This is a genomic window from Haloarcula laminariae (genome assembly GCF_025457605.1).
Classification (GTDB): domain Archaea; phylum Halobacteriota; class Halobacteria; order Halobacteriales; family Haloarculaceae; genus Haloarcula; species Haloarcula laminariae.
This window is the reverse complement of sequence record NZ_JAMZFY010000004.1, coordinates 1-57,671: the sequence shown is the minus strand read 5'-3', so window position 1 is coordinate 57,671 and position 57,671 is coordinate 1. Positions and strand designations below refer to the sequence as shown.

Here is a 57,671-nt window from a genome sequence, read left to right as displayed (position 1 = left end):
TCAAACGTCCGAATTCGGCTAATTCTCGTCCGGTCTCGGGTGCTTACGTTTACTCCAATAAAGGCAAGCAGTTGCCTTAGGAAAAATCAGAGCTGAATTCGATTGCCGAGGTCTGGACTTGTAAATAATTTCTGTGCAGTCTGCATCTCCTCCAAATGTTTGATTGACAAACAGTAGTTACGAACAGTGGGTTCGACCATTTGTATCTACCACACAACATTCATAGTAGATACTACTGTTCGTTACTAACGTTAAGAACAAAAAGTAGCAGTAGACGTTAATAACGAGTGTTAGTAATATACGCTAATTATTAGTAGTTGCAAAGAACATTCCATATTATGCTTGCATACACAGTCTATAGCGAGGCTGGGGGCGTCGGGAAAACAACGACGGCAGCGAATCTCGCCCATGCGCACGCTCAGGATGGCCTTCGGACGCTAATCATTGATCTTGACCCGCAAGATGCCTCTCTGTCCTATATTTTTGACGTCGACGATGACCGTGACAATCCTGAAGCCGATAACCTAGTCCGGCACATGGTCGGCCGCAGCAAGGGCCCATTCACAGACCTCATCAAAACAGACACTGGCATTGACAATATCGATGTGATCCCGGCCCACAATATGCTCTCGAACCTGGATACTTCAATGCGCCGGGCCAAGGAATCAGAAGAAGAGATGCACTCTGACCCAGATTACGAATGGGTCCAGGAAGAGCAATTGTACCAGCTGCTTGGTCGCAACGGTATCCAAGAGGAGTACGACGTAATCATTTGTGACCCGCAGGCTTCCGAGGGTCAAGGGCTCTACAACGCCGTGATGGTCACTCGTACTATCCTTATTCCGGTCGAACTCTCGGGCAAGGGGTCGCTCAGTATCGATGGGCTCGAAGCACTCGTCGCTGGTCTGGAAGGGAATCTCGATATCGAGGTGGGTGTGCTCGGCGTCGTGCCGGTCGCCTTCGGTGATACAACTGGGCACCGCGAACATCTACAGACGCTCCAAAACGATATCCAGTATGAGGTGCCAGCGGTCTTCCGTAAGCGTGAGTCGCTGATGCAGGAGATGTGGGACTCTCGTGCAACGGCCTACCAAGTCGTCGATGAAGGCTGGAAGAACGGTGAAAAAGGTGTTCGCAGAGTTCCTGATCGGGAACACGAAACACTCGAGAAGTATAACGACCTCGCTACCGAGATTAAGGAGGCATTCGACGAATGAAGTCCGGATCTGGCAGTCCGTTCGATGACTTCGACGAAGATGAAGAAGAGGAAGAGGCACCTGAACCCGAAACAGAGTCGACAATTGACGCGGATTCACAGGAAACGGACTCCTCTGAAAGCTCTCTTGATGACGGTCTCCCATACAAATACCAGCGCGAGAATATCCAGGATGGCCGCAACAGAGCTAATCTCTTTCTTCGTGATGAAGCTGAAGCGGATATTGAGCGGCTCATTGAGGTGATGGAGGACGAATTCGAGTCCGAGGCAGTCTATAAAATTGATGTCCTTGAAGCGGCGCTGATAGCAGCTGCTGGTAACCCAGCTTCCGTGAGCGAGGAGTTGCGGGAGATGGGCTACGGAATGAAGTAGCACCGATTATCGTGTCGTCAGTAAGAGATTAGACGTGGCGCGACGCCACGGCCGTACATGGACGGAGATATCGACAACACCGTCGAAGCCTTGGACAGCGTGCAGTCGAATGGGGACCTCGACACCGTTGAGATCGTTGAAGTCACCGAAGAGAGCCAAGAAGTGGGTCTCCACCTCCAATTGCCGGGCAGTCCCGACTTTGAACAGTGGCTCAACCGCCCGCCGGTCTGGGGAGCCAATTGCGATCTGAAACGTGTTCTGGATGCCTACGAGCTGGGACCGGACGAAGTTGAGCAATTGGTCGGTAAACAGGTCCCGGTCAACCGCGAGGTGATCGACGGGACGCTCAACTTCGAGATCGACATAGAGGATCTCTCACCGGAGTAAGCTAGTCCCGCCCTCTGAATGACAGGCACTTCGGGGGGTATCACATTCTCCGCGTGCTTATAAACCTACAAATGAAACTCGGAAATTCACGAGTTAGTGACTGTAAATCCGGTGCGAAAATCGGACGAGACCGAATTAGCAACCACGGACCATTCATAGATATGATAGTTAGTTCGAAATCCGCAAAAACCGACAGCGCAACCGCTACCGAATCAGTGAACCCAGAGTGAGAAAAGCGTTACCCGAACTCACGCAAGAAGTCGCCTAACGCCCGCACGAACGTCTTTGCTGTGATCACTGGCGGCGACCGGATCGGCTCGTCGAGCGCGACCTTGATTAGATAATCCGTCAGCCGCCACAGATTGTAGATCAGCGTCGACAGCGCGAAGTTACACAGCCGAAGCCGGTAATCCGTCGACGATGTCTTCGGCATGAAATCCTTGATCGACTTGTACTGGTTCTCAATGTCCCACCGACGACTGTACCCGTTCACGACACTCGAGATTTCTTCGGGCTCGACGCAGTCCTGGTTCGTTACGAACACCGCGTACTTTCCGTCAGCATCATCGCTCGTACTGGGAGCATAGAGGAACTCAGCCTCGTGATGTACCTCGCCATCGATTCCGAATGGAACCTCGTGCTTGACAGCTTCGTCCGCCGTCGGATGCTCCTGAATATCCTGAATTGCCGCCAAGTCATCCTCGTACGTCGGAACCGGTGAGAGATACGTGAGCCCGCGATCGTGAACGTCTGCGTACACTCGGTTGACGTAGAATCCGCGATCGAACATCACCAGATCCAGATCGACGAACTGCTCAGCGCGGTCAAGTAATCGACTCACTAAATCGGCTTTCGAGTACGATGGAGAATCGTCGGGCTCCCACGTGGAATTCTCTTTCACTGGCTCAATACCGAGAACGATCGGTGCGTGGTCGCCAACCAGCGTGATAGTGGCGTACTTGTACCCGCGCTTGTACTCGCCGTCTTTCTTGTACCCGCTCACCATCTTCGGGTAGTCTGGCTTCGCGATGCCTGCTTCTTTGTCCTCCCACGGCCAGACGTGGAACTGCTCGTGGGTGATGTCGATCGCCGCAACGGTCTGACGAGAGTCGAAGGGATCGTCACCACGGATCGAGTTGATGATGTTTTTCGTCGCGGCGTTGAACGCCGTCATAATAGCGTCCCGAATCTGGTCGATCTCGGGCATCGAGTTATCGTCCTCGAAGTCCTCGAACGTGAGCTGGTCGTCCGAGTCTTTGGGCATGGCTATCTTCTTGATTGCCCGTAGGAAGGTCGAGTCGTCGCAGATGAGTTCGTCGTCGGTGAGCCAGCCGTACTCGGCTTCTGAATGAGCACTACCGTTGTTCGCGCAGATGCTCGCGAACATATCTAGCATTACCTCGTCGGAGTACGTTTTGTGGGCTGCTCGGTGCGTGTCGAATTCGGGGATAACATGTTTTCGAGCGAGCGTCAGCGTCTTCTGGGCCTTCTCCTTCTTGTACTCATTCGTGCTTTGTGATTCTTCCTTGGTTTCGGCTGGGACTGATGGGACGAGCCCTTCCGTGAGGACGTCGTTGTCGAGAGCAACTTGTCGGACGCCAGCAACCGTCCGATTGAGCACTTCTTGGGTATCCTCACTAAACTGCGCATGCGTGTACGAGAGCTGTTGCTGGGTCGGCGTATTCGAGAGATCGGTGATATCAAGGTGGAAGCTCTTGACTAAGCTCGGCTCCCGGCCAAGTCGTTGCGCTAATTCGTTCTGTGAGATGCCTCGAATCCCTTTGAACAAGAGTGTGCGAAACATTTCGTCAGTCCCAAAGTCAACACGGTTCTGATCGCGGGCATCCCCGAGGTTGTCGACGGGAATCGATAGCTGACGAATGACATCCCAGAGGTGGTTCTCCTGCTCACAGATCGCCTCTGCGTGGACAATGATTGAATCAGCGACAGCCGACGGGTCAGTCGGCATTGAGCCACCTCCAGGGCGAACCACTCCGCTTCTGAGTTGTGGTCGGCCCAATACTGGAATGATTCTGTATAGAAATATCTACTGAGTAGGAGCGAAGAACTGTATAGAGTATAGTAAAAATATAGTTGATCATTGTCGTCGATTATCTGTTCTAAGCTTGTAGATAGAGACATATCAAGGGGTATACGCGCTGTACTTAGAGAATCAGTTGTAGCCATAATTCGATATAGGTCAAGAATCAGTTTGAATCAAATTTCAGTTGGGCTTATAGTGATGTGGGGAGAATCGGGAGTACGATGGGCTTGGACGAACTCGAGGCGTTTCTTCGGAAGAAGGGCGCGGCGGAACTCGTTACGGAGATCGGGACGGGAACAGCGACGTTCAACGCGCTCGTCGACGCAGTTGCGGTAAGTGGATCGACGGTCTCCTCGCGACTCTCAGAAGGCGTTGATCACGACGTGTTCACGGTGAGTCATAGGCCGACCGAGCACGGGACAGAGAAGCGGTATGAACTCACCATACTTGGGCGGCGCGTGTATGATTGGGCAGTGCAGACGGAGTTCGAGCGGAAGATCCGAGAACTCCGGCGGCTTCGACACGAACGGGATACGGCGTTTGAGCAGATGGTCGGGAAGATCAACCGGGATCAGGAACTCCTCAAAATGGTAGCCGATTCGGAACCAATACAGGATCAGGACTTTGACCTCCCTGAAGGTGCGTCTTTGGTGTCGAAGACGCCGACAGAAGAGGAACTTCGTGAAGCCAAATACGATCGTATGGAAGCGAACCTCAAGCCAGTTGAAGAAGTTGAGGACGCTGATGGGACAGGAGAGAACAGCGACTGAGACAAATATCTATAGCGGCTCGGTTGACTCTTGTGAAATCCTCAGTAGCCAACAAATTTGGCTCTCAATCGCTGAGTACAGAGGGCGTATCAATCACGACTCTGTGAATCTGCAGCAGTACTGATAGAACAACCACTGATATATTTAGCGTTCCTGCAACCACGGGTCTCCGTAAGTCAACGGCCACATCGAAGTGTCCAATGTCCCTTGTTTCTCGATCTGTTCATGCGTCAGCTTCGGCTGCTCACCGGAGATACCTCCGTCTTTTCTCCCTTGAGGGAGCTTTGCGCCTCGCTCGCTCCAAAAAACACGGGAGAGTACTCCCGATTGGCTCCGTCGTTCGGTGAAACGCCCCCTGACGGGCAAGCACGCTCGCTCAGTTGTCGCGCTTGACAGCGGGATTCGTCACCGCGCCGTTCGCAGCGGAGTCGAAGGCGTCGCCATACTTACGGAGGAAACCTCCCTCATACTGGATCTCGGGACGCTCGTATTCGTCGAGGCGGGCTTCGAGTTCTTCGTCGCTGAGGTCGACAGAGAGTTCGCGCTTGCGGATGTCAACAGTAACTGTATCACCGTCTTCGAGGGCGGCAATCGGTCCGCCGACCACAGACTCAGGGGCGACGTGGCCGACCATCGGGCCACGGGTCGCACCACTGAAGCGCCCGTCGGTGAGGAGGGCGACGTCGTCCTCATGGCCTTGGCCGACGACGGCGGCGGTGACACCGAGCATCTCGCGCATCCCGGGGCCGCCCTGTGGGCCCTCGTTCCGGACGACGATGACGTCGCCAGACTCAATATGGCCTTCCTGCACGTAGGCCATCGCGTCCTCCTCGTTCTCGAACACGCGCGCGGGGCCGTTGTGATAGAAGCCTTCCTCACCCGTTTCCTTGAGGACGGCACCATCCGGCGCGAGGTTCCCAGTTAGAATTTTGATTGCACCCTCCTCGTGAAACGGGTCCTCGGTCGTCGCGAGGAAGTCTGCATCGATGTCCTCGTCGTCCGGTAAGTCGAGCGTTTCCACCTCCTCGGCGATTGTGTTCCCGGTGACGGTCATCGCGTCGCCGTGGAGGTACCCGCCCTCCAAGAGGCGGCGAATGACGACGGGGACACCGCCGACATCGTGGAGGTCCTTCATGACGCGCGTGCCGCCTGGTTGGAGGTTCGCGATCTTCGGCGTACGCTTGCTGATCTCGTCGAACTCGTCGATCGTAAGGTCGATGCCAGCCTCGGCAGCGAGCGCGAGGATATGCAGGACGCCGTTCGTGGAGCCGCCGAGCGCCGTCTGGAGAGTGATAGCGTTCTCGAAGGACTCTTTTGTGAGGATATCGCTCGGCCGGCGGTCATTCTCGACGGCGTCGAGAACGACCTCTCCAGCCTCGCGAGCAACCTTGTAGCGCTCTTCATCCTCGGCGGGCGGCGACGCCGACCCGAGGGGAGCGAGACCGAGTATCTCGCTGATCGAGGCCATCGTGTTCGCGGTGAACATCCCGCCGCAAGAGCCTGCTCCTGGACAGGCCTCGTGCTCCATCTCGTAGAGCTCTTCCTCGGTCATGTTGCCGGCAGCGTAGGTACCGACGCCCTCGAAGACGCTCTGGACCGTAATATCGCGGCCGTCGTGGTGGCCGGGGAGGATGGACCCACCGTAGAGGAAGACGCTGGGGAGATCGGTGCGGATGGCGGCCATCATCATGCCGGGGAGGTTCTTGTCGCACCCGGCGACGGTGACGAGGGCGTCCATCCGCTCGGCGAACGAGACGAGCTCGACGGAGTCGGCAATCAACTCCCGGGAGATCAGCGAGGCCTTCATTCCCTCTGTCCCCATGGAAATAGCGTCGCTGACAGTGACGGTACCGAACTCGATGGGCATCCCGCCGGTGTCCTCGATGCCAGCGATTGCAGTGTTCGCGACATCGTCGAGGTGGACGTTGCAGGGCGTGACGTCCGCAGCTGGGTTGGCGACGCCGACCATCGGTGAGGAGAGGTCCGCATCATCGTAACCCATCGCGCGGAACATCGCGCGGTGCGGAGCACTCTCGGGGCCCTTGGTCACTTCGGTGCTCCTCAGGTCAGGGTCCTTCTCGGGCGTCGATCCCTCCGTAGATTCGATATCCGTCTCGTCCGTGTTCGACTCTGGTTTGCCATTCATATCCAGTCGTTTTCGCGTGCGGCCATAAACAGTGTGATGTCCGTGTGTTGCCGTGTCGCACTCTCCTGCCCTTGACTCGGAAGCTACGGCTACGCGGGTACCAGTCGGGGTATACCCATCGCGGTCGACCACTATCCGGAGAGCGCGGGACACGCCACGCGGATGCTCGCCGTCGTGCGACAAAAATTTGATCAAAAGGCAGCGAGCCTCCTGATAACCGGTTCTCAACTTTGCCTACGCCGAATGAATTGCGGCCGTCATGTGGATAACCGGAGAAAAAACGAGTGTGACTCAGTGAGAGCGAAGCCCCCCTACGCTATCCCAGATTCTTCAAACCACCCCCAACTACGTGTACCCAATCTCCGTTCAGTACCAGGACTTCCTAACCGAGACCCGTGGACCCCCATGAAACCAAATACGGATACAATCTACAGCCAACACAGATTGCTGTTTTGGTGGCTCTGTTGTACCGATTTCTTCGACGAAATTCAAATGAAACAGCCAATTAGTAGAACTGCGTAGTTACCAAGGGATTACGGCCGGTCTCACTGGCTCAGTTCTTCGGCCAATTCACGGGCTCGTCCAGCCCGAATATCATCTTCGGCAACCATCCGCGCCGCAATTTCCTCAATTAGTTCATCGGGTGCGTCAGTCTCACGGGCAATATTCTTCGCATGAAGTTTCATGTGTCCAGTTTGGATTCCTTCATCAGCCAGTGCACGCATACTGGCGATGTTTTCTGCGAGCCCCACGGCTCCGAAGATTCCCACTAGCTCGTCACTCGATTCAACGTCAAGGATCTCCATCGCTGCACTAGCAGTTGGATGGGCACGAGTAGCGCCGCCAACAGTGCCCACTTGGACTGGTACCTCAATACTGCACGACAGATTTCCCTCTGTATCAATTTCGTAGGTCGAAAGCGGGCCGTATCCATCATTGGCTGCAAAGGCGTGAGCGCCGGCCTCAATTGCTCGCCAGTCATTCATTGTTGCAACTGCAAGCGCATCCATCCCGTTCAGGATGCCCTTGTTGTGCGTTGCTGCCCGGTACGGATCACCGGCGGCGAAGGCCCACGCATCAACGATTCGGTCCCTTACCTCTTCTCCAGCCAGCGAACTCTGCTCGCGCTCAAGCATATCTGGTGTGACAGTACACCGAGCACGCGCAACTCGGTGATCCGCTAAGTTTGACAACACACGGAGAACGGCTTCCCCACTGGTCTCTTCTTCAACGAGCGGGGCCACTGCCTCTGCCATTGTGTTGACTGCATTCGCTCCCATGGCGTCCTGCACATTTACAAGGAGATGAACGACAACCATTGGGCCACGAGGGGTGTCTACGACACGAGCAGTAACGTTCTCACACCCGCCACCGTGAGAGACGAGGACACCCTGATCATTAGCCATAGATCTAATCTCGTCAGCTCGTTCGAGAACCCGCATTTTCGCACTGTATGGGTCACTGATGTCTCGAATTTGGATCTGTCCGAGCATATACGGTCCCGAGACAGAGGTTGAGAATCCGCCCGTCTCACGCGTAAGTTTCGCCCCATACGAAGCGGCTGCCACAACGGAGCTTTCTTCAACCGCCATTGGCACAAGTACGTCTTCGCCATCGATAACGAAGTTTGTCGCAACACTCAACGGGAGGGAAATACTGCCGATCACGTTTTCACTCAAACTATCCATGAGTTCGCTATTGGGCCCCTCCCTCAGAGCGTCAGAATCTTCTTCAGAAAGGAGGCAGCGACTCGTAATGATTTCACGTCGTCGCTCCGGAGTTTCTTCGTAGAAGTCAGGAATACGTGAGTCCATAGCAGTTAGTCAAATTCCATCCAGTTAGTTGATAGGGTTAGTGGAATGATTCTGTGGACCGTAGTATCCGGTATAATATGGGAACATAGTTGGTTATAGTCAGACAGCAAGTAGATTGATCCGAATGATGGCTAATAGATGTGTTTCTCTTGCTGTATCCGGACCGATTCACTTATGAAACCAACTACTTTTCCATTACTCCAATTGGTGGCTCCTGTCAGTACGCACGTCTACTGATCAGCTTATATGAATTAATGTTCAATTGGTGGTTTGTAGGAATCAAACGCAGAATATCTGATGGTCTGGGCACGCATTCTGTATAGCAGTATATGGTTTATTGATTATTATGCACTCCGCGCATTTCCTGCTGTTGGCTATGGTGACTGTCGCGGTCACAAAGGTCGACAAAAATATAAGATAAAATACTGTACCGCTCAGTATGCCAAAATCGGCCGATTCAGATTCAGGCACCGCCCAGGACGAGCCCTCCTGGACACTGCTGGGCCGCGACGGCCTCGTCGACGCCTACTGGGACGTCGTCGCCCCCGCCATGCGGGCCGACGGACTCAACCCCAAGACCGAGCAGCCGACCTACGAATGGCTCAACAAAAATGGCTTCCGGCGCTTTATTTACACACTGCAAGAACACCACGATACTACCGTCACGGAATTCTGCGAGCAGGAACTCGAACTCGAATCCCAGGGGTACGACTGGGAGATCGACCACGCCGACACTGTCGAAGCACTGGAACGTTACCTCGACCGCCAGCGACAGCGCAAGTCCTGGAGCGAGTCGACCGTCGACGCCCACCGAAGCCGACTCGGCCGTTACGTGCGGGCCTATGCTCGGGTGAACGACACAGATGACCTCCTCTCGCCGGTCGCCAGAGAGTCAACAGTACCCGCTCACGAAGCTGTCGACGCCTGCTGGGCTACTTTCGACGAGCTGGACCAAGAGGTTGCCCGAGAGACGTTGCGGCGCATCTACATCACTGTCTCGGACTGGTACACAACACTGGTCAGCCGTCGCGAGGCGGCGCTGAATCCCACCGATGGACTCGACTACAACTGGAGTGGCGACGACGCCGGGACGACGTCGAATCCGCCCCTAGGGCCCGACCACGTCGCAGCTCTGTTCGAAGCCGCCGAAGACACTCGCGAGAAGCTACTCGTCGTTGCGCTCTGTGGGTGGGGACTCCGCTCTGGTGAGGTTGCGGCCCTCCATGCCGACCAGCTCGTGCTGGACGATGATGCCTCCCGCATTGAATTCGAGAGTCGGAAGAACGGCCCGGGGTCGGTTGCACTCATATACGGCCAAGACATCGTCGAATCTCGAATCGCACAGTTTTCTGACGACGAAGACTGGAGCGGGTACTTGTTTCCGTCGCCACGCTCGTCCAGCGGTCACCGCACCGGCGGAACCATACGCAACTGGTTCGACGAGCTCGCCGAACGAGCTGCGCTCCCAGAAACGATTGATGGTCGTAGCCCGGTTCCACAGATGGCACGGCGGTTCTGGTACGACCGGTACTCTTCGACGGTTGAAGAGCTGGTTGAGCACCAGATCCAAGAAGTCGCTGAGGAACAGGGGAGTGCCTCAGCAAGTGTCGTCTGGGAAGATTACCTCTCAGAAGATCGTCGTCGTGAACTCCGACGGGAGTTCATGCGAGAGAAACTCGCCACTGCGTTCGATACCGGATTGGACTGAGGAACCGACGCAGTATCGGTGCAACCTTATTTTTCAAGTAGCCATTCAGAACAGCATTTATTCTAATGCTGACTTTTATTTTGCCTATAGATTATTATTTCAGAAAAAATATACAATAGTATACTAATATAAAATATTCGATTATAATTAAACCCACTTTTGAGGTCTTAGAAGACCGTTCTCTATATTACTACGTAATATATGGCTCAGGGAAAATTGAAACTAAAACTTTTTAGTCCGAAAAGAAGTATCCCGAGATAGGTGATGTGAACGTGGGGAAACTATCACTAATAAGAATACTAAGGTAATGAAGCCCGTCCCCTGACCGGGTGTAGTCCTCGAATGCATCGCACAGTAAGCAACCACCATCCAACGAGAGAAATCCATGAGCAACAGCCCTCGCAGTACGGACGCATCGCACTCAATATCACTCCGATCACTCGCTGCACATGCCAAACTTCGGGCCGCACAGGCTACCACGAACACCACATTTAGACGAGCCGCCCAGTTTTCGCTAGTCCTGCTCCTGTTTAGCGGGACCGCAATGGCCCAGACGACGTTCGGAGACACCTACTGTGGCACCAGTGTCGAAGGGCTCCTTGATGTCACGTTTGGAGCGTTGGTTGGACTCGGACTCCCAACGACGATGTTCTACGTCGGTCGCTCTGGGCTCTCGTATATGCGAGCGTCGGGCAACCCCAACCAGCAAAATGAGGCCCGAAAGGACCTCATCCTGTCGATGACTGGGTTTGGGGTGATTCTGCTGGCAATTGTCTCCCCTGAACTCATCAGCAAATTCGCCAATCAAGCGAATTTCACGTTCAGCGACTGTGTGAACCCCCTCGCCTGATCATAAGCACGTATGTCCGTTCCACTCCGGGTGTTGGTGCCGGTATTGGTCTGTCTGGTAGTGACGACGCCGACAGTCGTTGCTTCGGGAGTGGGACTACAGACTGAGCGAGTGTCGCCCATCGTTCAGCAGCAAGCGGAGAATCGGACAGCTAACGGAACACCGACGCTCCGAGCTGCACAACAGCCTGCTGCCAATCGCACCGAGAGTGCCCAATCACGCCCACCGAACGTGACGTCCTGGAACGATCGATATGTCGGTCGCTACAGCACTGGCGGAGCGAACTTTTCGGCCCGACCCTCGCACGTGAGTTGGGAGTCTTGCTGTCGGTTACAGTCCTCGACAGACATCGACGGGCGGCTCTTCAGTGAGGTGTATACCGAGATTTTCTCGATTACGCCCTCGACCATCGTCCATTCCCGAGCGGGCAAGCAGCGCTACGGGAGTCCGAACGGCACCGTCCGGGCTGTGTCGAATTTCCGACTCAATGACCGGCTGCTCAATTCCACTACGAGCCCAGTCGGGGCGAATCTCACCGGTCTTGGCGGTCAGGTCGAATTGCTGGCCAACGGAACTGTCGTAGATACGTCGTCGTCGTTGACACCCGAACTACAGTACCGCGGGCTGTCCGGGACAACGAATCTGACAGTGCGGCTTCGACTCACGGGGACGGTACAACCCGCCGACAACCACGTTCGGTCGTACACGATGGCGGTGACCGACTCGGAAACGGTCCGGGTCCAGGATCTCTCCGGACTCGGTGTGTCCGGCCAGCTGGCCTGGCGCAACGAGACTGGAACGACTCGAACCGACAGTGCGCTGACCCTGTCTGTACCTGGGTTGTGGCATCGAGTGCAGTTCGACAATGGACTGCGTGCTCACAGCCAATGGTACTACTACACTCGCAACGGTGATGGGTGGGTCGACTGGGAGACGACAGCTACGGAACCCAGCACTGTGGCGCCGGAGTGGCAGCCGATTGCCCCCTACGAAGTGCATGCAGTGCCGGTAACTGCGAGCCCTGAACTCACCTACGAGTGGCTCAACCCAACGGATGATGGGGCGACCCAGTCTCGTGACGTGCCCGTTGACCTCACATATCCGGAGACAGCGATGGCACCGCAGCCGTCGCTCCCACCGGAAATCGAGTTAGACCGAGCGGACAACTCGACGACGGCCAACCGATTTACGCTCCATAGTTCCCGCTCGCTTCGTGACGCCGGCAAGTTCACCGTCTACGGTCTCGTCCGTGGTCGGTCAGTAAACGTCTCAGTGAACACCAGTGAGCCACCGACTGCCTACGAAGTGAATCTCACCGCGCAGGTGCTGAACACGAGTGACGCTGGGACTCGACTGCGAGTATCGATACGTCCACGGGCTGGCGCGCCCCTCAAGCGTGGGCGGATTATCCTCACGACTCGTGAGACCCGTGTTGAACGGCGGCTGACGCCGGCCGATGGTGGGAAAGTGGTAGTCGAACTGGATCAAGCGAGAGTTCGGAGGGGAAGACTGCGGTACGAGCCGCCCGCTCCGTGGTGGGACCAGTCCCGGACCTATCCAGCGTTGGCGACGAACGGGTCCTTCCTTGACACAGCGAATCTGCCTGCGATTCGCGAGATTATCGACTTCATCGTCATTACTGGGCTGGTGTTCCTGCCGCTCTATCTGCTGCTGTACGGCTTTGACATCCTCACAAGAGGAAAATTCCTCGGCTGGTACGAACCATGACACAGAACCCACACTCATACAGCGACAGTATCGACCGACGAACAGCGTTGACACTCCTTGGCGGTGGCCTGACCGCGCTGGCGGGGTGTTCTGACTCACCGTCTTCAGGGTCTCCAGAATCCCCACCTCCATCGACTGGAGGTAGTTCTGGTGATGAGTCCGGTGCTGAAGGCTGGGTCCCGCCAGAAGAGCAGTCGGAGTATATCACTGACAGCAGTTTCGTGGCTGATGGCTTGGAGCTATCATTAGAGTTAGAACTCCAAAACTCGGTGGATATAGTCACTATAGATCTATTGGATGCACGAGACAATGAGTACACATTAGCATTTCCTGAACAGGGAAAGGCGACACTTACCCTTGCTGACGGGGCGGATAATGAGTACAGCGAGGAGCCACCAGAAGTTGAGGCGATAACTTCTGGTGAAAATACCATCGTTGTCAACCTTACCGAAGAAACCGACAAAGACGATGAACGAATTCCACTCCGGCTTGGCACTTCTGTCGAAGTCCAACGAGTTGCGTGGGGCGAATCAGTTGACGGTGTAGATGACCTAGATTTGGCTATCGTCCTCAAAAACACGGGCCCACATCCTACTTCTCCGGGAATCATTCAGTACGCGAATGTCCCTGGTAACGATGCAGCCGGGCAGAGACTAGCGTCTGAGTTCTCAGTTATCAAGCCCGACAGTACGGGTGCAGCAACAGTGCCACTCAGCATATGGAAGGGGATCGGTTGTCCAGATAATACGGAGCGAAAGCTCGAATTTACTATTTCGTCCCTCTGGGCGAACATATTGAGCGTCTCTCAAACCATCACATATTCGACTAACGGTACTCATTGCGGTTCGCTGACTGGATCACCAACTGTCTCCCCCACAAAATCAACTGACTCATGAGCCAGAGGCAAGTCCCTTGTCCTGATCCTTTTCCTGGTTGCGGTGATGGTGGAGGAGGTGACAGTGGCGATGGTAATGGTGACGGTGGCGATGGAGGGGGCGTCGGAGATGTCGATGTTAACGTCGATGTGCCATCGGTTCAGGATTTCATCGATGATTTCATCCCGAAATTCCTCACCAAGTTAGTCGAGGACCTCAAAACACAGGTATTCACCGAGAGCGTACTCGAAAATCCCATAGAAGCTGGCATTGATGCGTTCCTTGAGGGGCTCGCAACTGGGGTACAGAACGCATTCAGATCTTTCTTCAGAGCCCTCATCACGCCTTTAGTGGAGACTCCATCACCTAAGGGTGACACTGTTGCAGGACCGCTTGAGATAGCGTTCACAGGCGCCACTAATGATCCCTGGAGTGGACTTATTTCGAATGTCTATTTTGAGGGAATTGTCGGTTTAGCTCTCGGTCTCCAGTTCATCACACTAGCTGCTGTCGGCCTGCGATACAAGTCGATGGATCCAGTGGTCCGCAAACAGGTCGGCCGGCGAGTCGTGATGGTGTTCTTCGCGATTTTCCTCTGGCTACCTGCTGCGTCTCTCGCGACGCAATTCTTCGATATTCTTGCCCGACAAATCGTTTTCTCTGGGTACGATATTGACAAGGTTGTAAACACCTTGTATTCGATTACAGAGATTTCGGTGAAAAACCCGGGACTGCTTGCGATCCTTGTTCTCGTTGGCCTTTATGTATACCTGAAAGCGATATTTATCGCGATTGTCCGCTGGATACTGATTATATTGCTAACGCTGTGTATGCCGCTTGTGGCGGCCTTCTGGCCGCTAGAAGTATGGCCGTTCAATCGGTTCGCTGGACTCGCTAAGCAAATTGCTGGCGCATACCCTGGGGCTTTGGCGGGTGGCATCCCAGCAGCTGTCCTCTTCAGGATAAGCTTTGAAACAGACGCATGGGGTCTGCCTGAGGGGCTCACCGCACTGGCCTCTATCGCCACGATCTTCCTGGCAGCGAAGGCTCAAAAAGAGATGATTGTTCGGAGCAGTCGGACTGCGGTGCGGGTGAGCGAGCAGACCCTCGGCGGAGCGAAACAGTCGGTGAAGAAACCTGCCAAGGCCTCGGCAGCAATTGGCGCCGGTGCTGCGACCGCCGGTGCCGGCGCAGTCGCAGGGTCTGGGGGAGCACTGAGCGCGGCTGGCGGTTTCAGCGCGCTGGGGAACGCTGCGAAGGGTCGTATTGGTCGGGCGGCCTATGGCGCTATGAATCTCCATCGAGGCCTGTCGAACGCGAACTTCGGTGGCTCGAACGGTTCTGGAGCCTCCGACCCTGGCCCAACAGCAGGTCCAGACCCATCTGACCCAGGCCCTGAGAACGCAATTCGGACCGCTCCAAATCCGACATCAGACCCCAGCGGCTCCCGGCCGCCTGAACCTGCCGGCCCTCCCGCTCAAGGCCGTCTGCCTGACACAGGGCGGGGTTCGGCAGCGGAATCAGACGCTCCTGACCTTGGCGACACTGTCCGCTACTGGGACCTGCTCGATGAGGGAACCACTGTTGAGGACGGTTCGCCCCCTGATGATGCAGCGCAGGTCCCCTCGGACGTCGACAGTGCTGCTGGTCAAGTAGACAGTGCTGACGATGACGATCCCGCAGCTGGGGCCGCTCCGACCACCGATGCTGGCGACGATGGTGACTCGCCTGCAACGGGTGGGGCTGCCAACGCCAAAGACTTGTTCGCGACCGATGACGACGTGCTCGGTCCCGATGCGTATCGACCGCGAGACGACTCCCCGAACACCTAATCAAACTATGGCACAAGCACAACAGAGCACACAGCAGTACAGTACGAACATCATCCACGGCTCACTCGGGGATACGACCGAGTTCTGGGGCGGATATACCCTCGGTGAACTGCTCCTGTTCGCTGCTCCCGTCTTCCTGTTTGTACTCGTCTTGGGAATGCCGTTCGTCCCAGCCAGTGTGACCCTCCCGGCGCTGCTCGGATTGGTTCTGGCTGAGGTCGGCCTCTTCACGCTGCGAGCAGTCCGGCCGAACTACTACCGGCTGACTGAGTGGCTTCGTGTCCGGGCGTTCTGGCGGGTCAAAGAAGAGGAACACACCGTCGACGATGGGGCCCAGGACACTCGGAATGCTACCCGGCTGAAACGCATCATGCCCCACGGAATCGAGCGGGTCGACGGCGCCTACGTCGGGGCCGTCGAGGTCCAGCCAGCCAACATGGCCCTCGAAGACGGTGAGCAGTGGCAGAACGCTGTCCAGTCCCTGACTGAGATGGTTAACTCATTGGAAGGTACCGCCAAGATCTACGTCACGACGCGAGATGCTGACAACACGGAGCATATCAAGGCCCACAAAGAGCGGCTCGAGGATGCCGATACACAGAACCACTCCATCTTCCGGGGGGTCCTCATGGAGTGGCTCAACCGACATACCGACGATGATGGCGAAATCGTCGCCGAGACCGAGATGCAACGCGAATACTACATCATCGTCACAGTCACCGATGCCGAGATTGAGGACCTCGTCAGTGATGACGCGTCTGTTGCGAACTACCTTGAAGACCTTCCGGTGGTGGGTGAGTTGGTCTCCAGTGTCGGGAGCAACGGACTGACTGCCGGGGAGCGAGAGGAACACAAGGCCAAGAAACTCCACGACCGACTCTCCAGAGTCGCTCGCTCGGTCGACAGTCTCTATCGGTGTCGAAGCGAGCCCGTATCGTCGTACAAGCTCGCCCAGCTTACCAAGGACTACTGGGCCTGTGAGCCACGGCAGTTCGGTGATATCGAGCAGGCAGCCGATATCTCGCCGATTACGTACTCCGATAGAGAGCTCGCTCGCGCCAGCGAGATGCTCGAGAACCATGCAACTGCCGAAGGGACTGATAGCGAGACGAGAGGTATCGATGAAGCTGTGGAGGTTCCCCACGGTGTATCGAATCCTGGCCACGAACACCAGTCGCTGGTCGCACCCACGGCCATCGACTGGGCCGAGGATCATGCATTCATCGACCAAGAGACCTACGCCCGAACGTTCTGGGTCGAAACCTTCCCCGAAGAACCGTCAAACGGGCTGCTCGAACGCCTGCTGCTGGATACGGACCTTCGTGCCGACGTGTCCATTCACATCGACCCGTACGACACGCAGGAGGCACTGACGGTCATGGAGAAATGGATCTCCTCCCTGCAGGTCGTTCAGGATGACCAGGGCCAGATTCAAGCGGAAGACATCCAACAAGATGTGAACCAGGCCAAGTTCATCCGGCAGATGGTCCGGCGTAATCACACGTCGCTATTCCGCGCTGGCGTGTTTGTCCGTATCACTGCCGAGAGCGAAGAGGAACTCCGTCGACGGACGAACCAGCTCGAAAGCGTGCTCCGGGACTCGCCCGCGAACTGTAGCATCAAGCGGGCCACCCGCCGACAAGAGGACGGTCTGGTGACTGTCTCGCCAATCGGGGCGAACGAGCTCGGGAAAGATCGTCTCTCGTCGATGACCAGCGAGGCACTGGGGTCGTTGTTCCCGTTCTCGTCGAACTACCTCCGCATGGAGAACGGTATCGAGTACGGAACCCATGGGCACAACAACTCCTCGTTGCTGATCGACCCATGGGACCTCGAAACCGGCCACTCTGAGCTCGTGACGGGGATGCCTGGGGGCGGGAAAACGCACGGCACGCAAGCACGGGCGATGCGGATGATGAAGAAACGGCCCGACGTCAAGCAGGTCTACATCGACCCGGTCGGAGATATGCGCGGCAGCGCGAAAATGCTGGACGCGAAGACGATTACCGTCAGCGGTGAGACGCCGCTCAATCCCTGCGAGATGCACCCGACGCCGGAGCATATCCTAGAGCAATCGCCGGACATGCAGCCTGTCGCAGCGAAGAAAGACGAAGTCTACGGGGTCATCGAGAACTTCCTCGAAGCCCGTGACGTCCAGCTGGAAATGCACAGTGGGCTGATCACGTTCATCATCGATACGATCTTCGCAGAATCCGATATCGAGCCCGATGATCCGTCGACGCACACACCCGAGAACTCGCCCAACATGCAGGACTTCCTGGACCTGCTGGACCGACTGCAGGACAGCCCCGGAATGTTCCCCGGCGCGACCACGGACTCCTCGCGTCAGAAAATCCGGGAATATGCCGATGAGCTCTCGGTCGCGCTGCATCCGTTCCGTGAGGGCAGTACGTACGGGAATCTCTCGCAGGCGTCGGACATGAAGCTCATCGACGATTCGAGCAAGGCAGTCTATCTCGACCTCCAGCAGGTCGAAGGCACTGGCGATGGTCTGGGCAAACAGTCGTTCATCATGCAGCTGCTGCTGTCGACACTGTACCAGCAGGCCAAGAACATGGATTCGAAAGTGGAGATCATCATCGACGAGGCCCACTACCTATTCAACGATGACGCCAATCTGGCGTTCCTCAACCAAATTGCTCGCCACCAGCGACACGCCGGGCTACGGCTGGTGATGCTCTCCCAGACGCTCCAGGAGTTCTACGACAACGGTGTCGCCGAAGAGATAGCGGGGATGTGTCCGATCATGGTCCACCATCGCGAGCCGGACCTGGGCGACCACACCGCCAAGAAGGCCGGCCTGACCAGCGAACAGCAGTACTACATCCAGACAGCCGAGGCTGGCAAAGAGTCCATCGGCGACGGTCAGGGGTATTCTCAAGCTCTCGTTCGGGTCGACGAGCACGGCGACTACCCGCTGACTATCCGGACGTCGTGGGAGGAAAAGCGTGTCATCGATCTCGATGCTCACGGTCGAGATGTCCTCGACGAACTCGCAGATCAGGTATCGCCGAAGGTCCAGCAGTTCGAACAGTTCGTGTACACTGAGGCGATGGAACATGAACTGACGCAGGTTCATGGACTCACACCGGAACGGGCTGAAAAGCTGCTGAACGAACTGAGTGAAGACGAACTGGTGGAGATAGTCTCCGTGGCCCTCGACCGACAGATGCCCTCGAAAGCGGTTGCCGACGGCGGTGCGTTAGCTGGCACCGACGAACGCACCTCAGTCTCACAGGAACGAACTTCGTCCTCGACGGACGGCATGCTGGAAGTGACAGAGTCAGAGACGTCCGGGACGACAGGGTCCAATCTACAGCCATCGGAGAGACAGTCTGAGCCCGGTGTCCCGGGTGATGACAAGCGAACGGTGACGTTCGATCCAGAGGGCAACGGGATTTGGAGTACGGAAGACAAGACGACTGCCAGCGGTGATGACAATGAGTGAGCGAGAGCCGACGGTTCAGCCCGGAGAGCCGGCTGATACACCTGTAGCACCCCCTGTAGGGATCGACGCCAAGGTGTTTCGTGGACAGACTGGGACTGCCCAGGAGTGTGGTGAACGATGAAGGATTCGACATTTCAGATCCATACGACCGAAGAGAACAAACGATGGCTGGAAGACCGTACTGAGGAGCTGGACTGTTCGCTATCGGAGTACGTCCATGAGCTCATCCAGAAACACATCGACATCATCAGCGACGACAAAGAGTACCCATACGATGACTCTGAACGATTGCAGACGGTCGTCGACGACGTCTACGACGAGACCGACATCCTGTTACGAGAGTTCTGGGGTGAAACAGCCAGCGAGACCGCGGTAGAATATGAGCCAGGCCGCCTCCATCTGCTCGTGCTCTGGCGGCTGGTCGCGGGTGAATACTCGAACGAGGAACGCCAGTTTGCGATGCGACTGGCCCAGGACTACATTGGCGAGGATCTAAATCTGGTTCCCAACGGACCCCAGACCGGAGAGAAATGGAGAGACACGACTGCAACTGGAGAAGTGGATCCAGCCCGGTACAGGAGCCGCTCTACTGGGAGTAAAAGAACTCAGGTGGCAGACAAACAGGACACAGACGCCGACACTGACGAGACACTGGGTCCAGCCCAGTTCATGGCTGACGGCACTGGTGGTGATGCCGATGAGTGAGACACCACACATTTCGATTTACCCAGACAATATAGCGCAAAAACAGCGAATCGAGGCGCAGGCCGAAAAACACGATACAAGCGTCTCAGAGTACTGTCTAATGGCGATCGAACAGCAGATCGCTCGGGAAGCAGAGGCTGAGCGTATCGATGACTTAGATATTGAGAGCCGTTTAGATGAGCTACAAACGGATATCATTGCAGAGGTGTCGACTGCTACGGATATCAATACCCAACAGGAATCTCTGTACGGGATAGCGCTCTGGGAACTCCTCGGGAGCGAGTTCTCTGGGAATGAGCGTACTCAGGCGCTCAAAAAGGCGCCTGCCACGCTGGAGGAAGAGCTCGAAGGACTGGCTGAAAAAGAGGGAGGTGATACCTAATGACACGAGATACGATAATCCAATTCTACACGACTGATGAGAAAGAAGAGTGGCTCACCGACCAAGCCGAAGCTGCAGGTCAATCCCTCTCAAAATATTGTGACCAAGTAATCACCGAGCATATTGATCGAGAACAAGATAGGCAGCAATACGGCCGATATGGGGTTGACCAACAAATAGAGTTGGCCCTCGACCAGATCCGTGACGAAGCTACCGCAATCCTCTCCAATTTCCAGTCTGAGAGTGGGGCCAGATTAGATCGAATCCAGCGCATTCGGACAGTCTATGTTTTGGCCCTTTGGCACCTACTCAAAGACGACTACTCATCGGCCCAGCAGGAGGCCGCGCTGAAACGTGCCGCTGAGCATATTGGTTGTGATCTTAGCGATGACTCGGAGATGCAGGCAGCAATAACATCGAAAGAAGCCCAGTCTTCTCACTCAGTCACGGACCAGACGTCCACTGCGCTCAACGACACGAATGAGGAGGATAGGTGATGATCCTCAAAACTGACTTTCGAGAGGGCAGTGCTGGGAATCTCGTCGACTACATCCAGCGAGATCGCTCGCGAGATGCAGAGAGTACTGTCGATGTCCAAAACTCGGCAGGCCGAGAGCTCTCCGAAGCCGAAGTCAATAGATTCGTCGAGAAGAGTCGTGAATTCCAGTTCCAGCGTCATCTAATCGTCTCGCCGGATCCCCAGGGACAGTACACCCCCGAAGAGGTGAGCGCCAATACTCGGGAGGTAATGAATCGAGCGTTTGGCCAACGAGCGACTACCCAGTACGTTTACGCAGTCCACCGTGACACCGAGTTCCCACACGCACACGTCGCTGCTACGGGTCGAGAGTCGGAACTGGAGATGGACCGTGCTGAAATCGAGCGCCTCCGGGAGCGCGCTGCAACCGTCTATAGTGAAGCGGAGCGTGCTAGAGGCGCCACGCAAGCAAGCACGGACACAGCTGCCCAAACACCGTCACAGACGGTATCCGACGAGGCTCGGGAAGAATTGCATGAGCGCGAGCTGTCGCTGGAAGAGCACCCCGAAAAAGACGTTCTACAGGACAGAGCGCGGTCCCAGGAGACATCGCCTTCCACACCCTCATCTGAGAACAAACGCGACAAATCCCGCGCTCAGGAGCGACAGTCGGAATCAGTGCTTAGCCGGGAAGCTGACACAACAACTCCAGAGGAACCCAGCCGGGAACTACAACCTGAGCCAGAGCCAGAACGAGAACCAGAACCGGAACCAGAGCGGGACATGGACCGGACGATGGGTGGGTGAGACATCATGAGCTCGAGTTCTGATTCCTCACACACTCCGCCCGGACAACAGTCCGCAGAGGTGCCCCAGAGTCTCAAGTATGACGATGTCACCTCCTTTCTGTGGGCCGCGGTAATGCTGCTGTTCCCACCTATGTGGGTCGATAGCGACAAGCCGCTGCACAAACGGTTCTGGGCCTGGCGCTACATTTACAGCGGCTTCTTCCTCGTCAGCGCGATTTTCTTCGCCCCTGAACTACTCGCCGGCGACTTCGACTGGTTGTTCTTGTTCCCGTTTGCCCATGTCGTCGCTGCGTTGTCGCTCGCTGGGCTCTTCGCTGGCTATCCGATACCTGGCCTCTCGCTCCCGTTGGTGAGCTATCAGACCACCGTTGTACTCTACGGTACAGGGATTGTCCTTACGCTCTCTGGCGATGCACTCCGCCGGACATCGCCGGCGATGTTTGCTCGTAACCCCTGGGACTCCGAGGACGGTGAATCAGTCGTCCCGCTCGAAGAGGTCGCGAACAAGGACGACGATGCCGACACGCCGCCGACCCTCGATCAGGATATCTCGACGGCTGTCATCGGTGAGACTGGAAGTGGGAAAACATCGATGATGCGGCTACTAGCCTACCAGTTCCCCTATGACCGCGATACTGCGGTCATCGCTCACGACACTGGCGAAGAGTTCCAGCAATTCTACACGGACCTCGGGTTCGACGTCAAGCGTATCAGTGCGACCGACAGCGATGTCGTCTGGAATCTGTTCCAAGATGCTGACAGTGAATCGGAATTCCGGGAAGTGGCTGGCGCTATCTTCGGGGAACCTGACGGCCACAATCCGTTCCATCGGCCAGCGAAGCAGACATTCCAGGATATGCTGCTGTACCTCCATCTGGAGGCCCAGCGAAACAACCGCCGGCAGGACCTCTGTCACACAGATATCGTCTCGCTGCTCGATCAGGGCCACTACGCACTCAAAGAGGCACTCGATGAGTACGACCGACTCGATTCCGGCCATATCGACCCGGACAAGGGGAAAGGAGCGCAGAACGTCTACCAGACACTGCGGGAGAACGTTCGCCCAGTCTTCGTCGACGACTTCGCCGACTACGGCCGGTTCTCCCTGGAAGAGTACATCAAAAACCCGGATGGGCGAGTGCTGATTATCGACTCCGACCCATCGCGAATGGAAACGCTCGGGCCGATGTATCAATTGCTGCTTGACTGGTCGATTCGGTACGCGATGAATTCGCCGAACCCAACGGTCCACATCCTCGACGAGATCGATGCGCTGCCGTCGCTTACACAGGTAACGAACCTGACGGCCCGTGGGCGGAAAAACAAGGCCCGTGCGCTGATCGGTGTTCAGACAATCGGTCAACTCGAAGATACCTACAGTACTATCTCTGGCATCGTAGGCAACTGTCCACAGGGCGTCTACTTCGGCCCCGGTGACGCAGAGTCGACCGAGTTCGTCCTTGACGAGCTTGGCGAACGGCGGCAGCTGGACCGCACTGAAATGGTCGCGATGAGTCACCAGGGGCGCAACGAGTCGGCTCGCTCCCAGTCCCGGGATACGTACAAGGAGAAGGACAAAACACCGATCACGTCTGGTCTCCTACGCGACTTTGAACCTGGGGAGTGCATCGTTGTCTCTCGAACGACGTGGTGGCACGGACAATCGTATGAACTCCACGAAGTTCGCGATGATCTCCCCGAGATGGGGGCCGAATCACCGGCTACACCACGTACCGAAGACGAGGATGATGAAGATCTGGAGAACCACGACAGCTGGATGGCGCTAGCTCGGTCGAAGGCCGCCGATCTAACTGGCGACACCGACGACGCTGATAACACCGATGACTCTGGCGACATCGACGGCGAAATGATCACTACGGGGGATGAATCAGATAGCAGCCCAGCAGTCTGGGCAAAAGAGACTGACGCTACCCCGTATCGTACGTTTACCCAGGGTGGCTGGGAACAGACGCTTGATCGGCTTGACGTTCAGGAACCACCGATTACGGAAAAACAGAACGTCGACGCTATCCGCGACATCGCAACAATGCTTGACGACCGAGTCTTAACGCTTCCAGAATCCGTAGCTACCACTGAAATACGAGAGCTCTTCGCCGATATCGTGGCCCAGACCGGTCTCTCGGAAACACAAACCCTAGATATTGTGACTGATCGAACTGAAATACTGCGAGTCAACGAGCGATTCGAAGAGTCATTCACTCAAGGCGGGTCAGAATTTTCCGCATCGGCAGGGAACACTGCCGAAAATCCCTTCGCTCAAGATACCGGTAGGACAAACGCTACGTCACTATCCGAGTCGATGCATGCTGAGGAATCAAATGGTGAGTCAAACTCAGTAACCCCCGCATCGGGGGCAGAACCTAGAGCAGATGATGCTGCTCCATCGGACACTGCCCCGGACACTCAGTCTGATGACCAGCAATCCACTCTTGGCGATCTGGATGAGCAACTCTCTGATGACACTGTCAGTCAAGCTGAGTCCACGATTAACGGTGACTCAAAAGCTGTCGACGATGCCGCAACTCAAGACGACGATATTACAGAGACAAGTGAGACTGATGAGGACGACGATCACAACGCCCACGAATTCATGTAACTCTGTTTCTCACGCAGTGTAGCTGTAGGCTATTAATTAGTTGGGGTGCCAATATATACTTGCTCTAAAGGTGCTCCCTATATTATTACGGAGCCGATCTATAATCTCATCTCTGACTACTCTCCCAAAATAATATAGGATTTCCAGTAAAGTCATTTTGGACGATGTATTCACTGCAAAATCCGCAGATAATCGCAAGACAGCGGAGGTATAAGGTATATCTGAATACATTGTAAACACAACGTATTCACACCAAATCGCAAGACTGCGGAGGGAGAGATTTCGAATAACGTGTCTCTTTATCTTGCCCCATAGGATTCTGCCGAGAACCACCAACCTTCTGACGGAACCTATCACGCTAGCAATACAGAATGTCGCCGCATAGGATATCAGTCCGACCGGTCGAACCAGTGCCGGCAGCCCCACCGATTCGAACCCCTTAGCAACCATAGATTTCTGCCCTCGACGCCCCCAGCTGCGGGGCGGGACCACGCCCGCTACTGCAGGCATGGTGGACCGATGTGAGGCGCGCGATAGCGCCGAACGAAGCGCCCCGTCGGCGCCGCGCGCAGTGACGACACACCCGCTTCCGAGTTACATTGCCACGGCCGGCAGCCCTACGCTTGAGGTACCACAAAGAGAGGTGACGCGACGCGTCCACTACGGTGACCATCCAGCACTGAACAGCAAGGAGAGAGAAGAGAGATTAGCCGACGAGTTCGGTGACTGTCGCGACGTTCACCAGTGCGGTCGTGACCATCACGACCCACTTGAGAACCGCCGTGACGACCGCTCGTCGGTCCTTGTCGTCCAGTGCCTTTTTGAGCCTCGCGACGCTAATTTTCACCGTAGCTTGGTTGATTGGGGCGCGTTCTCTGCGACCCCGCTTTTCAGCGACCACAGTGGCAACCATGCCCCGCGCCCCGTCGGACAACGCTTCGTCGTGACCCGACGTGCGGGGTGACTCATCGCGTGGCACCCTCGCGGGTGCCGGTTGTATGCACCCGCATAAAATTTCGCTCGCAAGCAGCAGGATTCAGTCCGCGGCTCGCGCCTTAACCAACAACATCCCAGATTCTCCGGCCAGTGTTGGTTAACGCTGATGGACTTGCTTCTTAGCACGTGAACACTGACGCTGGATATTACGTCGGTTCGGGATAGCTGTTCGACTCCAAGCAATAGCCCGGGCGGAATTCTTTTGTTCTGAACTGTCGTCAACCCACATATGGCCACGCAGGGAGACCGTTCACAGGTCCTCGACGCTGTTCGGGCATCGGTCTGTCCCGACTCGGCTGTCGAATTCGTGGTCGCATTCGGCTCACAGGTTTCTGGTGAGTCACAAGCATCGTCCGATCTGGACCTCGCAGTCAAGTTCGCCGACAAAGCGTCCGACCGGAACCGCTTCGAGAAGCTGTGTTTCCTCTCGGGAGACCTCCAACAAGAAGACGCTCCGTTCGTCGACCTCTCGGATATCGAGTCGCTCCCCTTGGAGGTCACCCACGACGCTGTCAATGGGCAGTTTGTCTGTGGCGACAGCCAAGCGTTCGAGCAATTCAAATCGACTGTCGAAGCACAGTTCGACGACCAGCGGGAGACACTGCGGGAGCACCACCGAGGGGTAATCGATCGGATTGCGGAGGACGGCTTGCGTGGCTGACGAGCGTGTTGTCTCGGTCAAGCTCGAACAGATTGAGCAGTACCACGGCGAACTGAAGACGAAACAAGAGTCGTTGTCACGCAGCGAGTTTCTTGGGAGTACAACCGAACAGCGCGCCGTTGAGCGAATGTTCGAGAACGCTATCCAGGCGTGTTCCGATCTCGCGAACCACATTGCGACTACCGATTTCGATTTCGATGGGAGTAGTGCCAAAGGTGCACTCCGTGTGCTGCAGCAAGCGGACGTCATCGACGAGGAGACGATGACGACACTGCTCGCCGCTGTTGGTTTTCGGAACGTCCTCGCACACGAATACGGACACGTTGACCCCGATGAAGTGTACGAAACGCTTCAGACCGGGTTGACAGTGTACGACGAGTACAGTCGCCAAATCGCCCAGTGGTTTCGAGATAGCGCGTAGCTGCATCAATCAGCGATGACGAGGGCTCCTGGCACGACGTGCGCCGTCGTCCTTGCGAGCGACAGCGAGCGAGGGCTCGACAGACGAGCACAGCGAGTCTGTCGGTGGCGCCGCGCGCTGGTACGACACACCTGATTCCGAGTTACCGAGCCAGCCCAGGCAGCTCCACGCTGGCGACCCCCTACAACCACGAGCCGCCCGTGATCACCGGAGGAGCGTCCTGACCCTGAATCTGAGTCGTCGCGACAGCGACGCGGTAACCTTCAGGTGCGTCGGCGAGAGTGAGAGGTCGAACACAGCCCCGGCGTCGTCCCTCGTGAACACCTGGTGCTCGTGTGCGGTTGCGCTGCTGTACGTCTCGAACTCCGTCAGACAGCTGGGGTATTCCCAGTACATGATGTTGACTGACGGCGCAGTCACCGCGCCGTCACCCGCCATGGCGGCACAAAACCCAACTCGCGAGCAGCGGGCCACAATTCGCCGCCGCCAAATTAACCAACACACTCGCGTCGAACTGGTAGGGTGTTGGTTAACTCAGCGACACTGAGAACTTTCTGGCGGGACATCGGCGACTACCGATGGGTGAGTGGATCGTCGACGACCGTGGCGGCGTCTGTGAGCAGTGCAGCCAGGACTATCGAAGCCTCGCAAGCCACTGGGCGCGCAACCAGAACTGTACGTATCCCGATGTCGAGGACCACATCACTGATAGCATCCGTGGGTGCTTGCTGGGCGACGGGAGTCTCGACAACCCGAACGAGGGTCCGCCAGCGCTGCGGATTTCGTCCATGCGGTGGGCACACATCGAGTGGATACACGAGCAGCTGGGCTGGCTCTCCCGTGGTGTGACACAGGACAGCCGCGGCGCGTATCGCCTCCGAACGCTGTCCCATCCTGTGTTCCACCAGTATTGGACGTGGATGGACTCGCCACCGTCCGATGGCTGGACCTTATCCCGTCCTATCGCACGCTGCTGGTACGCTTGCGATGGCGGGCTCGAGTGGCCTGGGACCTCCACCCGACCACGAGCGCAGTGGACCATCACCGACGACACGAAGCGCGCCGCCTGCAAGCGGGTGCTTCGCGACCAGGGCTACGACCCGATGGAGTGGGAGCGCCGGCTCGCGCTCCCGTTTGACGAGACGGAGCGCTTCCTGGAGTGGCTCGGTGAGCCACCACCGGGGAGTGAGTACAAATGGGCACTTGATTGGGACGAGTACGAGCGACGCCGTGATCTCGTCGATAGCGCACAGTAGACGGGACATCCAATACGGCCGCGGCGGTACAAGCCCCACTGAGGGGCAGCCCCGAGAGTTTTTATTCGATGCTGGCAAACGACAAACTGTACCGTTTTCATGGCACAGACACACCTATCTCCAGAGCGACAGCCATCCAGTGAGCGTATTGTCCCGGAGATGTCGACCATCGGGCCCGTCGTCGACGAGGTGATTGATATCGCTCGGCACCAACTCGAGCGGCCAATCAAAGTGCGACTACGGACGTGGGAGGACCGCGAATTTGAGGTTCATGTCAAACACTGGTATCCAGCTGGCAGCGGGAACCGCTATGGATACGAAGCCATCGTCCGCTACCACAGCGACCAGGAAGTTATCAAGGGGTTCCTGACGGAGAAGGATACTATCGACGACGAACGCGAGGTCCTGTTGGAAATGGAGCTGGGACATATCCCAGACCCGATCACGCGAAAAAATGAGGGGTAAGAGAGAACGGACTACTTGTCAGTCACCTCGCGGTGACAGTCCTCACACAGTTGCTCGAACGACTCGTCACGCTCGGAGTCGTAGAACGACCCCGCACGGAATCGCACCTCGTGCCATTCCGTGATGAACGTCTCCTCGCAGCGTGGACACTGGATTTCGCCCATTGTCACCTCCTAGCGGCCCTAGCTGGCCGCCACCCGCCCGCGGCCACACAAAATAACGCTCGCGAGCAGTGGCATTCGAGCCGCCGCTTTGGGCTTAACCAACACAACTCCTCAAATACCGTCCAGTGTTGGTTAACGTTGAGGATACTACTGACTTCTCGCGATGTCGAACCACAGAATGAATGCGGCTCCATCTCTCCCGCCGTGGGCGGGGATCGCGCGCAACGGAGTGAGCACGATGGACCGAAGCGAGGCGCGCGATAGCGCCGAGCGCAGCGTCCCGTCGTCCTCGCGAGCGCCAGCGAGCGATGACCCGACAAGCGAGCGGAGCGACGTCTGTCGGTGGCGCCGCGCGCCGACACGGCCATCTGGGCACTGGGCCTCCCCAGCCTGGCCGGCTGGCCCACGATCACGACTGCCCAGCCATCCAGCTGGCCCAGCGCCCGGCCAGACTGACCCACGCCAGCGCAGTCCGGCGCTCCAGTCCGTGCGCGCGGTCGCTCGGCGGCGGCCCGGCCTCGCCGGTGGCCGCCGCCGAGTCGCGTGCGCGAGCACCTCGCTCCCCGACCGAGGCCACCCTAAGTCGCTCGGGGACGCCGAGGACGGCCTCCCCGTCTCGGAGGTCAGAACCCGTGGGACATGCTAGTGGTGTTGGTTCGGTCGTCTACCTGTTCGGCTTCCGGGTCGGCCCGCGTCCGCTGGTGCTGTTTGACGGTGAACGTCGTCACTGGGCCATCGCCGTCGCCATCGACGCGGGTCTCTCGCTCGGAGGTACTGACCCACGTATGTGCGTCTGACTCCGCATCCCACGGTGCCCGCCGACGAGTCTCCCAGTCACACCCGAACGAGCTACGTGGCCAGTTGACGGTCGGAGCGTCACCATCCCCGCGTTCGAGGACACAGATGCACGTGTCGCTGGTGACCGCGACGGTCTTGGTGCCGCCATATTCGTCGGGCTTGCCGCCCGAAATCCGCACCCGGTCACCCTCGCGGAGCGTTCGGACCATCTCGCCGCCGTGGACCGACTTGGTCCAGATGGTGACCTTCGCGCTGGTGCCCTCGTCGTCCTCAATATAGGCCACCTGATACTGATTGTTGCTAGCTGGCTCGTCGATGATGTGGGTCACCTCTCCCTCGACAGTACACTCGTAGCTGTAAGGAGACACGTACTCGATGGGCGTCGGCGCATCCATCGCGGCCTTCGCATCGAGTTGGGTCGAAAAGGCGGCGCTACATAGGTCCTCGCCGTCGTCCATGTGGTCCGCGATACGTCGGCTTGCCGCCGCCCTCGTCATGTTCGTCTGCTTTGCGATAGTGGCGGCCTGCTGGTTGATGTCGGCCAGCGTCTCGCGGTCCATGTCGGCCCGTGGGTCCTCACTGTCGAAGGTGTCCGTTCGGCCCGTCTCGGCTTCGGTGAGTCGTCGGGCCGACCCTTCCCGGTCCACCCCGTCGGCGTGGGCCGCGCGTGCCGTCGCCGTGTGTCGGGCTTGCTCGGCCTCGCGCCCGTGTCGCTCCTCCTGCTGGGCGAGCGTCTCACCGAAACGTCGGTTCGGCCCGACATCGGTGTCTCGGGTCCAGTCGTAGTCGTCTTGGTGAGCGTAGAAGTTGCCACGGCTGTCGTTCCGGCTGAGGCGATAATCGAGTTCGCCGGCGTCCGTCTCGGCCACCTGCTCAAGCAGGTGCTCAGCCCCGTCAACACGGGCGGAGAGCTGGATGGTCTGGTCGAAATCGGACGATGCTTTCTTACCGCTGGATTTGCTAGCGTACATTGTCTTTCACCATCGCGGAAAGACACTTGTCGGGTGCTCCAACACCCGATTTCCTGCGGCGCACCGCACGTCTCTGAGCGCCGCGTGTAATGCCTTCCCGTTACTTAGTGTCACGGGTGGATACCACTTAAAGATAACTCTTATTTCTGGTGGAATAAAGCAGTTTTACGGTGGTTTCAAGCTTTCTAAGCAGTGTTTTCGTTTCGGATTCGCGAGGGAAATGAGTATATAAATGCTCGGCGTGGGAATGACCACCCCACCGGGCGGTCCAATCGTCGGCGGTTGCGGTAGAACTAGCATCCCGAGCGACCGACCGAGTGCCGGATGCCGAAAGCCCGGCAGCGCAGCGAAGCGAGCAGCCCGGACCGGAGGAGCAATAGAGAGTCGCCAGCGACGGCGCCAGCGCGCCCGGCTGACGAGGCTCGCGACGGCGAGCCGACGTCAGGCGGGTGGGCTGGCGACGGACGCAAGACTCTCCGCAGAGTTTTGTTCCAGTGCATGAGGGTTAGTACTCTGTCGGTGTTTAGGGTTCCCCAGTAATACTAAGTGTCCATGGCATTGAGCGCTGTATATGACTGATTCCGACGACAAACCACAGGTCGGTGATAAGACTCTCGTGCAGCTAGAGTTTGGTCCGCCGAAGTACAATGCCGCAGTCCCGCTCCGAGCCCGAAGAGCGATCGGCGCGATTGACGAGAATTTGAGCTACAAAAAGGGCAATCACGTTGAGAAAGTGGTCGTCCAAGGAGAGATTGAGGTCACGGATGTCTACACTAAAGAGCTGTAGCTAAGAATGTACGTGTTAGCCCCAAGAGGGGCTGACACGGGCCACGCACGATTCAGCGCATACGATCGTGGAAAGGTCTTGGGTGCTGAAACGTCAGAGTGTATGTGAGCCGTGTCTGCTTCTCTGCGTTCCAGACTCTTGGTTTTCTCCCATTGTTAGCTAAGCCCTGAGACAGAGTGAGAAGCCGTGAGCGTCGATAAGCTCGACGGCCACGGCCTCAATGACCAGCCCTCAATCATCTACGGCTGCACTGACGATACCGATGAACTGCACATCACAGAGCTCTCCCACTAGGGCTACGGCGAACCCGGTCTTTTTCCTGGTGACGTAACCGACTCGAGACGACAAAATCCACGCTTGATGACGGCCTCCCTGAACTCCCACTGTCGGACAAAGATGGGCTCCAATACGACGACTGTGCGGGGCATATCCCCACCTTTGCTAGTGAGGACTGCGGCTCACCGATCTATGTCGGTCGGACCTGCCAGAACCCGTTCTGCTCCCTCAACTGGGCCTCGTCGGTCAAATCGAAGACTGTCTGAATAGCGGGCAATCTGATAATCTGAATTGTTTTCTGCTTCTCCGATGGACTGTTCTTTCAACTGGAGATACGCAAGACGTGCGTCAGACATCCCTGTCAGCGGCGACAGAATAAAGGCATCGGGCTTAGAGAGACACTAGCATCAAGACAGGATCCGTGAATACCCACCACTGATGGGTGGTTGGGAAGCAGAATAGGGGCTCTCCCGCTGAGCCCCAATGGTTGGACACCTTCTGCTTCTCGTGCCCCCTCAATAAGCGTTTCCCCACAAGTAGAGACGTCTCTGCGCAGTGGGGATTGCTCACAGAGTTGGTAGCACTGTGACTGTCATGAGCGCTGAGAATGTCACATCTCTCTATCTCCCGCGAGGGGTCTATCAACCCCGCAGCACGCCTTGCAGTCGGCCCAGATGGTCTGACTAGTCCCAGAGCCATCACTCGTGATCTGTGGCGACCTGATCGTCATGATCTCGCTGATGCGCTCCTCCAAGCGCTTCACCAACTTGTGGGTGAGGAGCCACGTACGAGTCGACCGGCGACACTCGTTAAGGAGCACGGTGTCACTGCACTTCGGGAGCCCTACCACGGTCCCAGCGATGAGTATCACTACGCCCGACTGGCCGCGTATGCGCTCGAATCAGACCTCGAACGGCTGCGCTTCCTCCAGGTCACACGACAGCTTGGTGGCACGACCTCGATTGGGGCAGCCTCCTCACTTGCAGATGTTTGGATGGGCCCGCTCCAGATTCTCAAGGCTGCGGACGTGCCAACACCCACGGTCGTCGTCGAGTGTACGCGCTTCCGGGATCTCAAATCGAACCAGCGGCGTGCCATCCTCAGCTATCTGCTTGAGCTCGCGACGGTCGTCAACGTCCGCCTCGTCGTGACGCCACTGGACCAGCGCTGTCTGCTTGATTCGCATCGCGACGAGTTGCCGGCCAGCGTGACTGCCGATGCAGAGTCACGCCATGGTGGTGCTGGTGACGTTGCGACACGCACTGCCAAGCGACGTGAGACGGCCCGTGACTTGCTCGCCGGCCGTGGGGAGGACCATCCAGACTGGCGACGGCTCAAAGCGCTCTACGACGCGCCACAGGAGACGGCGAGCTACGACACGCTCGAAGCCGATACGGTTGCGGACTTTCCCTCACGGGACGCGCTGAAGCAGTGGGTCCGACGGCTGTCTGAACACGATCTTCTCGAAGCCCACGGCTCCCCACAGGACCGTCAGGTCCGTCTATTGCCGACGGGCTATGCACTCTTGGCCGAACACCCAGATATCGCTGTGGGGCCGTCACAGGGCGGTGCGGGTCGTACTGACGCACATAGTAAGCCGATGGCTACCGAGGTGGATGAGGATACAGCCGCCGTGAGCGACCCCCCAAACGCTAGCGACAGTACCGTGTACTCCCCACCCGCACACGAGGGAGGGGGGGACCGGCCGGCCACAGAGGCCCAAACCGCCACTGCAGGAGAGAGTGATACCCGATCGAAAACTGCTCTCGATGTTGGCTTCCTCGATGGGTTCGAACACGACAGCGGAGTCGCGATGGCCCGAGACGGCGAAATTGCACTGTGTAACCGCCCAGTTGACCACAGCGGTGACAGTCGGGAAGCCGAGTGGTCGTTCCTTGAGCAGCGTGATGAAGTGGTTGTCCGAGTTGAGGGTTCGAGCTGGGCGGCCCTGACAATGACCCGACTTTGCGCGGCGTTACTGTCAGATCCGGCGTTTCAGCAGGTCTTGACGGTGAATCGACTCGCCGGTGGGCCAGACAGGTCCGGGTTGGACGGGTTGCCCATCTCAAATCCCTATGTCCTCCGGTCGGGAGCCTGCTTTGGCTACCTCAAGAACGCCGACGCGAATGCAACGGACTTCCGTCGTCGGCTCCGTCGGGAACGCAACGATCTTCTCGCGATGACTGAGGATATCGAGTTTGGTGCTGACCCCGATATCGACGCCATCGGAGAGCTGGCCCGGAAGGCCCACGGGCTGGCCGGTGTCGCGACCCGGATTTACGATATGCTCGGTGTCGACCTCACTCGCATCCTGAAGGTCCCCGACCACGTCGTCGACGATACTGACCGGCGGCGTCATCTCGTCAAAATGTTGGCTACCCAGACGACCGTCTCGTCACGCTATGGCGTCTATTCGGCGCATCGAGTACTGTACGAACAGCGATCGGGGAAACGTCAGCAACTGCTGGGGACGCCGGATATCGACGACGCTGACCCGGTCGGTGATGTTGTCGGTGGCTGGGTCCTCATCGGCGAGACTGTCGACTCGCTGCGAGACCCCCTCGAGGACCTTACGAATCACCTGGTGTTACAGACCGATGAGGAACACTTCGCTCCGTTCACGCTTCAGCTCGACATCGTCGACGGCAACCGGCGGTCGGCCTACGCCACAGCACTGACTCGCCAGACCCAACTCAAGAGTTTGTCGACGACCCGTCAGACTGTCTCGGTGCTTCGGGCAGTCAGCAGCGACGTGGTCGCAGCTACGAAGGCGGTCTCCCGACTGGGATCGGAGGCTAATCAGCCTCGCGACCTCGAACCCTACGACGTTCGATCGGCGCTGTCGTTCCTCGACCCAGACGAACTGGTTCCCGATATTGGGCCCCGGACAGTCTCGGCGGTGGTCCAGCTCCTCCTAGACGTCGACGAGCCACTCTCGACGAGTGCGGTGGCGGACCACGTCGGCGTCACAACCCAGACTCTCGCGAACAACGACGCATTCTTCGCTGACCTGGAGGCAGCTGGTCTGCTCGACCGGGAGGACCTCGGCGTCGGGAAAGCGACTCAGTGGCGGATTACGCTCCCGTTTGAGACCGAGCGACGGCAATCTTCGGCCCCGAACCCCACCCGTAGCGTCGGGACAACCGGGTCTACAACCAATCTCGACCGGCCGGTCGACGCACTGGCCGAGTGTTGCTTCGCAGCGTCCCATCGGGATATCGACTATGGGAGCAACTGGTTCATCGAATCGACGAGTCTCGGTGGCGACCTCGGTCCACTCCTCGCGAGACATCCCGAATTGCAGCCAATCTGTCGGGTCGTGCTTGATCTTGTGGGAGTTCCCTATCGTGAGGTTCCCATTGATGGCGTTATAGAACCATCCGACGATGGTAGCGAACAGCCTGGGCTCGTCCAATCCACACGGTCACTCTTACTCGGCAAAGATCCCAGTCCAGAGACCACACAGACTTCGCTGGCAGCTGTGGGCTGATCGAGAGCGTCGATCTCTTCCTTAACGCAAAGATACGCAACTGAACTCGTTCCTCGAAGCGATCCTAACCGTAACTCGATCGGTGCATATCGGAATGTGGAAATCACTCGTTCGGCTCTGGAATCTCGGACAAAAATGACTTGCCACGCTCGCTCACGCTGTATTTGCCGTCCTCGATTTTCTCGACGTACCCGTGGTCGCTGAGAGTGGCTAGCCGTCGAGAGGCGTGTTCACGTGACATGCCGAGATTATAGCCGAGAATGGATGGTGACTGGACTGGGAGTAACTCTGAGGAATCTAGCGCTACGAGAAGGAGAACATCAGTATTCGACATCCACTCTGGTCGCTCTTTCATCAGGTGTCTCGTAAGCCGTCGCTTGCCCGTAACTTATCAATTTTTAATCACGTTATTGTAATCTAGAATCACGATTTCGTGAAGTTTTAAGTATCACGGTGGAGTGATTGACAGTCACGGAACCGAAATGTTACAGTATGTATCGGGCCCACAACGGCCACTCATGACCCGTCTGCTCAGAACCAGTTTTGACTGTGCTCGAGTCAACATATGATTAATATCTCGAAGGAGGATTTGACTGAGGGAGTGTTCGAAGACGTCAATCTATCCCGTGGCTTTCAGGAGATGATCTTATACTAGCATGAGTACAAATAAGAAGACTTCTGAGGCCGCAATTCACGCACAATCTTTGCAACGATTACTAGACGTACTGCTCCCCGACACGACGGTAGAACTCACGTGGCAACCGTCTGATGAGTCTCCTCCCCAATCGACATCGGCAACGATCATCAGCGATGAGTTCTCTACGGCCACACTCGTTGACTGTCCGGAATTGGATCAAGAACTCATCCTTGCTCGCATAGATACGGACACAATTGAACTCATCCCTCGAAGCGACCCTGATCGTTCCTCGATTGGCACAATACGGGATGTGGAAATCACTGGGTTACCTCTACAAGAAGTACCTGTAACGGAATCTGGGCCCAGAGCACCACCAGATCTCGTCGGTGAAACAGGGTTTTTGGACATCGAATATCCCGGCCATGACCAGCAGATCGTGATTCAGGATGGAATCCAAGAGTATGATACACGACTCAGTGGGATGTTTGAACAGGAATTGGAGGACATTGCTGGGGTCGAATTCGTTGTGAAAATGTCTGGGTGTGGCCCACGGAGGATCCAGTTCAAGCCTGCTGGAGATGATATTCGATGAAGCCAGTCAACTACGTCTGGACCGCTGACCAGTTCCAAACGAGACTTGTTGAACCCCTCCCCGAAGATCAGTACTTTGTAACGGGGACCGTGACTGAACCCAGTGAATGCTACTATACAGTGCCCGTTGACCAAGAAAAAGACTGTATGCATCTTTGCATGGATACTACGGTGGGATACGACCTCAGTGTGTTCGCTGGACAAGGAATTGAAGCGATACAGAACGCCAAGTTTCCGGTCTGGTCAACGTTAGCTGTCCCGGAAGAGTATCTCTCTGCCGAGGCATTGGATGCGGTCAACGGGGAGTAGCAGCAGCTTGTCCGTCTCAGTTTTTCGAGCGAAGTGTATGAAACCCTGCTGTCATCTGATGACTAGTCAATTTAAGAATGATTTGTAGAATACACACACACCAGATTTTGAGTAAGAGATTGAGAATATGCGGGTTATGAGGACGCTTAACGAGTTTTGAGTGGTAGTTCTTACTCCAAACTAGGTGTGTCTCTCTAGTCTAGTTATTCTAGTAAGTAGTGTAGTAGTTTTTGTTGAACTAATAGATACATCAGAGCAGCTCTAGAAACTGTTATCCTTAGCCGCACTTTGTCTAATCTTCTTACTCCAAACTAGGTGTGTGTCCTACGACTCCTTACTCAAAATCTGGTGTGCCCTGACCAAATTTTGAGTAAGAGAATATGCGGCTCATAGGGCAATACAATCTCTATACTGTGGTTATTACTCATAACTCGGTCCCAAAAGTTTATTTTGATGACTGCTGTCTTGATCGATAATGGATAGTGAAGATGGATCAGAGACTGTTCATAGCGTCTTTGATACTGTTACTAAGAAAGGTGGAGGGATCTTTGAGCAACGAGAAATCCTTCAAATCGACTATGTTCCGAGTGAGAAACGAATCGTTGGTCGTGACGAGCAAATTGAGAAGGTTGCTGGAGAAATCGGGCCCATTGTTGTCGGTGAGCCGCCAAACTCTATCATTATCTACGGCAAAACGGGATGTGGAAAATCCCTTGTCGCAAAGCACGTCTCTAAGATTGCTAAGGAAGAGGCTGAAAACCGAGGTGTGAGACTTGCTACTGGATACGTCAACTGCCAGCAGGCAAAGGGAAACTCCGACGCTCTAAGCAAGTACGGTCGCGAAATTAATCCACCAGAAAGTGGGACGAAGTTCCCGGCGCGGGGAATCTCCGAAAATGAGTATTTTGAGCGGGTCTGGTCGGTCCTGAACGAGTTTTATGATGCTGCAATCATCGTACTGGATGAAGTTGACAAGCTCAATAACGACGATCTGCTAATGGCGCTTTCTCGAGCGGGAGAAGATGGGAGTGTTGATGTTCCGATTGGGGTAATCGCGGTGTCGAACAAAATCAACTACCGGGACAAGATGAGCGAACGGACAAAGAGTTCGTTCGGGCATAACGAGTTCATCTTCGAACCCTACGACGCGGATCAGATTCGAGAGATTCTCGAAAATCGGACTGATGCATTCGCTGATGGCGTTCTTGATGACGGCGTAATTCCCCGTGCTGCGGCACTGAGTGCGAAGGAACACGGAGATGCACGAAAGGCTATGCGCCTTCTTCGGTATGCTGGGGATCAAGCGAACAAGGAGAACGCTGATCGGGTGAAAGAGTCCCACCTCAACGATGCACGGGCTTCAGCAGAAGTTGACCGACTGCTTGAACTCATATCGGGACTCCCACCCCACAGCAAACATGTGTTAGTCGCGCTGGCGAACCTCACCAAGAACCACCCCGAGCGAGAATGGTTCCGGACGGTGCAAGTACGTGAGACGTATCTTGAGGTGTGCAACCAGAGTGGGGCTGATCCTCTTTCATCCGAGCGAACTCGGCAATTACTCAACGAGCTGTGCTTCTTGGAAGTCGCAGGGAGTCGTCGAGGGACCGGAGAAGGGAAGGGACACTATAGCCAGTACACACTTTTGTGGGATGCGGATATCGTGCTCACTCTCGACACCTGATACTGCCCGGTTCGCCATTTTCGACAGTAAAAGTCCTCACCGCTTCCACACGCTTGAACCCACCATCGCTCCTAGACTCTCAAACTATCAACCGGATTGGTCGGTACGAGTAGCGTCGGCGCTACTTAACCAACATAGGCGGGATCTGTGCCGGCATGTTGGTTAAGGCTATTCATCGCACCATCCACGCCCCGGTCGAGACGGTCGACAAGCTGACGGCCAACACGAGTTGCACGCTGACCAGGACCTCGGCACTGGGCGCGTACGGCTTCGCGAGGCCGACGACCGCGAACAGAAACTGTGCGATGATATTCAATTTTGATTGAGGAGACCGGGAAGGCGACGAAATGGCGGGTAGGCAAACCGTTTTCCGCGGCGCAGTGGATATCCCGAGCGGCGGCAGGTTAGTACCGAACGAGAACGGCTGTCCGTCAGAGTAAGCATGAGTAGGAGTACCAGCGACGTTGCAGCTCCCGTCAGCACGATGGGGGCAGGAACTGTCCTAACTCTAGGGGGCCATCCGCTGGGTCCAGGACTAATACTCTTGGCACTCGGGATGTTTCTCAACCAGGGTTAGAACTACCCGACGGGTCACCGTCGGTCCTACTCATTTGATGCAAGAGTAAGCATGGTAGGAGCACCTTTGCTACCGACGTGGCCGCCGGCTAACGTAGGTGCACCAGCGTACGTTGGTCAACTACTTGCGGCGATCAGTGGGCAGTACCCACGAGGCCGCATCGCGGTTGTTTCCTTTCATACGCTGATTGCTTCCCTCGGGAAACGCCTCATATCCTCGAGGGCGTTTGAAGATTTTCACCCCAAACAATTCAATCTATTGGAGATTGCGATGGATTCGAGTCTACTCCAGTGTCGTAATGACTTGTCCAATAAGACGTTATGTGGTTAGTAGAGATTCTCTCGATGTCCAACGTCGCTAACGCGAAGGACTTCGGCGTCTTGATCAACGGACATGAAAACCCGAAGGTCATCCCCCACTCGTAGCCGGCCATCAGCAGCGCGTGTGTGAACTTCCTTGTAATCCCACTCCCATGGCTGACGGAACTCGTTTGTCGCGATGTCGTAGAGTTTGTTGACGACGATATCCTTCCTGTTGCGGTCGATACCCGAGTACACGTCCGCTGCGTCGTTGTTGTAGTCGATGATGTAGGTCATGTAACAGGCCCTAGCCCTATGCGTCCTCTGCGAGCTCCATCAGCCGCTGTGCCGTTTCAGTCACCATCTCTTCATCCCGAATCATGTCGTCTTCCAAAGCACTGAAGTCCTCTGTCAGCTCCCAAAACCGAACGTTAGCCTCGTGGTTGGACTTAACAACGCCCTGTTCCTCGAAGTAGTTCAAACGGCGTCGTGCCGTCGCTTCGCTGTAACCGACGATTTCCGCAAGCTGTGGTGCAGTGATGAAGACATCGTGCAGTTCGCGGCCTTGGAAATCGCGGCCCCGAGTCCCGACGTACGAGAGGAGAGCTTCACGCGCAGACACAGGTTCATCTCCATTATCTCGGTCCGGACCACTTGGGTCACGAACCGGCTCGTGAGGTTCCGGAGGAGCGCGCCGGCTTGGAACACATGTCTGTACTTGGATGGCCAAGAGCGCCGCGAGGGTTGGCAGGTAACTCGCCATATTATATATGTATGAGCGAGGTATTAAAAAATCACCGGTCTTCAATCACAGTGAACGATTGAGGTTTATATTCTCATAGAACACTCACATTAGCCCGTATATGATTGGGGTTAGAGGACGCTAACAAGAATATTACTGCGAATTGTATAATATATTTCAAATCAGTCTCTTCTGTGAATCGCTCACATTGTCTGCTCTCTTGAACCCCCAGCAACTGCTAGGAGCTACACGCGCGTCACTCCCGCAGCCGCTTCACGAGATCATCAATCTCGACATCGCCGGTATCGACCGATTCATTCCCGTCCTCTGTTTCAGTCGCCGGAACCCCAATATCCTCATCCACGACAGGTGTCTGCCCCTGTCGGTCATGCAGCGTGCGCTCGGCATCCCCAAACGTCCCTGGCATCGACTCACCGATGATGTGTCCGTCTCCGCTTCGGTATCCCCAGCCGTTCGCGTCCGTGTTGTTGTGATGCATGATGTGTGGTTTCTGTTGGTCGCTCACTCTCGCCGCCAGAACTCGTCCGCCCAGGACTTCTCGTAGAGCTTGAGCTGGATTTCCTCGCGCTTCTCGTAGGTGTCGTCGACGCCGCCGAGGTAGTAGCCGACACCCTCCTCAAGCTCGACATCCTCGGTCCAAACTGTGCAGATGACCGGCTCCGATACCGTATCGTCGCCGAGCGCCACACGCTGATACGGTTGGTGTGAGGCAACGTCTTCGATCCAGTTGACGAATCCTTTCGTCCTGACCCAGCCGTGCGTCCCATCGAGGTCACCCAGCTTCATGAACGGCGGCCCGCTCATCGCTGCCCACCTCCCGAGGACAGCGTCACTCCGCCCGTTGTCCGCTGGTCGGGGAGCACGGCATCGCACCAGGGACAGGTCCTGCTCGCTCGGAGCGGGTCGTAGAGTTCGTCGCATGCCGAACAGACCGAGAGTCCTTCCGTGTCGATGCGGCCGTCGTTGATGAGCTCCGTCCGAAGCAGACCACCTCGGACGACGAACAGCACGTTGTAGGGCGGGTACAGACGCGTGAACCGTGCGTTGCACTCGGGGGCACGAACGGGGATCGCCGCCTTCCATCCCTCTTCGAGAGAGATCTCTGCGGGCGTGCGTGCTTCCCACATCTCAGGTGCGTGTGGGCGGTTGATGGGCGGGACGTATGACTCGTCGTGCGTGTAGTGATCGAACATTGTACAGTGTTGATTCCCTGTCTGCCGACGGCGGTACTCAGCCAGATATCGCGGCATCGCTGGACAGCGTCGCCACTGGGCGTGGGACGCAAATTCCGAGAGAACAGCCGCTATCGACGACTACTGGTCGTCGAGTCAGTCACAACTCTTCACAATGAGGACAGTGCTGAGTACCGACTGTCGAAGACTTCGAATACATCGCGCGGGAATTAGCGCGCGTGTTCATAAGAACGGTCTGCGGACAGTTGGTGACCCCTCGATGAAAGACTTCGGAGGATGAGCCCTCGCTGGAAACCCTGCTAAGGGCTTCCTTCGCGCGAGCGTACTGTTTCCCGAGAGCCAAAGCTCGAAATGGACAGTCTTGTTGAAGTCTTATGACTTCGAGGTGGCCAAATTCGGCCGCGATAAGGGCCGGCCAGCGGCTTCCCCATTCGGGGAACCTCACTGACCGAACCGCCTCAATTACGCATATTGTCGCAAGAAGTACTTAAAAGACTGCGTATGATCGTCAGAGATGCTCTACCGGCAAAGATCAACAGGCAGCCTACTGCAGTGGCTGGTTCTCCCGCTCGAAGTATCCGATTCGTTTGAGTTCCGCTTTGACGAGTTGGGTCACGCTGTAATGATCATCATCGGAGACGCCATGCAGGGTGCAGAGATCGTTGAAATCCGAATTTTGGCTGAAGCGATCCGGAAAATCCTGCTGGCTCGCCTCCGATAGATCCACCTCTGTCGGGTCATTTCCTTGCAAAAAGTAACGTCTCCGCTCACGATTGACGACAATCCCGATCGTACAGAGGGCAACCTTCTCGATCCGTTTTTGCTGCCCGAAACGGTCGAGGTTCATCTGGCTCATCGCAGCGACGGCCCGCCGTTGCTGGTAGGTAGGAACGTCGAGGGTCGAACAGAGTGATCCAGTGATGCGTTTCTTATCGCGTGCGGCCTCGCGAGTGCTGTGATCGCCGTCGCTGTGGTGACGACCCTCGTTCAGTCGGATGAGTCGCTCGATGTTCCCGTTCGCCGTCCCGACCCCAATCCGTGTCTCTCCGAACGGATCATATCCCGTCGTGTAGGCGTCGGGCTGGTGGTCGCGCAACTGCTGTGCGGACGGGACCAGTTCCGGATCCTCATCCACCTCGTTGTCAGTCTCCGTCTCGTTCGTCGCTTCGGTAGCCTGCACGCGTTCTCCGGCCATCGGTATCTTGTCGCCGTCTGGTAGAATTACGGCAGTCCATTTAGTCTTTGAGTCAATTGACGACTTGTCCAATATGCCGTTTGACGACGACTGGGTATGAAATGTGTCGGGGATGAAATAGCGTATATGCCAGTATGTCCCGAATGTGGTCAAGAAAACTCAAGACCAAATCATAAGCAAATCGACCCAAACGACAAAGCGCACATCGATACTATAGAACCAGACAGTGGTCATAGTACTGTAGGACCAGAAGACGACTCACATATAGACATTTCAGCACCACCAATAATATGCTCCAATTGCAGCGAAACATACTACCGCTAATATTTTGTGGCTTTGTCTGACGTACTGTAATATATTCATTCTTCGAGATGTGTCACGGAGTCCGGCGAACGTCGTAGTTTGGAGTAAACCCCGACGTTCGCACAGTAACGGCTTTCCGAATAAAGCGTTGGAATAGATCGTTGACGTCGAAATAGATCGCCAATACCGCTGATTAGCGCACGCACGCGCGTGCGGGAACCTTTAGGCCCCTCAGGGCAATGGATTTGATAACAGTGGCTGAAAAGGACTATATCAAGTCGGCTGGCCTGTCACACCTCCGACTGCGTTTTCATCTTGTCACATCAGATGGAGAAGTTTCAGAGTTTTTGATACAGCTTGAATACAATCACCAACTGGTTGACACAGGCCCAGACAGTTGGTGTGCCATTGCGAGATTTGATCATAACCCACAGGCGCCAGATGGTCATGACGTGACGGAAGAGGGGTTGCATCTAGATTTACTCAATCCAGATGGCTCGAAATACGACGTGCGGCGTGGGTTCGGACCAGTCCTACTCGGAGATTGTCCGACCTTCTGTGAAAACTATCTTTTGAGCCGAGCAGAGAAGCTTCTAATCAACTACGAGAAGCGGAATGATATTTCGGACGGTCTTTTCCGGTCGTAACTACCACTCGTCTTCCGGCACGGATTCGAGCTCATCTAAATCCGGATAGTCGTATTCACCGTCAAGCTCGAAATCAGATTGAGGGCGACCAGTCATCTCAGCAAGAACAGCCGCTACTGGCTCGTCTCGCTCTTCTGGCTCGGGTTTCGGCTGGAATTTTGCCATTGCTGAGTTCCTTTTTTAGAGGGTCTGTCTGTGGATAACTCGAAGTACTCCACATGAAGCAGGCCTCTTACGCTTGTTACTGAACAGTAATAGCTTCTCATCGTACAAAAATGTGCCGTGTGGCGTGCACAGTGTAATGAAATATTCGCTGAGTGGTCAATTCCCTACGAAACTCGTATTACGACTTATCCGAAAAGTCGTAATAGATTATCCGTCTATCAGGGCCTATACCGTACAATACGGGATTAGTGGCTCTTGATAGGGTAGCGTAGTTACGGTTCCTAGACTAATCGTAATAGCCTCTTAGGGTATGGACGTTTACTTTAGAGCTATTTGATTAAATCATTCCGCGAACCGCGAACATCGTCTTCATTGAATATACTACTGCGTTGTTTGATTCGTTCAGGAGAGATGGTCTGCTTTGTGCCGTCCCACTCGATTTCCTCTTCTCGTGTGTGATCTTGGAACAGTGAGTTCTCTCGCAGTTCCTTGGGGTTAGTCGTCCACGTTCGTATCCACCCTTCAAGATGTCCTCCGTGATCGTCTTTGAGTATCACTCGGACCGGAATATCTGAGACTTCTTGATTCAGACCACCCGATTCAGAATATATCGAGTGGTCGTTGATTGTATCGGGGTATCCGGCTGGATGTATGCGTAGGCCTCGGGAATCGTTTGTCGCGGGATTCAGACAGTGTAGGATATCGGACGTATCTATCCGATCAATCAACGTCCACACAGCCATCCCACCGGCCAATTTTTCAGGACGGTCAGCACCGATCTTATCATATACCGAGTCAATCTCATACATACTGTATATCCTCTCTTCCTGATAAATTATCTTTGGGGACGGTCAAGAATACAGTTCGTGGATCCGACGACAGAAACGAAGCGCCTCGACGAACTTGAAACTGGTTGGATTGATTATGGGACAGAACTGTAGTCCTCTCCCAGATGGGAGTTAATGCAATTCTTTAAACATAGACCGGGTATGGGAGAATACATGGCCGTCGCTACCTACGTTCGTGTCTCGACGACCGACCAAAACCTCAACCGGCAACTCCAAGCCACCCACGACTACGCAGTCGACGAACTCGGTGTCGAACCCCCCGCCATCGAAGTGTATCGCGACAAGTCTACCGGGACTGATGTCGAACGGTCGGGCTACCAGGAATTGATTTCTGACGCCGAGGACGGCCGCCTCGACGCCGTCGTCGTGCATGAAGTGTCTCGCGTGGCCCGCAGTATCTCTGATCTTGAACGAACCGTACAACGGCTACGTGAGGCCGGTGTCGCCGTGCATATCGTGTCCGAACGAATGGTCTTGCGGCCCGACGAGGAAGATGAAGATCCCTACCAGCGGGCGTTGTTCCAGATGCTGGGCGTCTTCGCCGAACTGGACGCGAAAATCAAACGCCAGAACATCCGGCAGGGCATCGCCGCCCGTCAGGAAAGCGATGAGTACAACCACGGCCCCGCACCCATCGGCTTCGAAAAAGACAACGGCGAACTAGCTGAGGCCGGCGACTATCATCGCGTCTGTGAAATCCTCGAACGTGTCGCCCGTGACGAAATGAGTCAACGAGAAGCGGCGAAGGAACTTGCCTGTGCCAGAAAGACTGTTCGGACGGCCGTTCGAGATCGGCCCGAGCTGTACGGTATTGCCTAGTCGACGACCCCTTCGCTAATGCGGAACAATTCCTGCGATAGAAGTCGTCTACCGACTGAAAACGAACATTTACACTCTGCAAAAGGGGTGGTCCCCTTGTCCATTTACACTCTGCAAAAGGGGTGTCCCGCTGAAACAAGATAGAACCTCACGGCGGGTTTGTTGCGGCATTCAACGGCTCATAAGAGTCTGCGTGATAGGCAACACGCCAGAGTTTGAGAACAGCACGGGTAACGAGTGCTTCGACAGATTGCTTGATGCAAGATTCTTCAACATCATCTGGGTCAGAGGTGGCTTCAGGGGGCGGGTGATAGTGCTCGAGTCCTGGAACGTTGATGTAATCCCCGCCATGTGGATGGCTGCCCCAGCGGAAGTTCACGCCGTCAGCGTCCGTATAGTGAAATTTGTAGTCTGATCGAGTCGTCCACTGAACGTCAATTCGTGCAGATTCGGCCTCACAGAGGCCGTCATCGAGTGGGACCTCGAGGACTGTCGGATTGAGATAGTCATCAAGCGATGGCGCTGCGAGCGGCTCTTCTCTCTCGATGATGTCACGGACCGTGAGCAGAGCTGGCCGGTCGATCGAGCCCCGTAACGAGTGGAGTTCGTCTGTCTCGTTGCTCTCTCCCATCTCTTAGACGGGGACACCATCGTCAGTTGTTCGTGAGTCACCGTCGACAAATCGCTCGGCGTTCGCGATCGAGAGTGCAGCGTTCGCAAAGGCAAGATTTCGACGCGTCGTTTGCCACTCTTGGAGGGTCTCACTGTCGATTTCAGATTGATTAGATCCAGCCTCTGACAATGTCTGATTTGTCTGCTTGATCGACAGCTCCTCGGGTGAGTCGACGCCGTGTTCTGCCCGAAAGTCATTGAGTTGTTCACGCATCTCTGCGATACGTGTGCTGAGCTCGTCAGTCGAAACGTGTTCGAGGATATCTGCGGCCTGCTCAACGACGAGCGATTCTGGCGACCGCCGATATATTGTCCCACCATGTTCTCCGGTTGCGGTAACGACGAATCCCTCATCTGCGAGTAGGTTCAAGTGTTTTCGCGCTGTTTTCGGTGAGGTCTGTGCGTCTTCAGCAACAGTCTCAGCCGATACTGCCGAGTACGTGTGCGCGATAACGTGACGAACCCGCTCGTAGGGAGTTGTTTCCGATTTCCACTCGTCACTGACTGCCTCATTGATGTCTTCAAACTCGGCCGGGTGGGGTTCGTCGGTCATATCTACACCAACAGCATAAAGAAGTATAGTGCTTTGGTATAGTACCATTCTACGCTTCTGGGGGTGTATTAGTTCACCATGTGGACGCGAGGCGGGCACAGTCGATAAACCATCTACTGCTATAGGCATGTCAGCTACTCGTCTGACGCAGAGTTAAGACAATTCACCCAGATTATCTGGATAAGCTGGGATTTCCAGATATGCCAGATAAGCCAGATATCCGTTCCCCGACACGTATCGCAATCTCGAATCAGAAGGGTGGAGTCGCCAAAACAACCGACGCGATCAACATCGCTGGGGCGCTAGCGGCCCGAGGCCAGCGTGTGCTCCTCTGGGATGCTGATCCACAAGGCTACCTCACGATGGGGGTTGGCTTTGACGATGCCTATACTGCCGATGCCCCCAATCAATACACGGCACTGAAACAGCCGGGCAGTCACGATGTTGGGGATCTCATTCTCACTCATGACGAGTTTGATATCGTTCCGGCGAACATCGATATGTTCCAACTTGAACAAGAATTGGTTTCGGCAATGCGAGGGCGAGAGCGTGTTTCACAGCTCTTGGCTGATGTCGAAGGCTATGACTTCGTTATCATGGACTGTCCGCCGTCTCTGGGTCACCTCACTGACAACGCGCTGCTCGCCTGCGAGAATATCGTCATCCCGGCTGAAGCAGAGGACACCAGTATCCGGGCCCTCGATATCCTCTTCAACCAGATTGATACGCTGGAAGAGAACTTCGACGAGACGACAATTACCGAACAGGCCATTGTCGTTTCGAATATTGACTACCCGCTTGACGGAGAACAGAAATCAATGTTGGAGTGGTTCGACGATACTTTCGGCGATTATATCCCAATCTATGAGTTCCGGAATCGAGCTGCGGTGAAGCGGGCGTTCAACGACGGGGTCTCAATCTTCGGCAGTGACGAGGAGTGTGATCAAGAGGATGAACTCCTCCAATTGGCTGATCATCTCATCGAGAATCGAGGTGAGATGGTATGAGTGACAAGCGTGACGAGAAGCAGAACGATATGAGCAATCGACTCGCCAACCGGTTCGACGATGAAGCAGATAACCAAGATAATCTGGAGCATATTGTATAGAAGAACAAACACAACTATCTCCCGTCTTGCGTTTTGGTATTCTAATACTTACTAGATAACAAACATCTTGCTTACGTACTTTTAATCCTCATATTGAAACAATATTCTATACTTATTCTTGTTTCAATGGTAAAAACTTTTATTGTGACAATCAGTAATACTGAGTATGGTCAGACCTGTCAAAATTACTCTCCCGGAACAGGACGACGAGATTGGGACGAGGTTGCCAGAGCCAGACGGAGAAATGTTCGATAAGTTGAAAGAAAAGTACAACTTCCCTTACGATTCGGAAGCTGCACGATGTTTCCTGAAACTGGGTATGATGTCGGCTGTAGACAACGACCCTCGACACGTAACGGCATCTGAGACAAACGAAGACTTTTCGCCAGTCACTATCCGACAACTAGTACCTGAAGGAGCCGACAATGCTGTCGATATGACCGACGAGTTCTGGGAGCAAATTCTCCGGGATGAGATGATGGATATCGTCGCAGACGACCCGGCGATACATCGAGACGGATTCAAAATCTACAAATGACGATAGAGTTCGACTCTGACACTCGGCCCCGGCGCGACGACGAATCCTTGCTTGAGTACTATCTTCATTTTCGGGGAAAAGAACTCGAACCGAGCTCAAAGAGGGACTACAGGAGTGGCTGGAGCAACTTACAGGATTTTCTCGAAGCGGAAGGCTACACGCTATCTGATATAACTAAACAGGAAGCCCTAGAATGGTGTGAGTTTTTACGGGCGAGAGATATCAAAGAGAGCACCGCTGAGAAATCCGTGAGTGCTCTAAGCAAGATGGTAGATGATCTGAAACAAACGCCAGAGGTCAGAGGGGGGAGCCCATTTCAGGACGCACTTGATACCGACCCATTCAGTTACGACGATTCGACGAACAAACTCGAAGTCCCTCTTGACTCTCTCCGCCGGGCGATCTTTGATATCGGTCATCCAGTCACACTATTCGCGTTCGTTGTGCTGCTGAAGACCGGATTACGATGCTCGGAACTAGTGAATCTCGACGAGCGTGACGTAAATCTTGACCGACCGATTTCGGAAGCCCTAGATGCCCCACGGCCAGAAATACGAGACAAACCGAACACACTCTACATCGATTCAGCAATATGTGAGGGCGATACGGTCAACGGTGAAGTGCGGGAACACGGAAATAAGCCGAAGTCGTATCGTCAAATCCCACTCGATGTAGAGACAGTTGACCTGTTTGAGTGGTATCTCGGGCTGGCTCCGAATTCAAAGTCGCCAGCCAATCCGATTGTCAAAGTGTTCGGGTACGGGAAGAGCAACACAGAAATAGGAGACAGGATGGGATGTCACGGAGTATGGCGTAGAATTGTCGCTGTTGCAGAGGAACACGGTTGGGACGTGGATGATGGGGGGGTGACGCCGCATTGGTGCCGACACTGGTTCACCACGCAATTACGGGGACGGATCGACGATGGCGAGGTGCCCCTCGGTTCAGCAAAAGAGTACGTACAAGGGCTCCGAGGAGACACAGATGACTCGGTCATCAGCACGTACACCCAGGACTGGGATATCAACGAAGACAGCAAGAGCTACCCCGAGGTCTACCGAGATAACATTCCGACATTGCTCAACGACTCGCACGAAGAGGGTGAGATCACATGCCCTTCGTGTGGCCGTGAGCCGCCTGCTGTGACGTTTTCTGCAATGGAGCCTGTTGATGGCGAAGGTGTCCTCTGCAATCCCTGTGCGCGAGAGGAGTATGTCTCAATCTAGCTATCAGATATATCGAGAATCTACAGGTGATATCGAATATGAATCATAAAGACGAGACCTTGCCGACGCCGGGTCCGAACGAACCAGTCCCGGCGTGGAATGAGTACCGCCAGCTGCGCGAGGCCGTCCACGACTATCTGGACCACGACCCGGGCGACCCGGCGTGGGACGACATCTGGCGGGCGCTCGGCGCAATCATGGGCGAGTTTCAACGCGATGCCTTCGCCCAAGCGTTCGACCTCGACGAGCCTGCCGAGCAAGCCTGCATACGCCGGCTCATCACGGGCGATGAGGAGTGCCCCCACTCACCGCTGGAAGCCGACAGTGACCCGACTGGGCCGCCTCACAGCCCGCCAGCAGACGACCATTCAACACTCTGGCTCGACGATGGAGATCCCGCGCTGTATTCGATGCACGTCTATCCGGGGAACATCGAGCGGTTGGATTCCAAAGAGCCGCCGCATAACCTCTGGTTCGACGTCTTCGAGTTCGCTGCCGAGTGGGGCCTGGAAGTCTCGATCCTCCCGAAGTCCTGGTACAGTCTCGGCACGGCTGTTCAAATCGTATTCTACCCGCCGGAACGGTATCGGAACAACGAACAGAATTAGTCTCGGTACAGATGTAGAAATTGAGCGCTAACCGAAGACACCCCTCGTTTGGAGTGAGATCTATTCGAGACTCTCCCTGAGGACCCAAAAATTCGTGTTTTGATTCAGGCAGCAATACTGATAACATTGGCCTGATATCTAACTGATAGGTCCATACTCACGATATGCCTTTCACCGCGACTCGAGGGTCCGAACGTATCCTCCCCCACGAAGCGAGCGCCACTGATTCGCTTGTGTGTCCCGTCTGTGATGACGATATGAGTGTCGTGGAGGGCCATCACAGAAAGAGTGGATTTGTTGCTCGTCATTTCCGTCATCAACTCAACGATGACTGTGGTGGGGAATCGATTCCCCACCTCCGAATGAAGTCCATTGCGTACTCGAAACTCGTAGCAGAATATCCCGAGGCATCCATCGCTGTCGAGGAGTCAATTGGTACTCGTCGGGCAGATATTCTCGTGACATTTCCAGCTCCGCAGCAGCCGCTCGGGCAGGGCATCGCTGTTGAGGTTCAGCACAAAAACAACTCGAAAGACCTCTTCGCGACTGATCAGGATTACTATGAGGAAGGGTACAGCGTCCTCTGGTTGTCCAAACAGCACTATTCCGACTACGACGTAACGATAGACCATATCCAGCCTGTGTGGCCCAATGCGCTCCCTCAGCTCCGGGGATACGACGGTCTTTCTTGGCCAGCTTCGGAGTCGACGCCGTCTCTCGAGATGGACGTCCCACTTCCCCCTGATTATCTGGAGGAACACCGATCGTCGCTTCGCGAAGCATTCGAACGAGGGCAACGCCAGCGTTCAAACCGGTCATGGACGACACACCAGCACATATGGTTGAGCAAACCTCACCAGCCGACAAACCGGTCGCTGCAATTTGTCGAAGCTCCTGCTGGGGGGTTCCATCTGAAATTGAGTAAGGGAAAGAAGGGGGAGCGCCCGGATTTTGTCCATGTCCCGCTCAATGAGGGTGATCTCGATAGTCTCGAGAACGTGCATACAGTCATCACGGCAGCACTTGAGGAAGACCAAACCAAGGGCGAATGGCAGGACCTCGCTGTTCGATGGCCGAAAGCATACGATGCTCCGGTAACAGCTTGGTTGAAGGTTGTCTCAACTCCCGACAACAGCTATCTCCTGGAGCTGGGAAAGAAGGACAAAAGCGGACAGCCAGACGATGTAAAAACGGCTTTTAATCCTTCTGAGGGGTTTGAGAGCCGCCTTCGTGACTTCTTCCAAGATATTGAACCGTACCTCGCAGAGGGATAGAATCCAGTGCGCTAATCCTGTTAGCGAGATAATCTTCAGCAATCTATCTCAATCCGCTTCTTCGACCAGTGTTTCGAGCTCTGCTAACCGCGGCAGTTCTGTGATGCCACTGAACAAGACGAGTACTGACAACTTGGACTGGCTCGGTGTCGGCATATCACCGCTCCGTATCTCCGGTGACTGCAGTTCGTCCGCGAGCCACTGCTGGCCATCGGTAACCGCATCCCGAAGCAACCACGCGGGTGGCCCGGCAAACACGGTCAGGGCACTATCAGCCGAGTCCAGCGTACATTCGGCCGTCAGTTTACCACGCACTGCCCTGCGAAGTGTCGTCTCGACGGCATCGTATGCTTCAATTTCATCAATATCGTCAGATTCGTCGGTGAAAAACTGATTCCGAATTCGATCGATGACAGTGCCTTTACCGGTATCCTCACCCGTTTCCAGTTCCTGACTGGCGTAGCCAAGCGTTGCGAAATCCGCGTCTGAGAGGGTGTTAATTATTTCACTGGCATCGACGACACTCTGGCCGACAGATTCGGACTCCGTGGTCTCACCTGCCGCAAATAGTGCCCCGAGTCGAGTCACAACTGTCTCATTCAGTGACTCGGCAGCTTCATCAACTGTCTGCCCGCTGGGGAGCCAGGCTTCGTTGTCGAACAGAATCTGCGCGTCAACAGTTGCCTCCAGCGTCCGGAGTGCTTGCATCGCATTCACGGCTGCTTCGGCGTCCCACCCGGCAGGTAACACGGACACACAGTAGATTGGAATCGCGTAAATCTCTTCGAGCGCGTCGGCGATGTACGCGGTGGCTCCACCTCCTGTCCCTCCTGCCAGCCCGGCCACGAGGACGATAGCGTCGACATCGCTGGTCACCAGTGGATCAATCGCCCGCCGTACTTCGAGCCGTTCATCTTCGATGGCGGCGATGCCGTTCGTCCGATCCCTGTCTGTCCCGTTCCCATCTGTTTCGAGGAGTCCGAAGCTATGCCGCTGGTCTTCTGGGAGAACATTGAGTTCCTCGAGCGCTTGGGTATCCGTGTCGACGGCACAGGCCGCGCCGAGATACGTCGTCTCACGCTGCTCATTGTCTCGCCACAGTCGATCGACAATCCGACCCCCAGCACCACCAATTCCGACTGCCGCGACTCGCATACTCTATGTCTGGTGTCGACTGATATTAATAATCCGACATCAGTTCTTCTTCACGCGTGCAGTTGGTGATTCATGCGAGAAGCACGACCAGTTTCTTCGAGAGAGATGTCAACTCTGATTAGCGTGAGACGTATGAGCAGAAATTGACTACACAGACACGGAGCCAGCGGATAGCTCCTAAAGAGTTAATTTCGGATTTTTCGGCCGGCCCAGCAACTCAGAGGATTTGTGCACGGGCTGCAGCGATTGTGCCAGCTTCAAGAGATATTCCAGTAGCCGTGCAAGATACAGGGCGCATAGTCAGCGCTAAAGAACCCGGTCGTCAAGCCTTACAGTATACTGGCGTCAGATTCGTAGTTACTCTGGCGCTTTGCTCTCAGCTAGCAGGGACGATATGATGAGTCGCCTGACGCCACGTCGGAGGAGACCACCTGCTGCAGGTTGCGAGATATCCAGCTCAGCGGCGACTTCGTCGAGTGTTGCGCTCCGTGGTTCTTCGAAATACCCTGTTTCGAGTGCGACGAGGAGTGCTTCCCGTTGACTATCGGTCAACCCAGTGTCCGTATTTCCTAAACTCGCGTATTCGTTCACGCGAAGTAACTCGATGTCAATGTCGTTCTCTTGGGCGTAGTCCCAGATATGATGCAGGTCTGCTCGTTCTGTCAGCCAGATTGTGAACAGCCAAGCGCTTCCATTATTTTCCTTATCGAGGATAACACCGTTCGCGTCCGAAATCACCGGTGAGAGAAGTATCCCTTCGCCACTGTATTCGACGCAATATATCGCCTCCTGATCTCTGGTTTCGATGACCCGTTCGAATTCAGCAACGGTATTATCCTTCCGTAATCCCTCTTCGAGTCGGTGGAAGTCGGACGATTCGATGTAGTAATAGAAGGTTCTAGATGTTGGGTCAGTTCCCGCCTCTGAGACCGACATCACTTTCGAACTTTGGTCGTACATGACTGACTTCGTACACACTATGTCGGGATGCTCGACCCGTATGTCGGCTTTAATATCGGTCACTGGTTTCAACGTGGCATTTTATCATCTAGCTGCGAACCTATTTTCCGATACGTGACGGTAACTTATGTTACTGTGCTGGCGGCCGAGATTGTCACAATGTTAGCGTGGTCAGACAAGTAAGGTGGTGATTTCCGCTGTCGTCTCAGGGAAGCGGCCGAACAGGTCCTGGCAGTCCTAACGATGTTGTTGACCGATTGTGGTGGGCAGGAAATACTATGAGTTATCTCACGTCAAGTGTGGTTTTTGAAGTCGGTGGTCACGTTCGGAAGGGCCAGAACCGTACAAAATTTTCGCAACCCCATATAAATACGTTATACGGATAACCTACACAACAATCCAGTTCGAGGTGCTTTTTCTCGTATAATGGCTGCAGGAGATCTAGTGCTGACAGGGCTGATGGCCGTCCTCCTCGTCGGCATCACCGCAGTACTCACGCGTATCGAGAACTGGCGGTCATACACGCCACTGGCCGGCGGTGGAACAGCGACCGGTGAAGATTCTGTCGTCCTCAACCGGGAGAAACCCACTGGGCTAATTCGCTGGCTAACGACCGTTGATCACAAAGACATCGGCTTACTGTACGGATTGTACGCCATCATCGCCTTCGCCGTCGGGGGGATCATGGCGATGCTCATTCGCATCCAGCTCATCGTCCCTGGCGGGGCGATTCTGGGAACGAACGCGTACAACTCTATCCTAACGAGTCACGGTATCACGATGCTGTTCCTCTTCGGGACACCCATCATCGCGGCCTTCGCGAACTACTTCATCCCGCTGCTAATCGGAGCCGACGACATGGCGTTCCCGCGTATCAACGCAATCGCCTTCTGGCTGCTTCCGCCCGCCGCCCTCCTCATCTGGGCCGGCTTTTTCCTCGCCCCTGTCACTGAGAATATGATCGAACCGGCCCAGACCGCGTGGACGATGTACACGCCGCTGTCTGTCGAGCAGACTAACCCCGGCGTGGACCTGATGTTGCTGGGCCTGCACCTCTCCGGTGTCGCGACGACGATGGGTGCCATCAACTTCATCGTGACCGTCTTCACCGAGCGGGGTGAGGACGTCAACTGGGCGAACCTCGACATCTTCTCGTGGACTGTCCTCACTCAGTCGGGGCTCATCCTCTTTTCATTCCCGCTGCTGGGCAGCGCCATCGTTATGCTCCTGATGGATCGCAACCTCGGGACGACGTTCTTCGCCGTCGAGGGCGGTGGTCCGCTCCTGTGGCAGCACCTGTTCTGGTTCTTCGGCCACCCCGAGGTGTACATCCTCGTGCTGCCGCCGATGGGGCTCGTCTCCCTCATCTTGCCGAAATTCTCCAGTCGGGAGCTGTTCGGCTTCAAGTTCGTCGTCTACTCCACGCTGGCTATAGGCGTGCTTTCCTTTGGCGTGTGGGCCCACCATATGTTCTCAACGGGGATGGACCCACGCCTGCGGGCCTCCTTTATGGCTGTCTCGATAGCTATCTCGATACCCAGCGCGGTCAAGACGTTCAACTGGATTACGACGATGTGGAACGGTCGCCTTCGACTGGCCACGCCAATGCTGTTCTGCATTGGCTTCATCTCAAACTTCATCATCGGCGGCGTCACTGGCGTTTTCCTCGCCTCGATACCCATCGACCTGATTCTGCACGACACCTACTACGTTGTCGGCCACTTCCACTATGTCCTAATGGGCGCTATCGCTTTTGGTGTCTTTGCGGGCATCTACTACTGGTTTCCCGTCTTTACCGGCCGGATGTACCAGCGCAAGCTCGGCAAAGCCCACTTCTGGCTCTCGATGATCGGGACTAACCTCACGTTCTTCGCGATGCTGGCACTCGGTTACCTGGGTATGCCTCGCCGGTACGCGACTTACCAGCTTGACGGCGCTATCGCGCCGCTGGCACAGGTCTCGACGTTCCACCAACTGGCCACTGCCGGCGCATTCATCCTACTGGTCGGCCAGCTTATTTTCGTCTGGAACCTTCTCCAGTCCTGGTTGGAGGGGCCAAAAATCGAGGACGGCGATCCGTGGAACCTCGAACGCGACGGGATGCTCGACAAGGAGTGGACCTGGTTCGACCGCAAGCTGGAGACGGCTATCACCGACGGCGGCGAGGACGAGGAGGAGTCCACGTTGACCGACGGAGGTGAGCCGAGCGAAGCGAGGCGAACCTCATCGGACGTGTCCGATGGCGGTGAGCCAAAGGACGACTGACGCTGCTAATATTGATGACTATGCTCATTTTGCTAATATCCGCTTAAGTATTACAGTACGTTGTATACTCTGAATCGAATTCTCGTGGCGGTGGTTGCTGGAATTGTGAACCCATCTCCTTCGATGTATAGGGGTTTTCCAACACGGTCAATAGCCCCTTGAATTTCGATAGACTCTCAGTTTCGAGATACGCATCCAGTGCCTTTTCGACCAGGTAGTTGCGGGGGATATACCTCGGATTGGCTTCCTGCATCAACTCTTTATCTAGACCGACAGCAGCCAACTTATTCTTCAACTGTTCGAACTCTGCAGTTGCAAACACGGGGTCATTAAACGTACCAGGCGTCTCTAATTCTAGGAAGGTATTGGTATAGTCTGCGTTCGATTTGCGAAGCCACTCTATGAATTCATCGACGAGCTCGTCCTCACCATCTGAGTTGATTCCCAGTTTCTTCCGCATCATCGTGTAGTATTGCGCATCAAACCGATTCTCAAATTCGTCCAGTTTGCCTTCGAGTTCATCATATGTGAGCGCTGATTGCGTACACAGCGGTTGGAGTGCCTCTGCAAACCGTTCAAGATTCCACCGCAAGATGGGTCGCTGGTTGCCGAATGCATATCGGCCGTGCTTGTCGATCGAGCTGAAGACCGTCTCCTCATCATAATAATTCATGAACGCACAGGGTCCGTAATCAAATGTTTCTCCATCGACACTCATGTTGTCTGTATTCATGACCCCATGGATGAATCCGACACGCAGCCAGTCCACAACCATCTCAATCGATGACTGCATGACTGCATCGAAGAACTCTAGATACGTGCGATCTTTCGCATTTAGCTGCGGGTAGTGCCTGTCGATAACATAGTCAGTGAATCGCTGTAGTTCGTCGGATGCTTGGCCTGCAACATACTGGAAGGTCCCATATCGAATGTGACTATTCATCACTCGGACAAGGATGGCCCCAGGTTCTGTCCGTCGTCGTTCGACTGGTTCGTCAGTTTCGACGACTGCCAGACTTCTCGACGTCTTAATGTTTAGATTCTGCATCGCATACGAATACAGATACTCTCTGAGCATCGAGCTGACAGTCGCGTCGCCATCGCCTCTTCCGGAGTACGGCGTTCGACCAGACCCTTTCAGTTGAATATCGTATCTCTTACCATCGTGCACATGTTCGCCGAGTATCATCGCTCTCCCATCGCCCAGAACTGTAAAACTTCCATACTGGTGGCCTGCATATGCTTGGGCGATTGGCTCTTCCAAGAGATCTTGGCCTGCTAGAATTTTAGCATTGAGCTCTGCTGTATCCAATCCAAGATCAGCACATAGCCCGTCATTGAGAAGCAAAATCTCGGGGTTAGCGATACTTTTGGGCGTTACTCTCGAATAGAGGTTCGAGTCTAAATTTTTGTAAGTGGTATCAAACGAATAGGGCATTTTGTTTCATTTAGTGTATCTTGCTTGCTTTAATAAGCTCATTTTTCATCTCCCTGTAGAGAGTCACACAGAGAAGCCGGGTCGCCGGTCCTCTGTGCCACTCTGATAGGAGTTGGGAAAGACTACGGCTCCCGGTAGCTGGGGCAATCCCCGGGTGCAATTGTCTGTCTTTCCCATACCAACCCATATTTCGAGGACAGAAAAATATTTTCGGTTTAAAAAATAGTATACGATACAGACAAAATAATACCTCTAATTCACCTAGAAATTTTTAACCCCTCGCTTCAATATCTGATACATGAGCTCAGATCAGGACCATCTCAAAGAGACCGACACCGAAGCCCGCTTTGAGTTCAAGAAGGAGGAAAAGTCCGCCTTCCAGACCGAGAAGGGCCTCACCGAGGAGACCGTCCGAATCATCTCCGAAGACAAGGACGAGCCCGAATGGATGCTCCAGCGCCGACTGCGCGCTCTAGAGCAGTTCCAGGAGATGCCGATGCCGACCGGCTGGCCCGGCGCGCCGGACCTCTCGGAAGTCGATATCGCCGACATCGTCCCCTACATCCGCCCGGACATCGAGACCCGTGGCGGCGCCGAAAACTGGGAAGACCTCCCCGAGGAGATTCAGGACACCTTCGACAAGCTGGGCATCCCGGAAGCCGAGAAGAACGCGCTCTCGGGCGTCGGCGCCCAGTACGAGTCCGAAATCGTCTACCAGAATATGCAGGAGCGCTGGGAGGACAAAGGCGTCATCTTCTGTGACATGGACAAGGCCGTCCAGGAGCACGAAGATCTCGTCAAAGAGCACTTCATGACGAAGTGCGTCCCCCCGAGCGACAACAAGTTCGCCGCGCTCCACGGCGCCATCTGGTCCGGCGGCTCGTTCGTCTACATCCCGGAAGACACGACAGTCAACATGCCCGTGCAGGCGTACTTCCGCATGAACTCCGAGGGGATGGGCCAGTTCGAGCACACGCTCATCATCGCCGAGGACAACTCCGAGGTCCACTACATCGAGGGCTGCAGTGCACCCAAGTACTCGGCGTTTAACCTCCACAGCGGCGGCGTGGAAGTGTTCGTCGGCGAGAACGCCCACGTCCAGTACTCCACCGTGCAGAACTGGTCGAAAAACACCTACAATCTCAACACCAAGCGCGCCATCTGTGAGGAGGAGGGAACGATGGAGTGGGTCTCGGGTAGCATGGGCTCGAAAGCCACGATGCTCTACCCCTCGACCGTCCTCAAGGGCCCCGGCGCGACGGACAATCATATCACCATCGCCATGGCCGGCGAAGGGCAGGACATCGACACCGGCGCGAAGGTCTACCACAACGCGCCCGACACGAAGTCCACCATC

Annotated in this window: 54 protein-coding genes; 33 read left to right on the top strand and 21 right to left on the bottom strand. The window is 55.6% G+C overall.

The annotated features are described in order from the left end of the window. Positions 1 to 338 precede the first annotated feature (338 nt). From NJQ98_RS18330 to NJQ98_RS18320, 3 genes are read left to right on the top strand one after another with little or no spacing between them, the layout of a single operon-like run. Positions 339 to 1,217: a ParA family protein gene (locus tag NJQ98_RS18330; RefSeq protein ID WP_262181438.1), complete on the top strand. Its 879-nt coding sequence runs from the start codon at positions 339 to 341 to the stop codon at positions 1,215 to 1,217. Further along, positions 1,214 to 1,588: a DUF7970 domain-containing protein gene (locus tag NJQ98_RS18325; protein ID WP_262181436.1), complete on the top strand. Its 375-nt coding sequence runs from the start codon at positions 1,214 to 1,216 to the stop codon at positions 1,586 to 1,588. Before NJQ98_RS18330 ends, NJQ98_RS18325 begins: the two co-directional genes overlap by 4 nt. A gap of 57 nt (positions 1,589 to 1,645) precedes the next feature. Continuing rightward, positions 1,646 to 1,975 carry a hypothetical protein gene (locus NJQ98_RS18320; RefSeq protein ID WP_262181433.1) on the top strand — a complete coding sequence of 110 codons (330 nt, stop codon included), beginning with the start codon at positions 1,646 to 1,648 and terminating at the stop codon, positions 1,973 to 1,975. A 238-nt stretch (positions 1,976 to 2,213) separates the two neighbouring features. On the opposite strand, the gene NJQ98_RS18315 is transcribed toward NJQ98_RS18320, so the two are convergent. After that, positions 2,214 to 3,944, bottom strand: a complete 1,731-nt coding sequence (locus NJQ98_RS18315; RefSeq protein WP_262181432.1) for a transposase — start codon at positions 3,942 to 3,944, stop codon at positions 2,214 to 2,216. A 296-nt stretch (positions 3,945 to 4,240) separates the two neighbouring features. Here NJQ98_RS18315 and NJQ98_RS18310 point away from each other — a divergent pair, with 296 nt between their 5' ends. Then, positions 4,241 to 4,789, top strand: a complete 549-nt coding sequence (locus NJQ98_RS18310) for a hypothetical protein (RefSeq protein WP_262181429.1) — start codon at positions 4,241 to 4,243, stop codon at positions 4,787 to 4,789. Between the two features lie 376 nt (positions 4,790 to 5,165). Here NJQ98_RS18310 and ilvD read toward each other — a convergent pair whose 3' ends face one another. Together ilvD and NJQ98_RS18300 are read right to left on the bottom strand one after the other, a co-directional pair. Beyond that, positions 5,166 to 6,935: a dihydroxy-acid dehydratase gene (gene ilvD, locus NJQ98_RS18305; protein WP_262181427.1), complete on the bottom strand. Its 1,770-nt coding sequence runs from the start codon at positions 6,933 to 6,935 to the stop codon at positions 5,166 to 5,168. Between the two features lie 545 nt (positions 6,936 to 7,480). Then, positions 7,481 to 8,749 carry a hydroxymethylglutaryl-CoA reductase, degradative gene (locus NJQ98_RS18300; protein ID WP_262181425.1) on the bottom strand — a complete coding sequence of 423 codons (1,269 nt, stop codon included), beginning with the start codon at positions 8,747 to 8,749 and terminating at the stop codon, positions 7,481 to 7,483. A gap of 439 nt (positions 8,750 to 9,188) precedes the next feature. Here NJQ98_RS18300 and NJQ98_RS18295 point away from each other — a divergent pair, with 439 nt between their 5' ends. The 11 genes from NJQ98_RS18295 to NJQ98_RS18245 all read left to right on the top strand — a co-directional run bounded on the left by NJQ98_RS18295 (position 9,189) and on the right by NJQ98_RS18245 (position 24,202). Beyond that, complete coding sequence (locus NJQ98_RS18295) at positions 9,189 to 10,457, top strand: tyrosine-type recombinase/integrase (protein ID WP_262181422.1); 1,269 nt, start codon at positions 9,189 to 9,191, stop codon at positions 10,455 to 10,457. Between the two features lie 544 nt (positions 10,458 to 11,001). Then, positions 11,002 to 11,307, top strand: a complete 306-nt coding sequence (locus tag NJQ98_RS18290; protein ID WP_262181419.1) for a pilin — start codon at positions 11,002 to 11,004, stop codon at positions 11,305 to 11,307. Between the two features lie 12 nt (positions 11,308 to 11,319). Next, entirely contained in the window at positions 11,320 to 13,035 is a 1,716-nt protein-coding gene (locus NJQ98_RS19250; RefSeq protein ID WP_489146084.1) for a DUF8186 domain-containing protein, read from the top strand. Then, the gene (locus NJQ98_RS18280; RefSeq protein WP_262181412.1) at positions 13,032 to 13,931 is read left to right on the top strand and encodes a hypothetical protein; all 900 of its coding nucleotides are present in this window, start codon (positions 13,032 to 13,034) and stop codon (positions 13,929 to 13,931) included. Before NJQ98_RS19250 ends, NJQ98_RS18280 begins: the two co-directional genes overlap by 4 nt. Next, positions 13,928 to 15,742 carry a TrbL/VirB6 family protein gene (locus tag NJQ98_RS18275; RefSeq protein ID WP_262181409.1) on the top strand — a complete coding sequence of 605 codons (1,815 nt, stop codon included), beginning with the start codon at positions 13,928 to 13,930 and terminating at the stop codon, positions 15,740 to 15,742. The genes NJQ98_RS18280 and NJQ98_RS18275 overlap by 4 nt, the downstream gene beginning before the upstream one ends. A gap of 7 nt (positions 15,743 to 15,749) precedes the next feature. Beyond that, positions 15,750 to 19,211 (top strand): VirB4 family type IV secretion system protein, encoded by a 3,462-nt coding sequence (locus tag NJQ98_RS18270; protein ID WP_262181406.1) that lies wholly within the window; start codon positions 15,750 to 15,752, stop codon positions 19,209 to 19,211. Between the two features lie 117 nt (positions 19,212 to 19,328). After that, positions 19,329 to 19,916 carry a hypothetical protein gene (locus NJQ98_RS18265; protein ID WP_262181404.1) on the top strand — a complete coding sequence of 196 codons (588 nt, stop codon included), beginning with the start codon at positions 19,329 to 19,331 and terminating at the stop codon, positions 19,914 to 19,916. Then, entirely contained in the window at positions 19,909 to 20,298 is a 390-nt protein-coding gene (locus tag NJQ98_RS18260; protein WP_262181402.1) for a hypothetical protein, read from the top strand. The genes NJQ98_RS18265 and NJQ98_RS18260 overlap by 8 nt, the downstream gene beginning before the upstream one ends. Further along, on the top strand, positions 20,298 to 20,795 hold the full coding sequence (locus NJQ98_RS18255) for a hypothetical protein (protein WP_262181400.1): 498 nt from the start codon (positions 20,298 to 20,300) through the stop codon (positions 20,793 to 20,795). The genes NJQ98_RS18260 and NJQ98_RS18255 overlap by 1 nt, the downstream gene beginning before the upstream one ends. Beyond that, complete coding sequence (locus tag NJQ98_RS18250) at positions 20,795 to 21,583, top strand: relaxase/mobilization nuclease domain-containing protein (protein ID WP_262181398.1); 789 nt, start codon at positions 20,795 to 20,797, stop codon at positions 21,581 to 21,583. The genes NJQ98_RS18255 and NJQ98_RS18250 overlap by 1 nt, the downstream gene beginning before the upstream one ends. A gap of 114 nt (positions 21,584 to 21,697) precedes the next feature. Next, positions 21,698 to 24,202, top strand: a complete 2,505-nt coding sequence (locus tag NJQ98_RS18245) for a type IV secretory system conjugative DNA transfer family protein (RefSeq protein ID WP_262181397.1) — start codon at positions 21,698 to 21,700, stop codon at positions 24,200 to 24,202. 706 nt (positions 24,203 to 24,908) lie between these two features. Here the strand turns inward: NJQ98_RS18245 and NJQ98_RS18240 are convergent. After that, positions 24,909 to 25,181, bottom strand: coding sequence for a hypothetical protein (locus NJQ98_RS18240; RefSeq protein ID WP_262181395.1), 273 nt, complete (start codon positions 25,179 to 25,181; stop codon positions 24,909 to 24,911). 246 nt (positions 25,182 to 25,427) lie between these two features. On the opposite strand from NJQ98_RS18240, the gene NJQ98_RS18235 reads away from it, so the two are divergent. Next, entirely contained in the window at positions 25,428 to 25,859 is a 432-nt protein-coding gene (locus tag NJQ98_RS18235; RefSeq protein WP_262181393.1) for a nucleotidyltransferase domain-containing protein, read from the top strand. Next, complete coding sequence (gene hepT, locus NJQ98_RS18230) at positions 25,852 to 26,280, top strand: type VII toxin-antitoxin system HepT family RNase toxin (RefSeq protein WP_262181392.1); 429 nt, start codon at positions 25,852 to 25,854, stop codon at positions 26,278 to 26,280. The genes NJQ98_RS18235 and hepT overlap by 8 nt, the downstream gene beginning before the upstream one ends. Positions 26,281 to 26,484: 204 nt before the next feature. Here hepT and NJQ98_RS18225 read toward each other — a convergent pair whose 3' ends face one another. Further along, a complete protein-coding gene (locus tag NJQ98_RS18225; protein WP_262181390.1) occupies positions 26,485 to 26,718 on the bottom strand; it encodes a hypothetical protein in 234 nt (77 codons plus the stop codon). Positions 26,719 to 26,858: 140 nt separating this feature from the next. On the opposite strand from NJQ98_RS18225, the gene NJQ98_RS18220 reads away from it, so the two are divergent. Together NJQ98_RS18220 and NJQ98_RS18215 are read left to right on the top strand one after the other, a co-directional pair. After that, complete coding sequence (locus tag NJQ98_RS18220) at positions 26,859 to 27,536, top strand: hypothetical protein (protein WP_262181387.1); 678 nt, start codon at positions 26,859 to 26,861, stop codon at positions 27,534 to 27,536. 99 nt (positions 27,537 to 27,635) lie between these two features. Further along, the gene (locus tag NJQ98_RS18215; protein ID WP_262181384.1) at positions 27,636 to 28,001 is read left to right on the top strand and encodes a hypothetical protein; all 366 of its coding nucleotides are present in this window, start codon (positions 27,636 to 27,638) and stop codon (positions 27,999 to 28,001) included. A gap of 11 nt (positions 28,002 to 28,012) precedes the next feature. Here NJQ98_RS18215 and NJQ98_RS18210 read toward each other — a convergent pair whose 3' ends face one another. Both NJQ98_RS18210 and NJQ98_RS18205 read right to left on the bottom strand, forming a co-directional pair. Then, entirely contained in the window at positions 28,013 to 28,165 is a 153-nt protein-coding gene (locus NJQ98_RS18210; protein WP_220600333.1) for a hypothetical protein, read from the bottom strand. 623 nt (positions 28,166 to 28,788) lie between these two features. Beyond that, the gene (locus NJQ98_RS18205) at positions 28,789 to 29,934 is read right to left on the bottom strand and encodes a single stranded DNA-binding domain-containing protein (protein WP_262181379.1); all 1,146 of its coding nucleotides are present in this window, start codon (positions 29,932 to 29,934) and stop codon (positions 28,789 to 28,791) included. Positions 29,935 to 30,505: 571 nt separating this feature from the next. On the opposite strand from NJQ98_RS18205, the gene NJQ98_RS18200 reads away from it, so the two are divergent. Further along, on the top strand, positions 30,506 to 30,721 hold the full coding sequence (locus NJQ98_RS18200) for a hypothetical protein (protein WP_262181378.1): 216 nt from the start codon (positions 30,506 to 30,508) through the stop codon (positions 30,719 to 30,721). 1,045 nt (positions 30,722 to 31,766) lie between these two features. Further along, on the top strand, positions 31,767 to 34,487 hold the full coding sequence (locus NJQ98_RS18195; RefSeq protein ID WP_262181375.1) for a replication protein H: 2,721 nt from the start codon (positions 31,767 to 31,769) through the stop codon (positions 34,485 to 34,487). 103 nt (positions 34,488 to 34,590) lie between these two features. Here the strand turns inward: NJQ98_RS18195 and NJQ98_RS18190 are convergent, their stop codons facing one another. Then, on the bottom strand, positions 34,591 to 34,842 hold the full coding sequence (locus tag NJQ98_RS18190; protein WP_262181372.1) for a helix-turn-helix domain-containing protein: 252 nt from the start codon (positions 34,840 to 34,842) through the stop codon (positions 34,591 to 34,593). Positions 34,843 to 35,143: 301 nt separating this feature from the next. On the opposite strand from NJQ98_RS18190, the gene NJQ98_RS18185 reads away from it, so the two are divergent. The 3 genes from NJQ98_RS18185 to NJQ98_RS18175 all read left to right on the top strand — a co-directional run bounded on the left by NJQ98_RS18185 (position 35,144) and on the right by NJQ98_RS18175 (position 37,708). After that, positions 35,144 to 35,716, top strand: coding sequence for a hypothetical protein (locus NJQ98_RS18185; protein ID WP_262181370.1), 573 nt, complete (start codon positions 35,144 to 35,146; stop codon positions 35,714 to 35,716). Continuing rightward, positions 35,713 to 36,024, top strand: a complete 312-nt coding sequence (locus NJQ98_RS18180) for a hypothetical protein (protein ID WP_262181367.1) — start codon at positions 35,713 to 35,715, stop codon at positions 36,022 to 36,024. Before NJQ98_RS18185 ends, NJQ98_RS18180 begins: the two co-directional genes overlap by 4 nt. A 475-nt stretch (positions 36,025 to 36,499) precedes the next feature. Continuing rightward, positions 36,500 to 37,708, top strand: coding sequence for an orc1/cdc6 family replication initiation protein (locus tag NJQ98_RS18175; RefSeq protein WP_262181365.1), 1,209 nt, complete (start codon positions 36,500 to 36,502; stop codon positions 37,706 to 37,708). A gap of 903 nt (positions 37,709 to 38,611) precedes the next feature. Here the strand turns inward: NJQ98_RS18175 and NJQ98_RS18170 are convergent. The 6 genes from NJQ98_RS18170 to NJQ98_RS18145 form a co-directional block, all read right to left on the bottom strand. Next, complete coding sequence (locus NJQ98_RS18170; protein ID WP_262181363.1) at positions 38,612 to 38,881, bottom strand: type II toxin-antitoxin system RelE family toxin; 270 nt, start codon at positions 38,879 to 38,881, stop codon at positions 38,612 to 38,614. Positions 38,882 to 38,897: 16 nt separating this feature from the next. Next, entirely contained in the window at positions 38,898 to 39,206 is a 309-nt protein-coding gene (locus NJQ98_RS18165) for a DeoR family transcriptional regulator (protein ID WP_262181360.1), read from the bottom strand. 376 nt (positions 39,207 to 39,582) lie between these two features. Further along, the gene (locus tag NJQ98_RS18160; RefSeq protein WP_262181357.1) at positions 39,583 to 39,852 is read right to left on the bottom strand and encodes a hypothetical protein; all 270 of its coding nucleotides are present in this window, start codon (positions 39,850 to 39,852) and stop codon (positions 39,583 to 39,585) included. Beyond that, entirely contained in the window at positions 39,849 to 40,151 is a 303-nt protein-coding gene (locus tag NJQ98_RS18155) for a hypothetical protein (protein ID WP_262181354.1), read from the bottom strand. The genes NJQ98_RS18160 and NJQ98_RS18155 overlap by 4 nt, the downstream gene beginning before the upstream one ends. Further along, positions 40,148 to 40,540 carry a DUF8122 domain-containing protein gene (locus NJQ98_RS18150; RefSeq protein ID WP_262181352.1) on the bottom strand — a complete coding sequence of 131 codons (393 nt, stop codon included), beginning with the start codon at positions 40,538 to 40,540 and terminating at the stop codon, positions 40,148 to 40,150. The genes NJQ98_RS18155 and NJQ98_RS18150 overlap by 4 nt, the downstream gene beginning before the upstream one ends. A 544-nt stretch (positions 40,541 to 41,084) precedes the next feature. Next, positions 41,085 to 41,735 (bottom strand): DNA-directed RNA polymerase subunit epsilon, encoded by a 651-nt coding sequence (locus tag NJQ98_RS18145; RefSeq protein WP_262181350.1) that lies wholly within the window; start codon positions 41,733 to 41,735, stop codon positions 41,085 to 41,087. Positions 41,736 to 42,277: 542 nt separating this feature from the next. Between NJQ98_RS18145 and NJQ98_RS19165 the strand changes: the two genes are divergently transcribed. Beyond that, positions 42,278 to 42,685: a DUF7718 family protein gene (locus tag NJQ98_RS19165; protein ID WP_431357507.1), complete on the top strand. Its 408-nt coding sequence runs from the start codon at positions 42,278 to 42,280 to the stop codon at positions 42,683 to 42,685. On the opposite strand, the gene NJQ98_RS18140 is transcribed toward NJQ98_RS19165, so the two are convergent. After that, the gene (locus NJQ98_RS18140; RefSeq protein ID WP_262181348.1) at positions 42,686 to 42,850 is read right to left on the bottom strand and encodes a hypothetical protein; all 165 of its coding nucleotides are present in this window, start codon (positions 42,848 to 42,850) and stop codon (positions 42,686 to 42,688) included. 329 nt (positions 42,851 to 43,179) lie between these two features. Beyond that, positions 43,180 to 43,659 carry a hypothetical protein gene (locus NJQ98_RS18135; protein WP_262181346.1) on the bottom strand — a complete coding sequence of 160 codons (480 nt, stop codon included), beginning with the start codon at positions 43,657 to 43,659 and terminating at the stop codon, positions 43,180 to 43,182. 180 nt (positions 43,660 to 43,839) lie between these two features. On the opposite strand from NJQ98_RS18135, the gene NJQ98_RS18130 reads away from it, so the two are divergent. Next, on the top strand, positions 43,840 to 44,517 hold the full coding sequence (locus tag NJQ98_RS18130; RefSeq protein WP_262181343.1) for a recombinase family protein: 678 nt from the start codon (positions 43,840 to 43,842) through the stop codon (positions 44,515 to 44,517). 148 nt (positions 44,518 to 44,665) lie between these two features. Here the strand turns inward: NJQ98_RS18130 and NJQ98_RS18125 are convergent, their stop codons facing one another. Further along, positions 44,666 to 45,148, bottom strand: a complete 483-nt coding sequence (locus tag NJQ98_RS18125) for a toxin-antitoxin system TumE family protein (protein ID WP_262181340.1) — start codon at positions 45,146 to 45,148, stop codon at positions 44,666 to 44,668. A gap of 3 nt (positions 45,149 to 45,151) precedes the next feature. Next, positions 45,152 to 45,742, bottom strand: a complete 591-nt coding sequence (locus tag NJQ98_RS18120) for a DUF7342 family protein (protein ID WP_262181337.1) — start codon at positions 45,740 to 45,742, stop codon at positions 45,152 to 45,154. A 200-nt stretch (positions 45,743 to 45,942) separates the two neighbouring features. Between NJQ98_RS18120 and NJQ98_RS18115 the strand changes: the two genes are divergently transcribed. From NJQ98_RS18115 to NJQ98_RS18095, 5 genes are all read left to right on the top strand, one after another. Continuing rightward, positions 45,943 to 46,749: a ParA family protein gene (locus tag NJQ98_RS18115; RefSeq protein ID WP_262181334.1), complete on the top strand. Its 807-nt coding sequence runs from the start codon at positions 45,943 to 45,945 to the stop codon at positions 46,747 to 46,749. Positions 46,750 to 47,016: 267 nt separating this feature from the next. Continuing rightward, entirely contained in the window at positions 47,017 to 47,388 is a 372-nt protein-coding gene (locus tag NJQ98_RS18110) for a hypothetical protein (RefSeq protein ID WP_262181331.1), read from the top strand. Beyond that, positions 47,385 to 48,614: a tyrosine-type recombinase/integrase gene (locus NJQ98_RS18105; protein WP_262181329.1), complete on the top strand. Its 1,230-nt coding sequence runs from the start codon at positions 47,385 to 47,387 to the stop codon at positions 48,612 to 48,614. Before NJQ98_RS18110 ends, NJQ98_RS18105 begins: the two co-directional genes overlap by 4 nt. Positions 48,615 to 48,652: 38 nt before the next feature. Further along, the gene (locus tag NJQ98_RS18100) at positions 48,653 to 49,222 is read left to right on the top strand and encodes a hypothetical protein (protein WP_262181325.1); all 570 of its coding nucleotides are present in this window, start codon (positions 48,653 to 48,655) and stop codon (positions 49,220 to 49,222) included. 257 nt (positions 49,223 to 49,479) lie between these two features. Beyond that, positions 49,480 to 50,496 (top strand): competence protein CoiA family protein, encoded by a 1,017-nt coding sequence (locus NJQ98_RS18095; protein ID WP_262181323.1) that lies wholly within the window; start codon positions 49,480 to 49,482, stop codon positions 50,494 to 50,496. Between the two features lie 48 nt (positions 50,497 to 50,544). On the opposite strand, the gene NJQ98_RS18090 is transcribed toward NJQ98_RS18095, so the two are convergent. Then, a complete protein-coding gene (locus tag NJQ98_RS18090; protein ID WP_262181320.1) occupies positions 50,545 to 51,651 on the bottom strand; it encodes a tubulin/FtsZ family protein in 1,107 nt (368 codons plus the stop codon). A 357-nt stretch (positions 51,652 to 52,008) separates the two neighbouring features. After that, a complete protein-coding gene (locus NJQ98_RS18085; protein WP_348533591.1) occupies positions 52,009 to 52,674 on the bottom strand; it encodes a helix-turn-helix domain-containing protein in 666 nt (221 codons plus the stop codon). 363 nt (positions 52,675 to 53,037) lie between these two features. Between NJQ98_RS18085 and ctaD the strand changes: the two genes are divergently transcribed. Next, entirely contained in the window at positions 53,038 to 54,876 is a 1,839-nt protein-coding gene (gene ctaD, locus NJQ98_RS18080; RefSeq protein ID WP_262181315.1) for a cytochrome c oxidase subunit I, read from the top strand. Between the two features lie 43 nt (positions 54,877 to 54,919). Here ctaD and NJQ98_RS18075 read toward each other — a convergent pair whose 3' ends face one another. Then, on the bottom strand, positions 54,920 to 56,314 hold the full coding sequence (locus NJQ98_RS18075) for a protein adenylyltransferase SelO (RefSeq protein ID WP_262181312.1): 1,395 nt from the start codon (positions 56,312 to 56,314) through the stop codon (positions 54,920 to 54,922). A gap of 298 nt (positions 56,315 to 56,612) precedes the next feature. On the opposite strand from NJQ98_RS18075, the gene sufB reads away from it, so the two are divergent. Beyond that, the coding region (gene sufB / locus NJQ98_RS18070) for a Fe-S cluster assembly protein SufB (RefSeq protein WP_262181308.1) at positions 56,613 to 57,671 on the top strand (1,059 nt) is incomplete at its 3' end.

Coding starts and splice junctions, on each gene's coding strand:
- NJQ98_RS18300 (WP_262181425.1), bottom strand. CDS start 8,749: ATGGACTCACGTATTCCTGACTTCTACGAAGAAACTCCGGAGCGACGA.
- NJQ98_RS19250 (WP_489146084.1), top strand. CDS start 11,320: ATGTCCGTTCCACTCCGGGTGTTGGTGCCGGTATTGGTCTGTCTGGTA.
- NJQ98_RS18320 (WP_262181433.1), top strand. CDS start 1,646: ATGGACGGAGATATCGACAACACCGTCGAAGCCTTGGACAGCGTGCAG.
- NJQ98_RS18170 (WP_262181363.1), bottom strand. CDS start 38,881: ATGACCTACATCATCGACTACAACAACGACGCAGCGGACGTGTACTCG.
- NJQ98_RS18225 (WP_262181390.1), bottom strand. CDS start 26,718: ATGGCGGGTGACGGCGCGGTGACTGCGCCGTCAGTCAACATCATGTAC.
- NJQ98_RS18210 (WP_220600333.1), bottom strand. CDS start 28,165: ATGGGCGAAATCCAGTGTCCACGCTGCGAGGAGACGTTCATCACGGAA.
- NJQ98_RS18135 (WP_262181346.1), bottom strand. CDS start 43,659: ATGTATGAGATTGACTCGGTATATGATAAGATCGGTGCTGACCGTCCT.
- NJQ98_RS18310 (WP_262181429.1), top strand. CDS start 4,241: ATGGGCTTGGACGAACTCGAGGCGTTTCTTCGGAAGAAGGGCGCGGCG.
- NJQ98_RS18215 (WP_262181384.1), top strand. CDS start 27,636: ATGGCACAGACACACCTATCTCCAGAGCGACAGCCATCCAGTGAGCGT.
- NJQ98_RS18075 (WP_262181312.1), bottom strand. CDS start 56,314: ATGCCCTATTCGTTTGATACCACTTACAAAAATTTAGACTCGAACCTC.
- NJQ98_RS18245 (WP_262181397.1), top strand. CDS start 21,698: ATGCTGCTGTTCCCACCTATGTGGGTCGATAGCGACAAGCCGCTGCAC.
- NJQ98_RS18275 (WP_262181409.1), top strand. CDS start 13,928: ATGAGCCAGAGGCAAGTCCCTTGTCCTGATCCTTTTCCTGGTTGCGGT.
- NJQ98_RS18255 (WP_262181400.1), top strand. CDS start 20,298: ATGACACGAGATACGATAATCCAATTCTACACGACTGATGAGAAAGAA.
- NJQ98_RS18140 (WP_262181348.1), bottom strand. CDS start 42,850: ATGGCAAAATTCCAGCCGAAACCCGAGCCAGAAGAGCGAGACGAGCCA.
- NJQ98_RS18270 (WP_262181406.1), top strand. CDS start 15,750: ATGGCACAAGCACAACAGAGCACACAGCAGTACAGTACGAACATCATC.
- NJQ98_RS18145 (WP_262181350.1), bottom strand. CDS start 41,735: ATGGCCGGAGAACGCGTGCAGGCTACCGAAGCGACGAACGAGACGGAG.
- NJQ98_RS18175 (WP_262181365.1), top strand. CDS start 36,500: ATGGATAGTGAAGATGGATCAGAGACTGTTCATAGCGTCTTTGATACT.
- NJQ98_RS18265 (WP_262181404.1), top strand. CDS start 19,329: ATGAAGGATTCGACATTTCAGATCCATACGACCGAAGAGAACAAACGA.
- NJQ98_RS18295 (WP_262181422.1), top strand. CDS start 9,189: ATGCCAAAATCGGCCGATTCAGATTCAGGCACCGCCCAGGACGAGCCC.
- NJQ98_RS18190 (WP_262181372.1), bottom strand. CDS start 34,842: ATGAAAGAGCGACCAGAGTGGATGTCGAATACTGATGTTCTCCTTCTC.
- NJQ98_RS18315 (WP_262181432.1), bottom strand. CDS start 3,944: ATGCCGACTGACCCGTCGGCTGTCGCTGATTCAATCATTGTCCACGCA.
- NJQ98_RS19165 (WP_431357507.1), top strand. CDS start 42,278: ATGGATTTGATAACAGTGGCTGAAAAGGACTATATCAAGTCGGCTGGC.
- NJQ98_RS18150 (WP_262181352.1), bottom strand. CDS start 40,540: ATGTTCGATCACTACACGCACGACGAGTCATACGTCCCGCCCATCAAC.
- NJQ98_RS18090 (WP_262181320.1), bottom strand. CDS start 51,651: ATGCGAGTCGCGGCAGTCGGAATTGGTGGTGCTGGGGGTCGGATTGTC.
- NJQ98_RS18235 (WP_262181393.1), top strand. CDS start 25,428: ATGGCCACGCAGGGAGACCGTTCACAGGTCCTCGACGCTGTTCGGGCA.
- NJQ98_RS18330 (WP_262181438.1), top strand. CDS start 339: ATGCTTGCATACACAGTCTATAGCGAGGCTGGGGGCGTCGGGAAAACA.
- NJQ98_RS18220 (WP_262181387.1), top strand. CDS start 26,859: ATGGGTGAGTGGATCGTCGACGACCGTGGCGGCGTCTGTGAGCAGTGC.
- NJQ98_RS18180 (WP_262181367.1), top strand. CDS start 35,713: ATGAAGCCAGTCAACTACGTCTGGACCGCTGACCAGTTCCAAACGAGA.
- NJQ98_RS18185 (WP_262181370.1), top strand. CDS start 35,144: ATGAGTACAAATAAGAAGACTTCTGAGGCCGCAATTCACGCACAATCT.
- NJQ98_RS18125 (WP_262181340.1), bottom strand. CDS start 45,148: ATGGGAGAGAGCAACGAGACAGACGAACTCCACTCGTTACGGGGCTCG.
- ilvD (WP_262181427.1), bottom strand. CDS start 6,935: ATGAATGGCAAACCAGAGTCGAACACGGACGAGACGGATATCGAATCT.
- NJQ98_RS18095 (WP_262181323.1), top strand. CDS start 49,480: ATGAGTGTCGTGGAGGGCCATCACAGAAAGAGTGGATTTGTTGCTCGT.
- NJQ98_RS18205 (WP_262181379.1), bottom strand. CDS start 29,934: ATGTACGCTAGCAAATCCAGCGGTAAGAAAGCATCGTCCGATTTCGAC.
- ctaD (WP_262181315.1), top strand. CDS start 53,038: ATGGCTGCAGGAGATCTAGTGCTGACAGGGCTGATGGCCGTCCTCCTC.
- NJQ98_RS18260 (WP_262181402.1), top strand. CDS start 19,909: ATGAGTGAGACACCACACATTTCGATTTACCCAGACAATATAGCGCAA.
- NJQ98_RS18120 (WP_262181337.1), bottom strand. CDS start 45,742: ATGACCGACGAACCCCACCCGGCCGAGTTTGAAGACATCAATGAGGCA.
- NJQ98_RS18100 (WP_262181325.1), top strand. CDS start 48,653: ATGAATCATAAAGACGAGACCTTGCCGACGCCGGGTCCGAACGAACCA.
- NJQ98_RS18115 (WP_262181334.1), top strand. CDS start 45,943: ATGCCAGATAAGCCAGATATCCGTTCCCCGACACGTATCGCAATCTCG.
- NJQ98_RS18200 (WP_262181378.1), top strand. CDS start 30,506: ATGACTGATTCCGACGACAAACCACAGGTCGGTGATAAGACTCTCGTG.
- NJQ98_RS18110 (WP_262181331.1), top strand. CDS start 47,017: ATGGTCAGACCTGTCAAAATTACTCTCCCGGAACAGGACGACGAGATT.
- NJQ98_RS18130 (WP_262181343.1), top strand. CDS start 43,840: ATGGGAGAATACATGGCCGTCGCTACCTACGTTCGTGTCTCGACGACC.
- NJQ98_RS18250 (WP_262181398.1), top strand. CDS start 20,795: ATGATCCTCAAAACTGACTTTCGAGAGGGCAGTGCTGGGAATCTCGTC.
- NJQ98_RS18280 (WP_262181412.1), top strand. CDS start 13,032: ATGACACAGAACCCACACTCATACAGCGACAGTATCGACCGACGAACA.
- NJQ98_RS18290 (WP_262181419.1), top strand. CDS start 11,002: ATGGCCCAGACGACGTTCGGAGACACCTACTGTGGCACCAGTGTCGAA.
- NJQ98_RS18325 (WP_262181436.1), top strand. CDS start 1,214: ATGAAGTCCGGATCTGGCAGTCCGTTCGATGACTTCGACGAAGATGAA.
- NJQ98_RS18105 (WP_262181329.1), top strand. CDS start 47,385: ATGACGATAGAGTTCGACTCTGACACTCGGCCCCGGCGCGACGACGAA.
- NJQ98_RS18155 (WP_262181354.1), bottom strand. CDS start 40,151: ATGAGCGGGCCGCCGTTCATGAAGCTGGGTGACCTCGATGGGACGCAC.